53 protein-coding genes are annotated in these 57671 nt (G+C 61.6%); 19 read left to right on the top strand and 34 right to left on the bottom strand.

The features are described from left to right. Nucleotides 1–539: 539 nt before the first annotated feature. The 3 genes from alaS (at nucleotide 540) to ruvX (ending at nucleotide 5862) form a co-directional block, all read left to right on the top strand. Nucleotides 540–3257, top strand: a complete 2718-nt coding sequence (gene alaS, locus AC3EA7_RS19225) for an alanine--tRNA ligase (protein WP_488615688.1) — start codon at nucleotides 540–542, stop codon at nucleotides 3255–3257. Nucleotides 3258–3274: 17 nt separating this feature from the next. After that, a complete protein-coding gene (locus tag AC3EA7_RS19220) occupies nucleotides 3275–5278 on the top strand; it encodes a hypothetical protein (protein ID WP_488615687.1) in 2004 nt (667 codons plus the stop codon). A 170-nt stretch (nucleotides 5279–5448) separates the two neighbouring features. Further along, nucleotides 5449–5862 (top strand): Holliday junction resolvase RuvX, encoded by a 414-nt coding sequence (ruvX, locus tag AC3EA7_RS19215; RefSeq protein ID WP_488615818.1) that lies wholly within the window; start codon nucleotides 5449–5451, stop codon nucleotides 5860–5862. Here ruvX and AC3EA7_RS19210 read toward each other — a convergent pair. The 13 genes from AC3EA7_RS19210 to AC3EA7_RS19150 form a co-directional block, all read right to left on the bottom strand. Further along, a complete protein-coding gene (locus AC3EA7_RS19210) occupies nucleotides 5816–6400 on the bottom strand; it encodes a P-loop nucleotide/nucleoside kinase family protein (protein WP_488615686.1) in 585 nt (194 codons plus the stop codon). The two genes, ruvX and AC3EA7_RS19210, sit on opposite strands and share 47 nt — an antisense overlap. Before the next feature lie 501 nt (nucleotides 6401–6901). Then, complete coding sequence (locus AC3EA7_RS19205) at nucleotides 6902–7768, bottom strand: Rossmann-like and DUF2520 domain-containing protein (protein WP_488615685.1); 867 nt, start codon at nucleotides 7766–7768, stop codon at nucleotides 6902–6904. Nucleotides 7769–8329: 561 nt separating this feature from the next. After that, nucleotides 8330–9298, bottom strand: coding sequence for a P1 family peptidase (locus tag AC3EA7_RS19200; RefSeq protein ID WP_488615684.1), 969 nt, complete (start codon nucleotides 9296–9298; stop codon nucleotides 8330–8332). A 2-nt stretch (nucleotides 9299–9300) separates the two neighbouring features. Continuing rightward, a complete protein-coding gene (locus AC3EA7_RS19195) occupies nucleotides 9301–10101 on the bottom strand; it encodes a DsbA family protein (RefSeq protein ID WP_488615683.1) in 801 nt (266 codons plus the stop codon). Beyond that, nucleotides 10091–10600, bottom strand: a complete 510-nt coding sequence (locus AC3EA7_RS19190; RefSeq protein ID WP_488615682.1) for a zinc ribbon domain-containing protein — start codon at nucleotides 10598–10600, stop codon at nucleotides 10091–10093. Before AC3EA7_RS19190 ends, AC3EA7_RS19195 begins: the two co-directional genes overlap by 11 nt. Before the next feature lie 85 nt (nucleotides 10601–10685). Next, nucleotides 10686–11021, bottom strand: a complete 336-nt coding sequence (locus AC3EA7_RS19185) for a cyclic-di-AMP receptor (protein WP_488615681.1) — start codon at nucleotides 11019–11021, stop codon at nucleotides 10686–10688. 10 nt (nucleotides 11022–11031) lie between these two features. Further along, nucleotides 11032–11721 (bottom strand): dTMP kinase, encoded by a 690-nt coding sequence (gene tmk / locus AC3EA7_RS19180; RefSeq protein WP_488615680.1) that lies wholly within the window; start codon nucleotides 11719–11721, stop codon nucleotides 11032–11034. A 26-nt stretch (nucleotides 11722–11747) separates the two neighbouring features. Beyond that, nucleotides 11748–13373 (bottom strand): R3H domain-containing nucleic acid-binding protein, encoded by a 1626-nt coding sequence (locus AC3EA7_RS19175; RefSeq protein WP_488615679.1) that lies wholly within the window; start codon nucleotides 13371–13373, stop codon nucleotides 11748–11750. Beyond that, nucleotides 13294–14304 (bottom strand): hypothetical protein, encoded by a 1011-nt coding sequence (locus AC3EA7_RS19170; protein WP_488615678.1) that lies wholly within the window; start codon nucleotides 14302–14304, stop codon nucleotides 13294–13296. Before AC3EA7_RS19170 ends, AC3EA7_RS19175 begins: the two co-directional genes overlap by 80 nt. Nucleotides 14305–14391: 87 nt before the next feature. Continuing rightward, the gene (gene pdxT / locus AC3EA7_RS19165; RefSeq protein WP_488615677.1) at nucleotides 14392–14961 is read right to left on the bottom strand and encodes a pyridoxal 5'-phosphate synthase glutaminase subunit PdxT; all 570 of its coding nucleotides are present in this window, start codon (nucleotides 14959–14961) and stop codon (nucleotides 14392–14394) included. A 49-nt stretch (nucleotides 14962–15010) separates the two neighbouring features. Next, the gene (pdxS, locus tag AC3EA7_RS19160; protein WP_488615676.1) at nucleotides 15011–15892 is read right to left on the bottom strand and encodes a pyridoxal 5'-phosphate synthase lyase subunit PdxS; all 882 of its coding nucleotides are present in this window, start codon (nucleotides 15890–15892) and stop codon (nucleotides 15011–15013) included. Between the two features lie 183 nt (nucleotides 15893–16075). Further along, a complete protein-coding gene (locus AC3EA7_RS19155; protein ID WP_488615675.1) occupies nucleotides 16076–16681 on the bottom strand; it encodes a superoxide dismutase in 606 nt (201 codons plus the stop codon). A gap of 42 nt (nucleotides 16682–16723) precedes the next feature. Continuing rightward, nucleotides 16724–17359, bottom strand: coding sequence for a helix-turn-helix transcriptional regulator (locus AC3EA7_RS19150; protein ID WP_488615674.1), 636 nt, complete (start codon nucleotides 17357–17359; stop codon nucleotides 16724–16726). 519 nt (nucleotides 17360–17878) lie between these two features. On the opposite strand from AC3EA7_RS19150, the gene AC3EA7_RS19145 reads away from it, so the two are divergent. From AC3EA7_RS19145 to AC3EA7_RS19130, 4 genes are read left to right on the top strand one after another with little or no spacing between them, the layout of a single operon-like run. Next, nucleotides 17879–18655: an SDR family NAD(P)-dependent oxidoreductase gene (locus AC3EA7_RS19145; protein ID WP_488615673.1), complete on the top strand. Its 777-nt coding sequence runs from the start codon at nucleotides 17879–17881 to the stop codon at nucleotides 18653–18655. A 13-nt stretch (nucleotides 18656–18668) separates the two neighbouring features. After that, nucleotides 18669–19832, top strand: coding sequence for a pyridoxal phosphate-dependent aminotransferase (locus AC3EA7_RS19140; protein ID WP_488615672.1), 1164 nt, complete (start codon nucleotides 18669–18671; stop codon nucleotides 19830–19832). A 19-nt stretch (nucleotides 19833–19851) separates the two neighbouring features. Then, nucleotides 19852–20202 (top strand): hypothetical protein, encoded by a 351-nt coding sequence (locus tag AC3EA7_RS19135; RefSeq protein WP_488615671.1) that lies wholly within the window; start codon nucleotides 19852–19854, stop codon nucleotides 20200–20202. Nucleotides 20203–20213: 11 nt separating this feature from the next. Continuing rightward, nucleotides 20214–20897: a glycosyltransferase family 2 protein gene (locus AC3EA7_RS19130; protein ID WP_488615670.1), complete on the top strand. Its 684-nt coding sequence runs from the start codon at nucleotides 20214–20216 to the stop codon at nucleotides 20895–20897. A gap of 83 nt (nucleotides 20898–20980) precedes the next feature. Here AC3EA7_RS19130 and aroQ read toward each other — a convergent pair whose 3' ends face one another. Genes aroQ through AC3EA7_RS19115 form a run of 3 tightly spaced genes read right to left on the bottom strand, consistent with a single transcriptional unit; the run spans nucleotide 20981 to nucleotide 31212 of the window. Then, nucleotides 20981–21412, bottom strand: a complete 432-nt coding sequence (gene aroQ, locus AC3EA7_RS19125) for a type II 3-dehydroquinate dehydratase (RefSeq protein WP_488615669.1) — start codon at nucleotides 21410–21412, stop codon at nucleotides 20981–20983. Next, nucleotides 21409–26877, bottom strand: a complete 5469-nt coding sequence (locus AC3EA7_RS19120) for an NEW3 domain-containing protein (protein WP_488615668.1) — start codon at nucleotides 26875–26877, stop codon at nucleotides 21409–21411. Before AC3EA7_RS19120 ends, aroQ begins: the two co-directional genes overlap by 4 nt. Before the next feature lie 15 nt (nucleotides 26878–26892). Further along, a complete protein-coding gene (locus tag AC3EA7_RS19115) occupies nucleotides 26893–31212 on the bottom strand; it encodes a right-handed parallel beta-helix repeat-containing protein (protein WP_488615667.1) in 4320 nt (1439 codons plus the stop codon). A 267-nt stretch (nucleotides 31213–31479) separates the two neighbouring features. Between AC3EA7_RS19115 and dnaK the strand changes: the two genes are divergently transcribed. The 4 genes from dnaK to AC3EA7_RS19095 all read left to right on the top strand — a co-directional run bounded on the left by dnaK (nucleotide 31480) and on the right by AC3EA7_RS19095 (nucleotide 34895). After that, a complete protein-coding gene (gene dnaK / locus AC3EA7_RS19110) occupies nucleotides 31480–33351 on the top strand; it encodes a molecular chaperone DnaK (protein ID WP_488615666.1) in 1872 nt (623 codons plus the stop codon). Nucleotides 33352–33713: 362 nt separating this feature from the next. Further along, nucleotides 33714–34007: a type II toxin-antitoxin system HigB family toxin gene (locus AC3EA7_RS19105; protein WP_488615665.1), complete on the top strand. Its 294-nt coding sequence runs from the start codon at nucleotides 33714–33716 to the stop codon at nucleotides 34005–34007. Nucleotides 34008–34020: 13 nt separating this feature from the next. Continuing rightward, nucleotides 34021–34398, top strand: a complete 378-nt coding sequence (locus tag AC3EA7_RS19100) for a helix-turn-helix domain-containing protein (protein WP_488615664.1) — start codon at nucleotides 34021–34023, stop codon at nucleotides 34396–34398. Nucleotides 34399–34415: 17 nt separating this feature from the next. Beyond that, nucleotides 34416–34895, top strand: a complete 480-nt coding sequence (locus AC3EA7_RS19095) for a CvpA family protein (protein ID WP_488615663.1) — start codon at nucleotides 34416–34418, stop codon at nucleotides 34893–34895. Between the two features lie 5 nt (nucleotides 34896–34900). Here AC3EA7_RS19095 and AC3EA7_RS19090 read toward each other — a convergent pair whose 3' ends face one another. Together AC3EA7_RS19090 and AC3EA7_RS19085 are read right to left on the bottom strand one after the other, a co-directional pair. Further along, nucleotides 34901–35128 carry a type II toxin-antitoxin system HicA family toxin gene (locus AC3EA7_RS19090; protein ID WP_488615662.1) on the bottom strand — a complete coding sequence of 76 codons (228 nt, stop codon included), beginning with the start codon at nucleotides 35126–35128 and terminating at the stop codon, nucleotides 34901–34903. Continuing rightward, nucleotides 35125–35328, bottom strand: a complete 204-nt coding sequence (locus AC3EA7_RS19085; protein WP_488615661.1) for a type II toxin-antitoxin system HicB family antitoxin — start codon at nucleotides 35326–35328, stop codon at nucleotides 35125–35127. Before AC3EA7_RS19085 ends, AC3EA7_RS19090 begins: the two co-directional genes overlap by 4 nt. Before the next feature lie 185 nt (nucleotides 35329–35513). Here AC3EA7_RS19085 and rsfS point away from each other — a divergent pair, with 185 nt between their 5' ends. Both rsfS and AC3EA7_RS19075 read left to right on the top strand, forming a co-directional pair. Next, on the top strand, nucleotides 35514–35900 hold the full coding sequence (gene rsfS / locus AC3EA7_RS19080; RefSeq protein ID WP_488615817.1) for a ribosome silencing factor: 387 nt from the start codon (nucleotides 35514–35516) through the stop codon (nucleotides 35898–35900). Between the two features lie 9 nt (nucleotides 35901–35909). After that, nucleotides 35910–36098, top strand: a complete 189-nt coding sequence (locus tag AC3EA7_RS19075) for a hypothetical protein (RefSeq protein WP_488615660.1) — start codon at nucleotides 35910–35912, stop codon at nucleotides 36096–36098. A 133-nt stretch (nucleotides 36099–36231) separates the two neighbouring features. On the opposite strand, the gene sucD is transcribed toward AC3EA7_RS19075, so the two are convergent. Further along, the gene (gene sucD / locus AC3EA7_RS19070) at nucleotides 36232–37104 is read right to left on the bottom strand and encodes a succinate--CoA ligase subunit alpha (RefSeq protein WP_488615659.1); all 873 of its coding nucleotides are present in this window, start codon (nucleotides 37102–37104) and stop codon (nucleotides 36232–36234) included. A gap of 76 nt (nucleotides 37105–37180) precedes the next feature. Then, nucleotides 37181–37903: a YggS family pyridoxal phosphate-dependent enzyme gene (locus AC3EA7_RS19065; RefSeq protein WP_488615658.1), complete on the bottom strand. Its 723-nt coding sequence runs from the start codon at nucleotides 37901–37903 to the stop codon at nucleotides 37181–37183. Nucleotides 37904–37979: 76 nt separating this feature from the next. Between AC3EA7_RS19065 and AC3EA7_RS19060 the strand changes: the two genes are divergently transcribed. From AC3EA7_RS19060 to AC3EA7_RS19050, 3 genes are all read left to right on the top strand, one after another. After that, nucleotides 37980–38459 (top strand): low molecular weight protein-tyrosine-phosphatase, encoded by a 480-nt coding sequence (locus tag AC3EA7_RS19060; protein ID WP_488615657.1) that lies wholly within the window; start codon nucleotides 37980–37982, stop codon nucleotides 38457–38459. Nucleotides 38460–38543: 84 nt separating this feature from the next. After that, entirely contained in the window at nucleotides 38544–38822 is a 279-nt protein-coding gene (locus AC3EA7_RS19055) for a DUF2281 domain-containing protein (RefSeq protein WP_488615822.1), read from the top strand. Then, complete coding sequence (locus AC3EA7_RS19050; RefSeq protein ID WP_488615816.1) at nucleotides 38798–38875, top strand: hypothetical protein; 78 nt, start codon at nucleotides 38798–38800, stop codon at nucleotides 38873–38875. Before AC3EA7_RS19055 ends, AC3EA7_RS19050 begins: the two co-directional genes overlap by 25 nt. A gap of 272 nt (nucleotides 38876–39147) precedes the next feature. On the opposite strand, the gene bchZ is transcribed toward AC3EA7_RS19050, so the two are convergent. The 7 genes from bchZ to bchF all read right to left on the bottom strand — a co-directional run bounded on the left by bchZ (nucleotide 39148) and on the right by bchF (nucleotide 46236). Then, nucleotides 39148–40629 carry a chlorophyllide a reductase subunit Z gene (gene bchZ / locus AC3EA7_RS19045; protein ID WP_488615656.1) on the bottom strand — a complete coding sequence of 494 codons (1482 nt, stop codon included), beginning with the start codon at nucleotides 40627–40629 and terminating at the stop codon, nucleotides 39148–39150. Between the two features lie 6 nt (nucleotides 40630–40635). Beyond that, nucleotides 40636–41904: a chlorophyllide a reductase subunit Y gene (gene bchY / locus AC3EA7_RS19040; protein ID WP_488615655.1), complete on the bottom strand. Its 1269-nt coding sequence runs from the start codon at nucleotides 41902–41904 to the stop codon at nucleotides 40636–40638. A gap of 247 nt (nucleotides 41905–42151) precedes the next feature. After that, nucleotides 42152–42343, bottom strand: a complete 192-nt coding sequence (locus tag AC3EA7_RS19035) for a hypothetical protein (protein ID WP_488615654.1) — start codon at nucleotides 42341–42343, stop codon at nucleotides 42152–42154. A 206-nt stretch (nucleotides 42344–42549) separates the two neighbouring features. Next, a complete protein-coding gene (locus AC3EA7_RS19030) occupies nucleotides 42550–43281 on the bottom strand; it encodes a DUF169 domain-containing protein (RefSeq protein WP_488615653.1) in 732 nt (243 codons plus the stop codon). 139 nt (nucleotides 43282–43420) lie between these two features. Then, nucleotides 43421–44599 (bottom strand): chlorophyllide a reductase iron protein subunit X, encoded by a 1179-nt coding sequence (locus AC3EA7_RS19025; RefSeq protein WP_488615652.1) that lies wholly within the window; start codon nucleotides 44597–44599, stop codon nucleotides 43421–43423. Nucleotides 44600–44770: 171 nt separating this feature from the next. Then, on the bottom strand, nucleotides 44771–45742 hold the full coding sequence (locus AC3EA7_RS19020; protein WP_488615651.1) for a zinc-binding dehydrogenase: 972 nt from the start codon (nucleotides 45740–45742) through the stop codon (nucleotides 44771–44773). 11 nt (nucleotides 45743–45753) lie between these two features. Continuing rightward, on the bottom strand, nucleotides 45754–46236 hold the full coding sequence (gene bchF / locus AC3EA7_RS19015) for a 2-vinyl bacteriochlorophyllide hydratase (protein ID WP_488615650.1): 483 nt from the start codon (nucleotides 46234–46236) through the stop codon (nucleotides 45754–45756). Nucleotides 46237–46526: 290 nt separating this feature from the next. On the opposite strand from bchF, the gene AC3EA7_RS19010 reads away from it, so the two are divergent. Continuing rightward, on the top strand, nucleotides 46527–47372 hold the full coding sequence (locus tag AC3EA7_RS19010) for a universal stress protein (RefSeq protein WP_488615649.1): 846 nt from the start codon (nucleotides 46527–46529) through the stop codon (nucleotides 47370–47372). On the opposite strand, the gene AC3EA7_RS19005 is transcribed toward AC3EA7_RS19010, so the two are convergent. From AC3EA7_RS19005 to pufB, 6 genes are all read right to left on the bottom strand, one after another. Continuing rightward, nucleotides 47353–48120: a DUF3623 family protein gene (locus AC3EA7_RS19005; protein ID WP_488615648.1), complete on the bottom strand. Its 768-nt coding sequence runs from the start codon at nucleotides 48118–48120 to the stop codon at nucleotides 47353–47355. The genes AC3EA7_RS19010 and AC3EA7_RS19005 overlap by 20 nt on opposite strands. Before the next feature lie 34 nt (nucleotides 48121–48154). Continuing rightward, nucleotides 48155–49375 carry a geranylgeranyl diphosphate reductase gene (locus AC3EA7_RS19000; protein ID WP_488615647.1) on the bottom strand — a complete coding sequence of 407 codons (1221 nt, stop codon included), beginning with the start codon at nucleotides 49373–49375 and terminating at the stop codon, nucleotides 48155–48157. 388 nt (nucleotides 49376–49763) lie between these two features. Beyond that, on the bottom strand, nucleotides 49764–50681 hold the full coding sequence (gene chlG / locus AC3EA7_RS18995) for a chlorophyll synthase ChlG (protein WP_488615646.1): 918 nt from the start codon (nucleotides 50679–50681) through the stop codon (nucleotides 49764–49766). A 144-nt stretch (nucleotides 50682–50825) separates the two neighbouring features. Continuing rightward, nucleotides 50826–51788 (bottom strand): photosynthetic reaction center cytochrome c subunit family protein, encoded by a 963-nt coding sequence (locus AC3EA7_RS18990; RefSeq protein WP_488615645.1) that lies wholly within the window; start codon nucleotides 51786–51788, stop codon nucleotides 50826–50828. A gap of 97 nt (nucleotides 51789–51885) precedes the next feature. Then, nucleotides 51886–53811: a bifunctional photosynthetic reaction center subunit L/M gene (locus tag AC3EA7_RS18985; RefSeq protein ID WP_488615644.1), complete on the bottom strand. Its 1926-nt coding sequence runs from the start codon at nucleotides 53809–53811 to the stop codon at nucleotides 51886–51888. Between the two features lie 323 nt (nucleotides 53812–54134). Then, nucleotides 54135–54302: a light-harvesting antenna LH1, beta subunit gene (pufB, locus tag AC3EA7_RS18980; protein ID WP_488615643.1), complete on the bottom strand. Its 168-nt coding sequence runs from the start codon at nucleotides 54300–54302 to the stop codon at nucleotides 54135–54137. Between the two features lie 503 nt (nucleotides 54303–54805). On the opposite strand from pufB, the gene AC3EA7_RS18975 reads away from it, so the two are divergent. Both AC3EA7_RS18975 and AC3EA7_RS18970 read left to right on the top strand, forming a co-directional pair. Next, on the top strand, nucleotides 54806–55807 hold the full coding sequence (locus AC3EA7_RS18975) for a MerR family transcriptional regulator (RefSeq protein WP_488615642.1): 1002 nt from the start codon (nucleotides 54806–54808) through the stop codon (nucleotides 55805–55807). 59 nt (nucleotides 55808–55866) lie between these two features. Continuing rightward, a complete protein-coding gene (locus tag AC3EA7_RS18970; protein WP_488615641.1) occupies nucleotides 55867–56310 on the top strand; it encodes a hypothetical protein in 444 nt (147 codons plus the stop codon). A gap of 91 nt (nucleotides 56311–56401) precedes the next feature. On the opposite strand, the gene AC3EA7_RS18965 is transcribed toward AC3EA7_RS18970, so the two are convergent. Further along, nucleotides 56402–57355, bottom strand: a complete 954-nt coding sequence (locus AC3EA7_RS18965) for a transglutaminase family protein (RefSeq protein WP_488615640.1) — start codon at nucleotides 57353–57355, stop codon at nucleotides 56402–56404. Nucleotides 57356–57671 lie beyond the last annotated feature (316 nt).

The raw sequence follows: 57671 nt of genomic DNA, 5'->3' as shown, positions 1-57671 counted from the left end.
AACCCTTCCACATGGGCCGACAGGTGTTTCGTTGTGGCATAGAATATTTTACTGACGCACAGTACACTGCAACTGCGTGTGCAGTGCTCAGATCAATTGCACAGCGCCAGTTCCGTTGTTGTGGGAATGATACCTGTACCAATCAGTAGTTGGCGCGTTGGTTCCATACACAAGCTACATTGAACGGCGCTCGACCACACTGAGGGCTCACGGCGGTTGTGTCACTGAAGTAGAGGGCTACGCCATGCCTTATATAGTAGGTACAGACTCACACCACAGTATGGTGAACGCCTGGCGCTTTCCAGAGGAATATCTGGCTTTTGGAGTCGCATTCGGATGCGAGAGCTGGAGGATTGCCAACGCAATGCTTCACTCGCACACTTATTATAGCACACTTGTCAAGATTTGGCGCAGAATCCGGCGCTGCATTGTTGACGCAGCGCGCTCATATGCCGTACAATGCATACGACATTACCGCATACTGCGGCATGTGAACAACCCCCAGTATGCCAGCATACCTGGCAAAGGCTCGTATCGCTATGAAGAAGCTTTCTAGCGCCGCGATTCGTGAACAGTTCCTTCAATTCTTTGAAGAACGCGGTCACGTTCGTGTGCCCAGTTCATCGCTCATCCCGGGCAATGATCCGACCCTGCTGTTTACCAACTCAGGCATGGTGCAGTTCAAGGACACGTTCCTCGGGCTTGAGCGCCGCCCTTATACTCGCGCAACAACGGTTCAGAAATGTCTGCGCGTCTCCGGCAAACACAACGACCTCGAGGAGGTCGGTCCATCGCCGCGCCATCATACGTTTTTCGAGATGCTCGGCAACTTTTCGTTCGGCGATTATTTCAAAGCCGACGCTATTCCGATGGCGTGGGAATTGCTGACCCGGGTGTTCGAACTCCCTGTCGAACGCCTGTGGTTTACCGTCTTCGAGGGCGACGATGAGGTTCCGCCCGATGATGAAGCAGCGCAGCTGTGGGTCGCCGCCGGCGCCGATCCGGATCGGGTGCTGCGCTTCGGGCGCAAGGATAACTTCTGGGTCATGGCGGATGCCGGCCCGTGCGGTCCCTGCTCCGAAATTACGATCTATATCGGCGATGATCTGAAGGCGATGAGCGCGCAAGGGGTCAACTCCGACGATCCGAATTATGTCGAAATCTGGAACAATGTGTTCATGCAGTTTGAACGCAGTACGATGCAGCCGCTCCATCGTCCGTCGGTCGATACCGGCATGGGACTCGAGCGCATGGCGATGGTGATGCAGGGGGTGCATTCCACCTATGACACCGACCTGTTCATACCGCTGATCGAGCGCCAGCTGGCGCTGCTCGGCGCCGATGAGGCGACGTACCGCGCCCACGTGGCGCCTTACCGCGCCGTCGCCGATCATAGCCGCGCCGTGGCGTTCCTGATCGCCGATGGGGTGCTGCCGGGCAATACGGGGCGCTCGTATGTCCTGCGTCGCATTTTGCGCCGCGCGGTCTACCAGGGGCGCACGGTCGGCTTCGAGAAGCCGTTCCTGTCCGAGATCGTCGCGGTGGTGATCGAGCAGATGGGCGCCATCTACCCGGAAGTGCGCGAACGCGCCGATTTCATCCTCGAAACCGTGGATCTGGAAGAACGCCAGTTCTTGCGCACGCTCGCCGGCGGCATCAGCATTCTGAATAGCGTTATCGAGCGGGTGCGCGCCGGCGGCAGCACGGTCATCCCCGGCGACGACGCCTTCACACTCAAGGATACCTATGGCTTCCCGCTCGACCTGACGCAAAAAATCGCCGCCGAATACGGGTTGACGGTCGATGAAGCCGGGTATGAGCGCCGCATGGACGAGCAACGCGCCCGCGGACGCCGCGCGGCGCAGTTCAAGCGTGCCGCCGATGCGGAGGTGTGGGCGGATATCGACCTCCCGCCGACGCGCTTTACCGGCTACCTCGCCGTCTCCGGCAATGCGACGGTGCAGGCGCTGATCGTCGCAGGGGATCAGGTCGCTGAGGCGTTTGCCGGTCAGCAGGTGCAGATTGCGCTCGATAGTACGCCCTTCTACGCCGAAAGCGGCGGGCAGATCGGCGATACCGGCGCGCTGATCGGGCCGCGTGGCCGTGTACGGATCGATGATGTGCAGCGCCCCGTGCCCGGCGTGATTGTCCACTACGGCGTGGTGGAAGAAGGAGTCATCGCCATTCACGAAACGGTTGCGGCACAGGTCGATAGCGTGCGCCGCGCCGCCATTATGCGCAGCCATACGGCAACACACCTGCTCCACCGCGCCCTGCGTGATGTGCTCGGCGAACACGCGGCGCAGGCCGGGTCGCTGGTCGCGCCGGATCGCCTGCGGTTCGACTTTACTCATACCCGCCCGGTGACGCCGGAACAACTGCGCGAGATCGAGCGGCGCGTCAACGCCTGGATCCGCGCCGATACGCCGGTCGCCTGGCAGGAACTTCAGTATCAGGCGGCGATTGAGGCGGGGGCGATCGCGCTGTTTGGCGAGAAGTACGGCGATGTGGTGCGCATGGTGACGATCGGGTGCGTCAATGGGAGTGATGCGCCGTCTCCGGCGGCTCTCGCCGAACGCCAACGGTCAGGCTTCACGATGTGTTCGCGCGAATTGTGCGGCGGCACCCACGTCGGTCGGAGCGGTGAAATCGGGCTGTTCCGCATCGTCTCGGAAAGCAGCGTCGCGGCCGGTGTGCGCCGCATCGAGGCATTGACCGGCGCTGAAGCCGAGCAGTGGGTCGATGCCCAGATTGCCACGCTGTACGAAATCGCCGCGCGCGTCGGCGCGCCGCAACCGCAACTGGTCGAGCGCATCGAGGCGTTGCTTGCCGACCTGAAACAGCGCCAGCGCGCCCTCGATGAACTGAACGCGCGCCTGGCGCGCGGCAATCTCGAAAGGTTGCTCACCAACGTCCAATCGGTGGGCGCTATCCGCTTTCTGGCAGCACAGGTCGAAGCGCCGGACATCGCGCGCCTGCGCGAAATGGGCGACTGGCTGCGCGATAAACTGGGGTCGGGCGTGGTGGTCCTGGCAGCCGTCATTGACGGCAAAGCGCAGATCCTGGCGATGGCGACGCCCGATCTGGCAGGGAAGCGCATCCACGCCGGCAACCTGGTGAAGACGCTGGCGCCGCTCGTCGGCGGCAGCGGCGGCGGGCGCCCCGATATGGCGCAGGCTGGCGGACGTGACGTTGCGCATATTCCAGCAGCATTGGAGCACGTTGCCGCAGCACTTGCGGCGCAGGCGGGGGATTGACCCCAGGGAGATCCGGCATGTCGGACGACACTTCACCACGCCTCTCGAAACCGCAACCGACAGGGATCACGGCGGTGCTCAGCGCCATTCTGGCCTCCAATCCGGCATCGGCGGTTGTGCCGGTTGTTCCCGCCGATACGCTTGACGGCATTCTGGAACGGGTGCGCGCTGCGCGCGCCAGCAGCGTTCAGTTGCTGGTTCCCGAAGGCGTCCCGGCGCTCCAGGGACGGCGCAGTTTTACTGCGCTGCGGTTGATCTTGCAACGCGATGGCATCAGCGTGATGGTTATCAGTCCCGACGCGGACGTGCTCGAAGCGGCGCGCGCCAGCGGTCTGGAAACCATGGAGGTCGGCGACACATTGCCGCCACGACCGACCGCAACGGCGCCTGCCGCACCTCCGCCTGCGCGCCCCACGATCAATGAGCGTGATGCTGAGTTTCTACGCGCCCTGGATCAGGTTCCGTCGCAGGATCAGTATGCCGAACTATCGGCGGCGGATGCAGCCTTTGCAAAATCGCTCGACAACTTCTCCGAGGCGGTTGCTGCGGTTGCACCGTCTTCAGCAGAGAAGACGGCGCCCCTGCCAGGCGCCGCTCCTTCCGACCGGGTGAGCGCCGCTGACATCCGCCTCAGCCCGGAAGAAGAACGCCGCGCCGCCATCCACGCAACCGGGCGACAGAGTACCGCACCACGCCGCGCCGCCACTCAGCGCCGCGCCACGGCGGCGCCCCCCAGGAGCAGCGCGCGTCGCTCAGCAACCCCTGCGCGCGCCGGCGACCGGACGATGATCATCGGCGTCGCTATTGCGGTCCTGGTTGTTGCGTTGCTGATTGCCTTCGGCTGGTACCAGGCGAATCGGGTGTCGGTTATCGTGGGACCACCGGTGATGCAGAGTCGCAACCAACCCTTCCGCGATGAAGTCATCCCGATTACGACTGCCGACCCCGGCGTCAATCCATCGTCGATCCAGGCGGCGGTTGTGCCGGCGGACGCCACCTTCACAGTTCAGGGGCAGGTGACCAGCGAGACGCTGACGCCGGTCGGTCGCGCAACCGGTCAGGTGCGGATCATTAACGTCATTGAACAGCCCTTTCCGCTCCCTGAAGAGACGGAACTGCTCGGCCTCAACCCCAACGGCGCCGAGGTGCGCTTTGCGATTGAAGGACCGGTTACCGTGCCTCCCGCCGTTACCACGGTGAGCGACCGCGGTCGAAGCACGACGTATGGCGAAATCGTTGTCAATGTCGTCGCGCGTTCGCCTGGCAGCGCCTCGAATGTTGGCGCCAATGCGCTGAATCAACTGCTCATTCCGGGAATGCAACCGATTGTCAGCGACAGGGGAAATCTGCTGATCCGGCACGACGCGATTGGCGGCGGCAGTGAACAGATGCAACGGATCGTCACCGAAGCCGAGGTGCAACGGGTGCTCGGCGAGGCGTTGACCGGTCTGTACAACGCCGGGATGCAGCAACTTGCTCGCCAGATCGATCAGAATCTCCTGGCGATCGACCCGACGACGATCTTCCCCAGTTCCATCGATCTAGCGCAGCCAGAGGCGTATAATCCGCCGCTCATCGAACCACCCATCGGTCAACCAGTGGACCCTGCCAATCCGGTCTTTCGCCTGACCGTCAGCACCCGCTTCAGCGCCCTGGCCACCCCCCGCGATCGTCTGGTCAGCCGGCAACTCGAACTGGTCGTGCCACAGCATTTCCTGCAACGCAACACCCTCTGCAACCCTGGTGAACGTGTCGGGTTCGATGTCGCCGGATGGCGCTGGGATGGCGCGAAACTGACGATCAACGGCGCTGTGACCTGCACCGAGTACGGGATGATTACTGCGGATACACTCAACCAGATCAGGCAAGCGCTGGTCGGCGCCTCGCGCAGCGATGCGGAAACCATCCTCCAGCAGTTTGCACAACAGGGATTGATCGGCGACTACAGCCTCCCTGCCATCCAGACATTACCGGGGTTCGGCTTCTTGATCGATGTGCGACCTGCCAGCGTCACGTCGTAATCGCCCGGTCTGCGGATCTGTGGTCAGGCGGCATTGAGCGCCAAGCCAGGCGTTGGTTTCGACAGGCTCAGCCAACGCCAACCGCCGGTGCGGTTCCAATGTCGATGGTATGATACGAGAGATTCCCCGGAAGGAGGAGCGTTGTGTCGCCTGATGAACCTGGACGGGTCATGGCGCTCGATGTCGGTGAGCGGCGCATTGGCGTGGCATTGAGCGACCCGACTCGCGCTTTGGCGACACCGTTGACGACCATTCGCGCCGAACCGCGCGCAACGGCGCTGAAACGGATTGTCACCCTCATTCGTGACCATGAAGTGACTGCTCTGGTCGTCGGGTTGCCGTTGACGATGAGCGGCGATGTTGGACCGCAGGCGACACTGGTGCAGCAATTCGTTGACGAACTGCGCCAGGTGATCGAGATCCCGCTCTACTTCGTCGATGAACGGCTAACGACCGTGGCAGCCGAGCGCATGATGATCGACCTGAAACTCAAACCCGAACAGCGCAAGGCGCGCATCGATGAGGTGGCAGCGTCGATCATCCTGCAGGATTTTCTCGATGCGCACCGGCAGACGTCGGAGTAGTCCCCAGCGTTTCGATCCACGCCAAAATCGTGTGCAACACATCTTCGAGCGGCGCAAATGTATCGACCGTCAGATGCGGCTCGTGAATGGCATAGTTCGAGGTGTCAGCCCGCCGGCGCAGGTGGTTCTGCAAGTGTTCCCACGTTGTCACATGATGCGACGGCAGGCGCAACGCGGCGCGTTGTTCGATCCGACGCTGCCATTCCTCTTCTGACGAACAGACGCATTCGATCACGAGCAGGCGCGCGCCGGTGTCGTGGGCGACGACACATGCGGTAGTGTAGCCGCTGACTTCGCTCAGCGGGCTGTCACAGATGACGCTCAGGTTCTGGAGCAACTGCCGTCGCGCCACATTAAACATAGCGATGTATGCCAGCCCGCCGGCATCGTCTACATGACCGTCCAGGACATCCTTGATGTCATCTTTGTCGATCAGCGGGATGCCAAGGCGCCGGCTGAGACCGCGCGCAACCGCGCTTTTGCCGGACCCGGGGTGACCTTTCATGGCAATAAGCAATGGACGATTAACTGCCGCCACGGACGTTCATCGGACTAAGAACTGGAGAACTGAGAACCGGGACGGGGGCTAAGTGCAATGTCTTCCAGATAACTCGCACAAAGACACAAAGGCGCAAAGACTTAGCGCTCAGGCTCAGTTGATGATGGCTCCTCTTTAAGGATTTTGAAGTATCAATCACATGAGTTACGCGGTGGCGCGTTTTCTGGCTTCGCCAGAGCCTGCGGCAGCGTGGCGCTCCCGATCAAGGTGATGCGGTGCGGCGGCTTCGCCGCACTGCACCACAAAAGAAGACAAGTACCGCTCTGCCGAAGGCAAAAAGAGCCGTCCCGCGGCTCGTCCGCGAGGTGACTGCGTAACTCCTGTCAATAAGAGCACACACCTGCCACTTTCAGCCTTTCCACCTTTCACCTGCTCACCTCTCGCCTCTCGCCTCCCGCCTCTCGCACCTCTCGCCTCTCGCGCCTCTCGCCTCCCGCCTCACACCTCTCGCCTCTTGCCCCTCGCCTCTTGCCTCTCGCCTCAACAATCATCGAGCAACGCTGCCAGCGCCTGCCTGCGATGTTCGGGAATGGTGCGCGCCAATGACAGCGCCACCCGCCCCAACTCGCGGTAGATCGGCAACAACTGCGGCGCCTGCGCTTCGAGCGCGGCAATGTGCCGTTCAACCGTGACATCATCGCCACGCGCGATCGGTCCGGTCAGCGCCTCCGCTGGCGCCGCGCGCTCCAGACTTTCGACAGCGCCGCGCAACAACGGCAGCAACGCGCGCGTGCGCACTTCCTCGGACAATCCGGCATGTTCGAGCAGATGCGTACCGCATGCATACAGGGCAACCGTGTAGTTGGCGACCATCGCTGCCGCAGTGTGGTACAGAGCGCGATGCTGTGCATCGAGATCGAACGGGATCGCGCCGGTTGCGCGCGCCAGCGCACGCAGGATTGCTGCGAGCGGCGGATCGGCATCAATGGCAACGTATGAACCTCGCAACCGCGCTGCTGTCGCCGGACCCGCGAGCGTTTGCAACGGGTGAAATCCTCCGGTCAACACACCGGCTTCGGCAGCGTCTACGAGCGCTTCGCGCCCCAGGGCGCCGCTGCAATGTACAGCATACTGTCCGGCGCGCCACCCGTCCATTTCGGCAATGGCACGACACACCGGAGCGATGGCTGCATCAGGCGTCGCCAGAAACACCAGGCTGGCTGCGCGCGCGACATCGATCGGCGCATCAACCGCTGTCGCGCCGATCCGTTGCGCCAGCGCACGCGCACCGTCCGACGCTCGACTGGAGAGCGCCACGACGCGATACCCGGCGGCGGCGAATGCTGCTGCCAGCGCGCCTCCTGCGCGCCCTGCCCCAATAATGCCGATGGTGATGGCGTTGTGCATTCTTTTCGAGAACTGAGAACCGAGAACTGAGAACTGAGAACTGAGAACCGAGAACTGAGAACCGAGAACTGAGAACTGAGAACCGAGAACCGAGAACCCAGAACTGATACTAAATTGCGGTCAGTCAGACAAAATGTTCGAGGGTTCGGTTCGCAAGGCGCACCGGTCAACGCGCCCCGGCAGGCGTGTCGTGGACCGCAGTTGGCATGAGCGCCCCCGTGCGCACGGCGGCTAAAGCCGCGGGCTACGGCTGCAAAGCCCGCCTGCGCGGGCTTCCTGGAGTTAGGGGTTAGGAGTTAGGAGTCAGGGCCAGGACGCCTGCCCATTGCCCACTGCCCACTGCCCACCTTCAACCCTTTCGCTCCTCTCGCCTCTCGCCTCTCGCCTCTCGCCTCTCGCCTCCCGCCTCTCGCCTCCCGCCTCCCGCCTCTCGCCTCTCGCCTCATCCCTCCCGCCTCTCGCCTCTCGCCTCTCGCCTCATCCCTCCCGCCTCTCGCCTCTCGCCTCTCGCCTCTCGCCTCTCGCCTCCCGCCTCATCCCTCCCGCCTCCCGCCTCCCGCCTCACCCCTCTCGCCTCATCCCAGGCACACCGCCAAGCGACCACGCCTGCGTTACGCTCCGCTCGATGGCGCGCGCCAGCACATCAGCGGCGATAGCGCCGAGCAGCAGCACCCCCGGTGACGCGCGTCGTCCGGTTGCGAGCACAAAGACGGTATCGCCATCGAATGGCGTATGCACCGGCCGAATCGTTCGTGCCAGCGCGTCTTGCGCCATCTGCGCCACCTTCGTCGCTTCCGCTTTCGTCAGGCGCGCGTCGGTCGCCACCACTGCCAGGGTTGTATTCTGCCCTTCCGCAGACGCCGACCAAGGCGACGCCGAACCTGCGCCGCGCAACAGCGCCATCGTATCGGCGAGCGATCCATCGTCCGCCCGCGCCCCTGCCAGCAAACGACCGTTGCGCTCATCATACACATCACCAAAGGCGTTGCAGACCGCCAGCGCACCGACGGTCGTTCCGTCCGCCAGGCGTTCGCTCCACATACCGATGCCGGATTTCATTGCGTGCTGCATACCGCGGATTTTCCCCACCGTTGCACCAAGACCCACGCCGACGCATCCTTCACCAACCGTGGCGCCCGCCGCCTCACACGCCGCATATCCCATCACAGCGTCGGCAAAACGGTCCGCACGACCAATGGCAAGGTCGAAAATCACGGCGGCCGGCACAATCGGCACAGGGCGAATCCCGGTCGGGAAGCCAATACCGCGTTCGGCGAGCCACTGCATCACACCGGCGGCTGCCACGAGACCAAACGCACTCCCGCCACACAGCGCCACCGCGTGAACCGTGTTGACCGTTGCAACCGGCGAGAGCAGATCGGTCTCGCGCGTCCCCGGCGCGCCACCCCGCACATCCACCGCCCCAATCGCCCCTTCGGGCGTGAGAATGACCGTACACCCGGTCAACGCTTCGTCATCCTGCGCGTGCCCTGCCAGGACGCCAGGAACATCGGTAATCGAAGGACTCATGGTCATTGACTGTTGAGAATGGTCTCGAAGATCCGTTCCCAAACCTCGAAGGGCTGGGCGCCGACCAGCACCTGGTCATTGATGAGGAACGTCGGCGTGCTGCGAACACCCGCCTGCTGCGCTTCACGAATGTCGGCTTCGATACGTGGACCATAGCGGTTACTCTCGACACACTGCTGCACCTGAGCCGCGTTGATATTCAACTCTTCAGCGTACTTCAGGAAGGTGCGAAAATCACCGGCATCGCCCGATGACCACTCGCGCTGTTCCATACCTGCAAAAATCCGCTCGTGCATCTGCCAAAATGCGCCCTGTTCACCGGCGCAGTTGGCAATATGCGCCGCGAGCAACGCCCCCGGATGGATGCTCATAAGCGGAAAATCGCGGTAGACGAAGCGCACCTTGCCGGTGCTGACATACCGCTCCTCGATGAGGGGCCGGACCTCGCGCGAGAACGCGGCGCAGAAAGGGCACTGGAAATCACTGAACTCCACCACGACGATCGGCGCGTCGGGATCGCCCTTTGTGCGCGGATCGTCGCCGGGATTCGGAGCAGGCTCAGGAACATCGGTTGAGGTGGGAACCGGCGTGACGCCTGATGGACGCGGGCGCTCACTGTCGGCTGGGCGCGTTGCGGTAGGAAGAGCAACAATCGCCTGACGGGTCGCAGCGGCGGGCGGATCGGTCGTTTGCGGCGCTTCAGGACCGCACGCAGCCAGAAGCGCCAGCGCCACCAGCATCAGCGCGACATACAGCGCGCCTGTGCGCAGACGATGATCGTTCTGCAGTGTGTTATCGCTCATACACCTGCATATGCTCGGTTTCGACGCGCTGACGATAACTGGGGCGTTGCAACGAGCCGGCGCCATCATCGCCGCAGTAGGGGCAGACGCTCCAGGCAAGATCGATCACGCGGTTGCACGCAGTGCAGCGGCGGCGCAGCGCCGTCTGGCAATAGGGACAGAGAACAAAATCCGGCTCAACGGATCGCTGACACGTCGGGCAGACATGAGGGTCTTCGAGACTGCGGCGCAGATACTCTTCTTCGAGCATTCGTTCGTATTTTTGCGCCAGCGTCTGGCGCGGGCGCAAGATCAGGTGCAACACCACGCCGCCGAACGGCAGCACCAGCGCCAGGACGACCGCCAGCACCTGCACCGCCACATCCTCGCTCCGGCTATGAATATCACGGTACGTCCACAGCACCGACGCAGCCCAGAGCAGGATCAGGTAGGCAAGCAACATCCACGCCAGCACCGACACGACCGGCGCGAGATTGGTAATGATTCCACGAATATCCAATGACCTTACTCCTCGGATCTGTTCACAGGGAGATTGCGTCGCTTCGCTCGCAATGACGCCTGACATCGATCATTCGGACAGACTCTTATGGCGTCAGGCGGCGCACATCAGCGGCGCGCAAGACGAAAACGGTCGCACCGCCGACCTGCACCTCCACCGGCGTTGGCGGATAGAACTCGCCTGACTCCGCAACCGGCGGCAGCGGCGACACATACCGCGTCCGTGTATAACAGTGCTCACGCACAATCTTCAGAATCGGGTCCACCTGATAATCCTCGGCAGCAATCAGGAGGGTGACATTCCCTTCGCGCAGGAATCCACCCTCACTGCTGATGCGAGTCACCCGATGACCGGCCGCCGTCAGCGCCTCGATCAAGTCGCCAGCATCCTGCCGCTGCACAACGGCAATGATCAGTTTCATACGATCACCCTCAACACAATGGCACAGTTTCCAGCCGCGGAATCGATGCCAGATACGGCTCGACGATCGCCGCGATCTGCTCTGCTAGCGCCTCAATCGACTGCCGTGCGTCGAGCACCCGCCAGCGCTCAGGGTCCTGCGCGATCAACTCGCGGTAGCCCGCTTCCACCCGTTGATGATACTCCAGCTCGCGGGCATCGAGGCGATTCCACTCCTGTTCAATGCCATGCTGACCCATCAGGCGCGCGCCGGGGCGCTTCCGACGTTTCCGCTCCAACCCCGCCTCGACGCTTATGTCGAGATAAAACGTCAGATCAGGGCGCAGGCCGCCCGTCGCCGCAGTCGTAATCACGCGCAACTCCGCCAGATCGCGCCCCAGCCCATACCCCTGGTAGGCATAGGTCGAATCGGCATACCGGTCGCACAGCACAATGCCACCCTGTTCCAGATACGGGCGAATGACTTCGCTGACGAGCTGCGCCCGCGCTGCCGAAAAGAGCAATGTCTCGGTGGTTGGCGCCATTTCGGTATGCTGCAAATCCAGGACGATCCGGCGGATCAGGTCGCCGATCCGCGTCCCGCCGGGCTCTCGCGTCAGAATGACCGGGAAGCGACGCGTGTACAGCGATTCATAAAGCAGCCGCGCCTGCGTGCTTTTGCCGCTTCCCTCTGGACCCTCAAATGTTACAAACAGGCTCATCGATCATCGCCGATCACTGTGCAGCCTTAGCGAAAGATTTTCACCCGACGATTCGGTTCGCGCCCACGACTTTCCGATTGCAGATTGTATCGTTCCGCCATCTGATGCTGCAACCGGCGAACGTAGCTGCTCTGCGGTTGCAATTCGACTGACGAGCGTTCTCCATTCAGCACCTGCGTAATCGCCGTTTCGACCTCCAGCAACGCGTCTGTCATGGACTCATCATCATTGCGGTTGGCGGAGCGTTGCTCGCCATTCTCACTCAGATTGATATTGAACACATCGGCCAGTTGACGTTCCATCTGCGCCAGCGTGTTATTGCGCAGCACATAGACCGGCACGCCACGCTCTTCCGCCTGACGCACGCGTTGCGCTCCCTGGCGATAGTAGTTCTTCAACGTCATGACCATCGTCGCTTCGCCCATATCACGCACAATCGTCGCCGGCACGTGCAGCGTGGCAATGGCTCGCTCCAGGCGATCGCGGCTGACGCCAAACGGATAGATGCGCTGCGGCGCCATCCCTGCCTGTGCCGGCGAGAGCATCATCGGCGTTCGCGTGACTCGTTCCCCGCGCTCGCCTCGCTCGCGCCCGCCACCACGACGAATGCCCGGGATTGTCCGAGTCTGTTGCTCATCGGCAGTCACCGGGACAATCTCTATCTGACCATCGGCAGTGCGGCGACGCACTTCAGCGCGCGGCGGTTCGGCGCGCAACAGGTTATCAACGGCGCTCGCAACGTCGGGATAAACCGTCACCTGATCCCAGTTCTGAATCTCGACCAGAATATCGAAGGTTGGCGGCGCCTTGCGTTCGAGGACGGTTTTCTGCGTTCCACGACGCCGCGCCTCTTCATCGCCAAGCGTCACCGCCTGAATACCGCCGATCAGGTCCGACAGGGTTGGATTCGACAGCAGGTTCTCGAGCGTCTGCCCGTGCGCCGTGCCGATCAACTGCACGCCGCGCTCGGCGATGGTACGCGCCGCCAGCGCCTCGAGTTCCGTCCCAATCTCATCGATGACGATCACCTCTGGCATATGGTTTTCGACCGCCTCGATCATCACGGCGTGCTGTTCCGACGGGCGCGGCACCTGCATGCGCCGCGCCCGCCCAATGCCAGGGTGCGGAATATCGCCATCGCCAGCGATCTCGTTCGACGTATCGACGATCACCACGCGCTTACGCAGGTCTTCCGCCAGCACCCGTGCCGTCTCGCGCAGCATCGTCGTCTTGCCGACGCCGGGGCGCCCCAGGAGGAGCACACTCTTCCCGGACTCGATCAAGTCGCGCAGAATAACGATCGTACCGAAGACCGCGCGCCCAACGCGGCATGTCAACCCGATCACGCGCCCGGTGCGATTGCGAATCGCCGAAATGCGATGCAGCGTGCGCGGTATCCCGGCGCGATTATCCTCGCCAAAGGCGCCGATACGCGCAATGACGTAGTCAATCTCTTCCTGTGTCACTTCGCGGTCGCTAAGAAAACGTTCGTGTTGACGGTAGCGCGCTTCGGGGAGCCGACCAAGATCCATGATCACTTCCAGCAGATCCTCCTGATCATCAGGACCTGTCTCAATCGCCAGACGAATAGGCGGCGGAAGCGTCTCGAGAAGCAATTCGATATTGCTGGTAATATCGCGTTGTATTGCCATAGGGTCGTCTATCCTCACATCGAGAGGAAATGGTTGGTATCGGCGGGTTGGTCTCTGGGCTTTCGAGCACCGGCGCCAGGATGGATCGCCGTACTGCGACGGTTGTCTGCTTACAGAGCAGCGTCTGCTCGGCGACCGGCTGAAAACCGAGATCGCCTGCAGGAAGAAACATTTCTTGCTGATAATCACGCAGCATCAGGTACACCGGCAGCGCATCGTGGATCTGCGCCAGCCCGAATCGCAGGACATCGGTCATCTGCTCACGCGCGTCCGGTCTGATCAAGAGCGAGAAGACATGACCGGCAGGACCGGTCGTGCGATGCAGATAGGCAACCATCCGGTCGCCCGCGCCCAGCGCCCATGCATTCCGATAGGGGCGGCGCCAGACACGATCAAGCGGCAACATCCATGATCGCGCGTCGCGCGCCTCGAAGAGTTGCACCTGCCGGGGGGTAACGGCGCCATACAGTTTATGGATCGCCCACACATCGTGGTTCGACTGCGGGCGCATCGGCGCCAGCGTCGTCCCCTGATCCCAATCCGGGCCATCGAGGCGCAGAACCGTCTGCTGTGCGTAGCTGGTGAACCCCAGCTGGCGAAAAACCTCGCGCAATTCATCGTGGCGTTGCGGCAGCGCCGCATAGATCCGCTGAACCCGCGCCGCGCCGACCTCCACACACAACGACTCGAGCAGGCGAAACCACACGTCCGGGTCGGTCGGATGGCCGTTGCCGCCGCCATACGCTGCCATGAGCGCGACATCATGCTCAGGACGGCCACGCCGCCCGATCGACTGGACCACGGCGCTGAGCGCACCCTCGCGGTAGACGAACGTCGCGCAATCCTGGGCGCTTCCTTCGAGCCAGCACCGCAGAGCAAACCAGAAGGGACGATGCGGCAACACCAGCATCGCCTCATTGAACAGTGTCACCTGGCTCCGTGGTTTTCGTCTCAAGGTCCAGATATCGCTCAGCGTCACCGGTCGAATCATGGATGTTCCCCGACGCCAGATGGCATGTCACATTTCAAGAAAATAGCGGTGCATCCGGTCATCCGGCGTCAATTCCGGATGAAAACATGTTGCGAGCATGTTCGCTTGCCGGGCGGCAACCACACGCCCATCATCGATGCGCGCCAGCGGCGTCACCGCCATTCCCAGGTCTTCGAGCACCGGCGCACGGATGAACACCATCCGCAGTGGTTTGCTATCCAGTCCATCCACCGGCAGGTCAATCTCGAAACTTTCGAGTTGACTGCCGAAAGCGTTGCGCCGCGCTGTCAAGTCCATCAACCGCAGCAACGGCTGATCGGCGCGCCCATCGGCGATACGCTGCGCCATCAGAATGGCGCCGGCGCACGTCCCCCAGACGGGCATGCCCGCGCGCACGCGCGCGCGCAACGGTTCGATCAACCCGTACATTGCCAGCAGTTTGCCAATTGTCGTGCTTTCACCACCGGGAATGATCAGGCGCTCGACCTGGTCGAGGTGTTTCGGCAATCGCACCTGGAGGGTCGGCGCGCCAATACGCCGCAGCATCTCTTCGTGCTCGCGGAAGTCTCCTTGAAGCGCCAGAATTCCTACCGTCATAGACGATTCATCTGGCAGGGTACAGGCGCGCCTGTACTCTGCGACCCTGTTACCAGCCGCGCCCTGCCATCAACTGGTCACGCGGGATCTTGCTGATCTCGATGCCCACCATCGCCTCACCAAGCCCGCGGCTGACTTCGGCAATGATCTCTGGTTCGTTGTAGTGCGTCGTCGCGGCGACGATCGCGCGCGCCCGCCGCGCCGGATCGCCCGACTTGAAGATTCCCGAGCCGACAAACACCCCATCGACACCCAACTGCATCAGCAGCGCCGCATCGGCCGGCGTTGCGATGCCGCCAGCCGCAAAGTTCACCACCGGCAGCCGACCGGTCTCCGCCACCTGGCGCACCAGTTCGTAGGGCGCCTGGATGTTTTTGGCATAGGTGAAGAGTTCATCCTCATTCATCGTTTGCAGGCGGCGAATTTCGCTGTAGACCGCGCGCGCGTGACGTACCGCCTCGACGACATTCCCTGTGCCGGCCTCGCCCTTGGTGCGCAGCATCGCGGCGCCTTCCGCCACGCGCCGCAACCCTTCGCCTAGATTGCGGCAGCCGCACACAAACGGAATGCGGAACTTGTGTTTGTTGATATGATGCTCTTCGTCCGCCGGCGTCAGCACTTCACTCTCGTCGATATAGTCGATCCCCAACGCCTCCAGAACCTGCGCCTCGACGAAGTGCCCGATGCGCGCTTTCGCCATCACCGGGATAGTGACCGCTTCCTTAATCGCCAGAATAAGCTCCGGGTCACTCATCCGCGCCACACCGCCCTGCGCGCGAATGTCGGCGGGAACACGCTCCAGCGCCATCACCGCCACCGCGCCGGCTTCCTCGGCAATCCGCGCCTGCTCTGGCGTGACCACGTCCATAATGACGCCGCCTTTGAGCATCTGTGCCAGGCCGACCTTTGTCGTCCAGGTCGACTTATCCATGGGTCCGACTCCTTGTCCAGCGACCGACATGCGTTGTCCGGTCTTTCCTGTCATGAGTGTAAGCGATAATCACGTATTATTGTACCATAGATTGTACATCGTCGCGGACCGAAAAAACGGAAGGTCAGGAGCGGCGTTGATCGCTCCTGACCTTCCGTTTGCAGACCAGCGCGTGGTCCAACGTTACTGCCCGAAGCGCTCCGCCACTGCATCCCAATTCACTGTGTTCCACCAGGCATCGAGGTAGTCAGGCCGACGGTTCTGGTACTTCAGGTAGTAGGCATGCTCCCACACATCAACGCCGAGTATCGGAATATGCCCCTGCATGAGCGGGCTATCCTGGTTGGCGGTGCTGTAGATGTGAAGTTTGCCATCCTTATCCTTCACCAGCCATGCCCAGCCGCTGCCGAAGCGCTTGACGCCGGCATCCTTGATTTTTGCCTTGAACTCGGCAAAGCTGCCAAACGTGTCGTTGATCGCCTTTGCCAGTTCGCCGCGCGGCTCACCGCCGCCGTTCGGTCCCATAATGTTCCAGAAGAGCGTATGGTTGTGATGCCCGCCGCCATTGTTGATCACCGCCTGCCGGATGCTTTCGGGCACATCGTTGATGTTCTTCAGAATTTCTTCGATTGTTGCATTCTGCAACGACGGATGACCTTCGAGCGCCGCATTCAGATTCGTCACATACGCCTGATGATGCTTGCCGTGGTGGATCTGCATGGTCATTGTGTCGATATGCGGTTCCAGCGCAGAAAAATCATACGGCAACGGCGGAAGTGTGAAAGCCATGGGTTCTCCCTCCTTCTCAACAAACAACCGGGTCTGTCTGTCTTACGATTCACCAGCGATTCGAAAACGACAGCAGCGACCATCGGCAGCAATGGTCTGCTGACGCTCAACCGGCACGCGAAGCAGGTCTTCGTACAGAGCGCGTTCGTGAATACAGGCTTGCGGATAGGAGCGCGCTACGCAATCAATCGGGCAGTTGTGCTCGACAAGCTCGATCGCGCCATCTGGAAGACGGCGCCACTCACACATGTAGCCCTGCTCGTTCAGGATCGCCGCCAGTTCTGCCACTCGCTCCGACAATGACCGTCCTTCCAGGCGCGGTGCATACTCGACATACAGACGTTTACGCCGCGCCTCGAACAGGTGCTCGATTGCATTCTCCCCCCCCTGCGCCCGAACGAACTCCAGTGCGTCTATCAACAGGTGGTCGTAGGCTTTTGGAAAGAGCGCCTCAGCCGCCTCGGTAAGCGCATACAGATGACTTGGACGCCCCACTGCACGACGCACGCCACTGGCATGCACCAGTCCATCACGTTCGAGCAGCGCCAGATGCTGCCGCACACCAACCGCGCCAATGCCAAGAGCCTCGCTCAGTTCAGCGGCGGTCATCGGACCTTTTCGCCGCAACAACAGCAGGATCTGACGGCGTGTTTCACCTTGTTCGCGGTGTGCGGTCATCCCTGCAACGCTCCGCTACACGTTGTCACTTCGCTGGCAGTATAGCATCCGTGTTCTGGCTTTGTCAAGCAAACACTTTCGTAAAGGGGCAGGCATACCTCGTTGCGACGCGCCGTAGCGCGGCGGGCTACAGCCCTCGCTGAGGACCTGCAAGCCCCGCCGGGCTGCTCACGGGGTCGGCTCGTTCCGACAATCCCTCGTTGCGTCGCCCAGTCAAGCCCACGCAGGCGGGCGTTGCTCCCCGGAGCCTGCACCTTCAGGCGCAGATTGGAGGATGTCGTCAACCTCTGCGCCGGACCCACGCACGTAGGGTTTCGGAGGAGTACAACGCATAAAAGAATCGCTTCGACTAACCGGATCCACGCGCGCAGGGTTTCGGATCAATGGCGGGGGGGCGTCACGTATGAGCCTCGCATCGGACCCACGCGCGCAGGGTTTCGGATCTACGCTTGACAGGCGGATGATCAGGGCGTAGACTCACGCCGATAAACGTTCCAGATGCGTTTCGAGGGACAATCCATGGATGCGCTTGCAGGTCAGGTCGTTGTCGTTACAGGAGCATCGAGCGGGTTCGGCGAGTTGATCGCCCGGCGCTGCGTTGCAGCCGGGGGGCGCGTGGCGCTGGCGGCGCGCACGGTTGCGAAACTCGAACACCTGGCAGAGACGCTTGGCGGTCCCACACGCGCCATCGCCATTGCCACTGACGTTGGCAACCCCGCCGATGTCGCGCGCCTAGCGCGCACCACGCTCGACCATTTCGGTCATGTCGATGTGCTGGTGAACAATGCCGGCTTCGGCGTGTTCGACCGGCTGGCGGAGGCGCGCCTGGAGGACGTTCGCGCGATGATGGAGGTGAATGTCTTCGGCGCGCTGGCATGCACCCAGGCGTTCCTGCCACACATGCTCGCCCGGCGGAGCGGGCAGATCGTGATGATGGCGTCGATGGCCGGATTGGTGGCGGCGCCGAATATGGGCGGCTATACTGCAACCAAGCACGCACTCGTCGGTCTCAGCCGCACCCTGATGCTCGAACTCGAAGGCTCCGGCGTGCGTTGCGCCATGATCTGCCCCGGCGTCGCCGAAACCGGTTTCCAACACCGGGCAGGCGCTGCGAAATATCCACGCATCGCCCGCCTCTCGACCTGCACCGCCGACCAGGTCGCCGATGCAGCGCTGCGGGCTATCGCGCGGCGCACCCACGGCGAAATCGTGATACCCTGGTATGGACGGTTGCTCGCACTGATCAGCTATCCGCTGCCCGGTGCCACCCGAGCCGTCATGCGGCTCATTGGATAAGAAGGAAGAACGTATGACCCGCCCACGTATCGCCCGGCGCATGGAGCGCGTCCCGGCTTCCGGCATTCGCCGCTTTTTCGACATCGCCGCGCAAATGCCCGATGTTCTTTCGCTTGGCGTCGGCGAACCCGATTTTGTCACTCCGGCGCCGATCCGCGCCGCCGGCATTCGTTCGCTCGAAGAAGGGCGCACCGGCTACACTTCCAATTCCGGGTTGCTGGAATTGCGTGTGGCGCTCGCGGATCATCTGTATGCGCACTACGGCGTGCGCTACGACTCGGAGACCGAACTGCTCATCACCGTCGGCGTCAGCGAGGCGTTGCAGATCGCTGCCATCGCTACGCTGAACCCCGACGACGAGGTGATCATTCCCGAACCCTGTTTCGTTGCCTACCCCGCCGCTGTGATCTTCGCCGACGCCGTGCCGGTGTTCGTACCCACCACAGTCAGGGACTCGTTCCAGGTTGATCCAGAGCGGGTCGCTGCCGCCATCACACCACGCACCCGCGCAATTCTGATTGGATATCCCAATAACCCGACCGGCGCGGTCATGCCGCGCGAGCGGCTGGCGGCCATCGCCGCACTCGCCGAACACCACGATCTGCTGGTCCTCTCCGATGAAATCTACGACCGCCTGGTGTATGGCGTGCAGCATACCTGCTTCGCTGCCTTGCCGGGCGCCCGCGAACGCACTATTCTGCTCGGCGGCTTCTCGAAGGCGTATGCCATGACCGGCTGGCGCCTCGGCTGGATGGCGGCGCCGGCGGACATAGTCGCGGCTGCGCGCAAAGTCCACCAATACGCTATCATGTCTGCGCCGACGGTGGCGCAGTACGCTGGGATCGAGGCGCTGCGCAACGGTGAATCATTCGTCGCCGACATGGTCGCCGAGTATGATCGCCGTCGCCGTACCATCGTCGCCGGGCTGAACGCGATTGGTCTGCCGACGTTCGAGCCGCAGGGGGCGTTCTACGTCTTTCCGCAGGTAGCGAACCTCGGCATGAGCAGTGAGGTCTTCGCCGAACGGCTGCTGCGCGAGCAACAGGTCGCCGTCATCCCCGGCGACACGTTCGGTCCAAGCGGCGCCGGATTCGTCCGCGCCTGCTACGCTGCGTCGATGGAGAAGATCGAGGCTGCGCTCGAGCGTATCGAGCGTTTTGTGCGCGCAAACACATAGTGCTGGCGGAGGAACTGCAATGTCTGTCGAAGAGCCTTCCACCACACCATCGGACAAACCGCAGATCATTGTCGAGGAGCAACTCTACTGCTCGCTCACCGGTCGCCCGATCAGCCGGGACGAAGCCTACTGGGCGCCGCCGCTCGTCACTGCGCGTGAACTGGTGACAACCATCCTTTCAACCGCCATCCGCGCGCCCTATCAACTGGGCTACGTCCTGTTCACCGAACAACCGAACGTTCCATACGCCAAAGACGTGCGCGAACAACTCGCGCAACGCCGCAGCGCCGAGCAACTCAAGCTGCTTATTGGCATGCTGGTGGTGCTGGGGTTGCTGCTTTTGCCGGTGTTCCTGCTTGTATTCCGCTAACACGAGAGGTTATGCTGCTGTCTGTCATTATCCCGTGCTACAACGAGGCGGCGACGCTGCGCGCCATTCTGGAGAAGGTGCGCGCCGTCAACATCGACAAGGAAATTATCGCTGTCGATGACCACTCTAGCGACGAGACATACCGCATTCTGTGCGAGGAAGCCGCGCGCGACCCGTCGATGACGGTCATCCGCCATCCGCGCAACTGCGGCAAGGGCGCTGCCGTGCGCAGCGGCCTGGCGCGCGCCCGCGGCGAGATCGTCATCGTTCAGGACGCCGACCTGGAGTACGATCCGAACGACTACTATGAACTGGTCACGCCCATTGCCCAGGGGCGCGTCAATGTGGTCTTCGGGTCGCGATTCCTGGGGCGTCACACCGGCATGTACTTCTGGAACGCAATCGGCAACAAGGGGTTGACCTTCCTGACCAACTTTCTGTTCAACTGCTGGATCTCGGACATGGAAACCTGCTACAAAGCCATGCGCACCGAGATTATGCGCGACTTGAAACTCGAGAGCAACGACTTCCGCATCGAGCCGGAGATTACCGCCAAAGTGCTGAAGCGCGGACATCGCATCTATGAGGTGCCGGTCTCCTACCTGGGGCGCACCTACGAAGAAGGCAAAAAAATGAAGCCCAGCCAGGGCTTCTACGCGATCCTCGCGCTGCTGCGCTATCGGTTGTGGGAGTGAGGCGAGGGGCGAGAGGCGAGGGGTGAAAGGTGAGAGGCGTCCTAACCCCTATTTCCTATATCCTATCTCCTATTTCCTATCTCCTACCCCCTATCTCCTACCAACCACTCGAGGGCAAGCAGATACCCGCGCCACCCCAGGCCGGCGATCTGCCCAGTGGCGACCGGCGCGACGACCGAGGTGTGGCGGAACGGTTCGCGCCGGTAGACATTCGACAGGTGCACTTCGATGATCGGCGCTTTGAGCATCGCCAATGCATCGCGCAGCGCCAGCCCGTAGTGGGTCAGCGCACCGGGGTTGATGATGATCCCGTCGGCATCCCACCCTTCGGCCTGCAAAAAATCGATCAGCGCCCCTTCATGGTTCGACTGCATGGTGAGCAAGGTGATGCCAGCCGCTGCCGCGCGCTCCTGCAAGGCGGCGTTGATCTCGTCGAGCGTGACACTGCCGTACACCTCCGGCTCGCGCCGACCGAGCATGTTCAGGTTCGGTCCGTGGATCACCAGGATTTTCATCGCTGCACCAGCGGCAAATAAACCTCATACGTCACCTGCGGCAGCGCCACTGGAATGACGAACAGGTTCTCCACCTCGAAGACCTTCGTTGGATCGCTCTGCGATTGCGCCCGCACCCGGATGCGGTTGACCGATCCCGGCGGCGCGCTCGCCGGCACGCTCACGTCGAGCGTGATGAACGGCGCCTGCTGGTTTGGTCCCAGCGTGCGCTGCGATGGTTGCAGGACGACATCCCAGTTCAACGTTTGCACATAGGTCAACACGAACGTATCGGTCGCATTGTTGGTGTTGAGCAACTGATGCGTTACCTGCACCTGTTCCCCCGCACGCACGACGCGGATGTACTCTGGCGACATCACCGCGCTCACGACCTGGCGAATAGTCGTATACTCGCGCGCATCCGCTGCCACGTTCGGATCGGAGACCGACTGCACGCTCAGGCGCATGGCATCGACCGTATCGGAAAGGACGCCGACCGGAATGCGGATGCTGACGCTCACCTCGCGCTCTTCGCCGGGTTGCAGGAAGGTCGCTGGAGGCAGCGTCACTTGATACCCCAGTGGAACGAGTGCGCTGAAGACGAACGTATCCGCAACTGGACGCACATTGCGCAGCGTGTGCGTATACACGACCGTCTCACCTGGGAGACCGAACCCCCGGTTCTCAACCGGCGTCAGCAGATCGCCTGTCACTGTCAGTTGCGCCGTCGTGGTCAGCGTTGCCGCTGCCAGCACTAAACCGGCGCCGTCGCCGCGCAACGCCTCGACCGTCACCGCCTGCGTTCCCACCGCATCGGCAGGTACGCTGACCTGCACCGTCAGCGGCGTTGGCGCGGTTGCACTCGGCGGCAGCGCTGCTGTGAGCGTCGGCGTGACACTGGCGGTCCATCCACCCGCCAGGCTTGCCGGGTTCAGGCGCAGCGTGTAACTGATCGTCGTGTTACCGGTGTTGAACAGGTTGAGCGTGTAGATCGCAATCGCCGGAGCGCCGCTCGTGAAGACCGTCTGTTGCGCTGGACCAACCACCTCGAGGCGCGCATTGTCCGCTTCACTGACAGTAACGGTGTCGCTGACGCTCCGCGGCGGCGCACCCTGCGCCGAGGTTGCGGTCAGGGTGATGACGCCGGTCGTTCCGGCTGGCGCAGCGGCTGGCAGGCGCACCGCAAACGGCACAAGCCGCTCCGCCCCCGGCGGCACGGCAGCCGCCGTCGCTGGCGGATTGGCGCTGAAACCGCCGCCGCTCACCGCTACGCTGAAGGTGTAGGTGTCGGTCACGTTGCCGGTATTCGTCAGGCGATGCGTGAAGGTAATCACCGTATCGGGCGCGCCGTTGCCGCTCTCGTTCGCCGTGAACAGGAACTGCGGCACGGACAGAACGCTGACCGTATCAATCACCGCATCCAAGGCGCCGGTGGTGCTTGCCTGCACCTGGAACGGATACGCGCCCGCAGGAACCTGCGGCAACTGCGACGGCGTGGTTACCGTCAGGTCGAAGCGACACGTCGCGCCAGCCGCCAGCCCCGTCAGACAACCCGCCGGAACCAGGTTCACCGGACCGGCGACGCTCCAGCCAGCCGGCAGACCGCTCACATTCACGCCAAAGTCGCCAGCAATATTGCCGACGTTCGTCAGCACGTGGGTGAAGGTCACACTCCCTGGCGGCGTGACGCTCTGCGTCTGCCCTGGGGAGAGACGAACCCCCGGCGCCGCCTGCACATTCACCGTATCGGTCTGCGTTTGCGTTGGCACACTGCCGCCGGCGCGCGCGCCGGTCACCTGGATCTGCTCGGTTCCGACCAACTGCCCATCGCGCACCCGCGCCTGCACCACCACCTGCTGCGACGCGCCACGTCCCAATGAGAATGGACCAGACGGCGTCACCACCAGGTTCTCCAGACCGCCGCTCAACATTGCTGTGACCACAAAGGTATCCAGCCCATTGCCGGTGTTGGTCAGCGTATGCGTGAAAATCGCCGTTGCTCCCGGCGGCAGATTGAGCGCCGGCACAGTCGCCGGGCTGAACGTAAAGCCCGGAACCAGCCCGACGCGCGTGATGCTTGCGGCGCTCGCCGATGCCCCGCCGGTCGCCTGGACCGTCAGCGTCGCCGTGACCAGCGTGCCCGCGTCGGGGATCGGCGCATTCGGCACAGTCACTGTCAGTGTGACCACTCGCGACTCGCTGGGATTCAAGGCGAAGGGCGATGGATCGATCAACCCGCCGCTCCACGGGCTGCCCTGCGAGAGGGTGAGCGACGGCGTGAAGGTTCCTGCGCTCTGACCGATGTTCGTCACCGTATGCGTGAACGTGACCGTCTCGCCGGGCAACCCTTCCTTCAGTTGCGAAGCGGGCGCGATCTGCGGCGCAGCGCCTGCCGACGCCGTATCGATCGCCGTTGCCTGCACTGCGGGATTGCCGACCGAACTCGCAGTGACCGTCACGGTGTAGAGCGACGAACCGGGACCGAGGGGAATGTTCAACTGTATCTGCCGCGTACACGACGAGAATGCCGCCAAGCTGACACAGTTGCCGCCGATCACACTGGCCGTCGCGCCATCGTTCGGCGACACTGCGGCTGCGACTGCAATCGTGTCGGTTCCATTGCCGGTATTGGTGATCGTGTGGGTAAACGTGATGATCTGCGGCCGGGCGAACGTAGCGGTCTGGCTGGTCGGCGCAATCGCCACGCCATACACCTGCGCCACCGTTGTGGTGGTGTTGACAGTGCGCTGCGTCGCGCCAACCTGCGCCGTCACGCTGAAGGTATAGTTCCCCGCCAGTGCATTCGATGGAACCGCAACGGAAATCGTGAATGTACCCGACGCTCCGGCATTCAGGTTGAGCGTTGCCGGCGACGGCGCCGACGCCCAACCGGTCGGGTCGCTGCGCGAGAGATTCACCACAATCGGCGAAGCGCCGGTATTCGTCACCGTGTAGGTGTAGATAACATTCGTGCCCGGATTGACCGGTCCGGTCCCCGGCGGGTTGCGCCCGGTCTGCGCGAGAGTGAAGTCCGTCTGACAACTAAACGGCGCCTCGAACATTGTGGCGTTGAATTCCGAGGTATTGCCGGTTTGATCAGTCACCGTCGCCGAAAAGAAGCGGTCACAGTCAGGCACAGGGACATTGACCGTCGCGCCGGCGGGGGCGCCGTCGAGGAACGCCAGATAGCGCGGACCCTCGGCGTTGTCGCGTGTGGGGCTGGTAAACACCTCGACGCGGCACCCGCCCGCGCCACAGTTGGCGCTCGCCGGAACCTGCACCTGAAGCGTTGGCGGACTGCCGCCGGTGATGCCGCTGATTGTCGGCGGCGTCGGCGGGCTGCCGGCGCGGTTGATCCCCTTCCCGCTGTTTTCGCTCGTCTCCGTCCCGGAGATGCGCACCTGGCTGACGGTCGAGTCGACCATCACCCCATGCCCGCCGGATGTGCCGCCATTATTGCGCGCCAGATTGCGCAAAAGCGTATTGCCACTTGAGTTCGCTCCCACCAGGATGCCGTGCAGCGAATTATTGGTCAGCACATTGCGCGTGTTGTTGAAGCCAACGCCGCCGCTGCCGCCGATCGTATTGCCGCTCGTCTGGAGCAGCGAGACGCCATACCGGTTGCCGGCACCGGCAAGACCGATAGTATTGGCGCTGACTTCGTTCCCTGTCGTGAACGACAATTCGATCTGGATGCCTGTGCCCAATCCGCCGATTGTGTTGCCGGTGATGCGGTTATTATCGGCGCGCAGCGGGCTGGCGCCGACGATGTAGACACCGATCGAACTCGCTGACGGACTGGCGCGCAACGGTTGACCGGTTGACGCCACACCGATATAGTTGCCGATAACTTCGTTGTTCGAGGTGTTCGACGTCCCGTCGGGGCGGATCTGCACGGCAACCGGCGTGGACCCCAGCCCATAGGCGATGATATTGGCATCGCCGGGGTTCGTGCCGCCGATCCGGTTCCCCGGCGATACACTGGGCGTCGTACCGCGGCTGATCCAGATGCTCGCCTGTCCATTGGCGAAGGTATCGTCCGAAACCGGCGGCGACGCAGTGTTGACCCCGATGCGATTCCCGACAACGACTGAGCCCTCGGTCGCCAGGCGAACGCCATTCCCGAAATTGTTCGAGATCAGATTGTCGCGGATCGTCGTCTGGCGCGCATTGGTCTCGACCAGAATGCCATGCCCCAGATTGCCCAGCGATTCGGTTCCACTGCGCCCGAACGAGGCGCCATTGGCATTCAGACCGATGGAATTGCCCTGAATGTTTGTGCCAGAAACCCTGCTCGAACTCAGTTGAATGCCATGGCCGTTCGGCGACGTGACGCCATTGCCTGCAATGATATTCCGCGCCGCCGGGGTTGCGCCGCCGATCAGCGTGTTGCTTGCACCGCCAATGTAGATGCCGACGCCGTTGGGAACGCGGGTCGTTGAGGTTCCCCCTTTTGTCGTGCCGATCACATTGCCGCTGATGATCGTATCGGTCGGACTGCTCGCAGCACTATCGCCAAATACGTAGATGCCGTAGGAGTTGGTCCCGGCATCGTGCCCTGAAATGACATTGGCGTCGATGATCGTATCGTCCAGGTATTGGTAGAGTAGAACCCCATACCGCTGATTGCCCGGATCGCCGCTGATCTTGGCATTGCCCGCCAGGTTCGTGCCGATCAGGTTGCCGCGGATCACATTGCCGCGCCCGTTGTCATAGGAAGAAGCGGTCAGGTAGACATTTGCGGCAATGAGAAAAGTCTGACCATTGCCGGCGATCAGGTTGCCCAGCGCGTTATCGCCTGCTGTATCGATGTCGGGACCCGTGCCGGCCGTCGGGTTGCCGATGATATTGTTCCCTGCATTGCGCACCAGCACGCCGGCGAACCGGTTCGCCGCCGCACTGCCGCCGTCTGGCGTCGTGCCCAGGTAGCACCCGTGAATGCGGTTGTTTGTCGCACCCGGGTCACGGATGAAAATGCCGCTGCCAGTTATTCCCAGAAGATCGGACGCCGAGGTGACAAAGTTCTGGATCGTCAGACGGCGGATGGTGTTCCCCGACGAGGTGATCGTCAGACCATTCGCGCCGCCAGTGATCAGCGAGCCGTCGATCACGATGCGCGGATGCGTCCAGGATGGGTTTCCCGCCGGTTGCGTTCTGCCGTCGATAGTGACATTCCCGGCAGTAATGTCCGGTAGCGCGCTTGCTGGCCGGACGAGCCAGTATCCGGCGGGATTGTAGCCTGGCGACGCAGTCGGGATGTTGAACTGAATGGTATGGGGTCCCGCCAGCGCGTTGGCTTCCTGGATCGCTGCGCGCAGTGTACACACGCCGCCAGCCGTCTGGCAGACGCCATTGCCGGGGCTGGCATCGGGATCATCAGCGATGCTGTTGACAGTGAAGGTCGCCGCCAGCGCCGACGGCGCCGGCGCAACGACGGAGAACGCCAGCAGCGCAAGAACGAAGAGAAGACGATATGCGCGCGCCAAAGGACACCTCGGTTTCTATCGAACGACGAGCGGCAGGTAGACGTTGCGAATGGCGCTGACCACCCGCACGCGGTCCTGCGCGAATGCGCCGCCGATGACGTTGCCGTTCAGGTCTCGGAGTTCGATGAAGACATTCTCGACATTGCCGCGGGCAAGTCGCGGATTGACCGTCACCTCGACCCGGATGATCGCCGTTGCGCCCTGGTTCAGAGTAAACCGCCCTTCGCTGTTGATCGACACGCCACTCGTGAGCGAGGTGAAACGCACCTGGCTGCCCAGCGCTGGCACGCCGCGGATCTGGAACGTATCTGTGCCATTGCCGAGGTTCGTGATCTCGTGCAGGAAGATAACCGTTTCGCCCGGCGCGCCTTCTTTCTCGGCACTGGCTGGCGTCACCTGCGCGCGCGACAACTGACCGACAATAGTACGCGCCTTTGCGGTTCTGGCTTGCGATGGGTCCACTGGACTGGTCGGCGTGAGGTTCACCGTCACATCGGCAAACGTGCCGGAAATTGGGTTGGCGCTCGCTGGCGGCACCGTGACGGTCAGCGAGAAAGCGCGCGTCTTGCCCGGCGGGATCGTCAGGCTCGTCGTCGGCAGCGAGCGCTGCCAGTTCACGGCGAACACCGGATCGTCAAACGTTGCGGTGATGCTGGTCGTCGCCGAAATGTTGCCGGTGTTGCGCACCTGGAAGAAGTACGGCACGGTCACCCCTGGATTGCCGCGCCCCTCAGCGGATGCCGGCGTCAATTCCAGAAAAATGCGGGGATTGACGGTGGTGGTGTTCACCAGCGACGCCGTGGCGGTATAGGTGTTGCCGCTACTGACGGTCGTTCCATCGGCGCGCACCGTCATCAGATCCGTTCCCGGCGCCGCCTGCGGGATGCCGCCGGTCGGCACGCGCACCGACACCGTCACCTGGCGCGCCTCACCCGGCGCGAGCGAGAACGAACCGGAGGGCTGAATGGCAATCGGCGGCGACAGGTTCTCCCAACCGCGCGCGGTGGTCACCGAAATGCGTACATCCTGCAGTTCGATATTGCCGTTATTGGTAACCGTGTGCGTATAGGTGATGACCTGACCAGGGTCCGCCGCCTGCGCCTGCGGCGCGCCGATGCTGAGCGCCGGGCGCGGCGCAAAGATCGCAAAGCGCGACGTATTGCTCAGCGGGTCGGTCGCTGTAAGCGTCAACTGGCGTGGAATACTGCCAACGGTAAAGGTGAATGCGCCGGTGGCGTCAACGATCGTCTCACCGGCAGCCTCCTGACCCTGTCCATCGAGGGTGTTCTGATCGGGACGGAACAACTGCACAAGACAGCGCGCGCCGCCGCCTGCCGGGCACCCGCCGGGCGCGTTCGCCGTATCGACCCGGCCAGTCAGCACGCCAGCAGCGCTCATACGCAGCGACGACGCCAGCGGCGGGTCGATGTCGTTGTTCGGGTTGCCAGCGACGCCGCCGGTCGGCGTTTCGGGGTTGAGCACAATACCGCGCCCAAGCAACGTCTCATCGACCGGGAACGGACCGCCGGGCGGGATGCCATTGCCGCTAATGCTGTTGCCGGTAATCCGCGTCTGCTGCGGGTACAGCGGCGCAAACGGACCGCCGACCGGCGCGCCCACCAGCACGCCGAGCGCGTTGTTGACAATGAAATTGTCCAGCACCTGCGTCTGCAACGCAGCGCCGCTCACATGAACGCCGGCGCCCAGGTTATTGGCAATCGAGTTTTGCTCGACGAGCGTGCGTTGCGCATCGTTGACCGCCACGCCAACGCCGGAACCGGTTCCGCCCCATCCGGTCGCACCGCTCAGAGTAATGCTATTGAAACGAACCGCAGTGCTGGTCGTCGTCGCACTGCGCACCTCGACACCGATAGTGTTCGATATGATCTCATTTCTTTCAATGACCACCCGATCACTGCCATTTTCGACCCGGAACCCCGGACCGTTGTTGTAGCGCACCACGTTGCCGCTGAGCGTCATCTGGTTCGCCGCCGGCAGCAGCACGCCGCCGCCGTTGCGCGTCCCGTCAACCATGTTGCCGGTGACTGTCACCACCTCCGTGCCGCCGCTGATCTGGATGCCGAACGCGGGCAAACTGAACGCATTGCGGTCGAGCATATTGCCGGACACGATCACATCACGCACCGGCGCAGGTCCCGGCGTCAGCGTCAGCGCCATGCCCGCCGCGCCGCTGCCGAGGATCGTATTGCCCGCTATCGTCATGCCGTCCGTAGCGCCATTGACCAGGAAGCCGTTGAGGGTATTACTGATCGCCTGAGTCAACGCAATCTGCGTCGCGGTGAGCACGCCGGTAAGCGCGAGACCGTTCTGCTGGTTCTGCTGGAAGGTCAAACCGGTAAGAGTCGTGGTGACGCCGTTGGTGAAGCGCACCCCATTTTCGCGGTTATTCCTCGCCTGGCTATTGTCGATCAGCGTCTCCACTGCGCCGGCAATGTCGATGCCATCGTCGTTCTGCGTGGCAACGACAGCTCTCAGCGTCGTCTGCGTCACATTCGCCAGGCGCGCGCCATCGTCGCCATTGTCGAGCAGCGTCGCGTTCTGGATGGTGATCACCCGCCCGCCATCGACCCACACGCCATTCCGACCATTGCGGGCGATCAGCGTTGGCGTAGTCGCGCCGGTGATGCTGAGATTGACCGCGCCAACGGCATAGACGCCATCGAGACCATTCGAGACGATCGCATTGTCCGTCAGCGTGGTAGTCAGGATATTCGTGCCGGTGATCGCCACGCCATACAGACTATTGAACCCGATCCGGTTCGGCGCCCCCGGCTGCCCGATGACCGTCGTGTGCGCATGGTCGCCGATCACGATGCCGGAGCGGTTGGCAAAGCCGGGTCCCATCAGCGATCCGCTGACGTTCGTGCCGATATAGTTGCCGATGATGGTGTTGTCCTGCGTCGTCAGAAACGGATTACGCCCGCGCACCACAATGCCGTCGCCGGTATTGCCGGAGATGACGTTGCGCTCGCTGAGGGTTGCGCCGCCAATGGTGATGTTACGCGCTCCGCGTTCGATGACAATGCCGCCGCCGGTGTTGTTCAACCCGCTTATCGGATTGCCAAGATCGTTCAAGCCGACGTAATTATTGACAATGCGAATATTGCTCAGGCGATCGCCGCGCAGCGCAATGCCCGGACCGGTATTGCCAGCAATAAAGTTGCGCAGCCGGTTCGTCGAGAGGTCCGGCGATGGCAGACCAATCCTCACATTGCTGACCGGAAACTCTTCCGAATGCACCTCGACGCCGCCGGCTGCATTTGGAATGGGGACGACCAATGCAGACGAGGCATTTGAGCCGAGACCGATGTAATTCCCCGCAATCTGTGTATTCGTTCCGCCATTGATGACGATACCGAAATTGTTGTTGCCGGCGATGACATTGCCATATGCCGGGTCCGGCTCGGTTGGCGTAGCGCCGATGATTGTCCCGTCCGCATATCGGACAACAATCCCGGCGCCGAGGTTGCGCAACTGAAACGTTTCGGCGGTAAGCAGGCGCCCGACGCCGATAAAGTTGCCCTGGATTTTGGCGCGTGGACCCTGAACGACGATCCCGTCCAGATTGTTGCCGCTAATGAAATTTGCTTTCGAGAGGTCGGTGCGCAATCCGCCGATCACGGTATCGCTCGCGCTCTGCTCGACCCAGATGCCGGCAAAGCCATTCCCGCTCAGCGTCAGCGTCGGCAAGACCGGATCGATGCCGACATAGTTGCCCTCGATACGATGGTTGCTGCCGCTCACCACATCGATGCCGACCCCCTGACCAAAACTCGGCGTGGCGCTGCTGGACTTGAAATTAACCACTGCAATCTCGCGCACCACATTCCCCGTCCCGATCAGACGAATACCGCTGCGGTCGAGCAGCTCCGAGCCATCGATTATAATCTCAGGACCGATGAGATTGGCCTGAGCAGGCCAATTCAATTCCTGCGATTTTCCATCAATCGTAATGTTGCCTTCAAGCGCGGGCAATGGACCGTAGACATCACGCACGCGAATGCGAATCGCCCGGTAGAGGCCGTTGGTTTCAAACGCGGGACCGGAAGGCGGAATGTTGAACTTAATGATGCCGCCGCCGGCTGCATTCGCCGCCTTGATCGCCTGACGTAACGAACACGTTGGATCGGGAGCAGCGGGATTGCCGCTTGTCGAAACGGGGCACGTCGTACCCTCGGCATCCTCAGCCGTCGTCACCACAAACTCCCCCGCCGCCTGCGCCACCGGAACAGACGCGGCAGGACCAACCAGCAACGGCGCTCCGGCGATCATCAGCGTGATGAGCAGCAGGAGAGCGGAAGGGAAACGCGACATTGAACGCTCCTGGCGAGGCAACAGACTGCCATGTACTAGGTCTGGCTTGTCAAGGTTAATATATCATGACATGCAAGCGGGCATAGTAGGACGTTGGTACCAAAAGTCAGCGGCGCAGAAATCTAACACACCTCTAACACTGCACATATAGCGCATTAGCAAGAAACGGGTAAACTAACAGCAGTGACAGGCGCAGCGGGCGCAGCAGTCCGCTGCGTTTCCGCACAGTTCACAATCATCATTGCACGGGAAGAAGGTGAGACGACTATGTCGAAGATTGTAGGCATCGACCTGGGCACGACCAACTCGGTCGTCGCGGTGATGGAAGGCGGCGATCCGGTCGTCATTCCGAACGCCGAAGGCAACCGCACCACGCCGTCGGTGGTGGCGTTCACCAGAAACGGCGAGCGCCTGGTTGGTCTGACGGCGAAGCGCCAGGCGACGATCAATCCTGAAAATACATTCTATTCGATCAAGCGCTTTATCGGGCGCAATTTCGACGAGACGACCATTGAGCGCGACATGGTGCCCTTCAAGGTGGTGAAGGGTTCGCGCAACGATGTGCGCGTCTATTCGCCAGCCACCAGCAAGGAGTATGCGCCGCAGGAGATTTCGGCGATGGTGTTGCAGAAACTCAAGACCGACGCCGAAGCCTACCTGGGGGAGCCGGTGACCAAGGCGGTCATTACGGTTCCGGCATACTTCAACGACAGCCAGCGCCAGGCGACGAAGGACGCCGGCAAGATTGCGGGGCTTGAGGTGCTGCGCATTATCAACGAGCCGACCGCCGCTGCGCTGGCGTATGGTCTCGATAAGAAGAAGGATGAGACCATCCTGGTGTTTGACCTTGGCGGCGGCACGTTCGACGTGTCGGTGCTCGAAGTCGGCGACGGCGTGGTTGAAGTCAAAGCCACCAACGGCGACACGCACCTTGGCGGCGACGACTACGACCAGCGGATCGCCAACTGGCTGATCGACGAGTTCCGCAAGGATCAGGGCATCGACCTGAGCAAGGACCGCCAGGCGTTGCAGCGCCTGAAGGAAGCGGCGGAAAAGGCGAAGATTGAACTCTCCAGCATGTCGGAGACCGAGATTAACCTGCCGTTCATTACAGCGGACGCCAGTGGTCCGAAGCATCTGCAGATGCGTCTCAGCCGCGCGAAGTTCGAGCAGTTGACCGCCGACCTGACCGAGCGCCTGAAAGGTCCGTTCTTCCAGGCGTTGAAGGACGCCGGGTTGAAGCCAGGCGACCTCGATGAGGTCGTGCTGGTGGGCGGCGCCACCCGTATGCCGGTCGTGCTCGACCTGGTGCGCAAGCTGACGGGCAAAGAGCCGAACCGCAGCGTCAACCCGGACGAAGTGGTGGCGGTTGGCGCCGCGATCCAGGCGGGCGTGCTTGGCGGCGAGGTGAAGGACGTGGTGCTGCTCGACGTGACGCCGCTCTCGCTTGGCGTCGAGACGCTTGGCGGCGTAATGACCAAACTGATCGAGCGCAACACGACGATCCCGACCCGCAAGAGCGAAATCTTCTCGACGGCTGCCGATGGGCAGACGGCGGTGGACATTCACATCTTGCAGGGCGAGCGCGAAATGGCCGCCAATAATATGACGCTGGGGCGCTTCCGGCTCGAAGGCATCCCGCCGGCGCCGCGCGGCGTGCCGCAGATCGAAGTGACTTTCGACATCGACGCCAACGGCATTTTGAACGTGTCCGCCCGCGACAAGGCAACCGGTAAGGAGCAGCGGATCACGATCACCGCCAGCACGAACCTGTCGAAGGAAGAGATCGAGCGGATGGTGCGCGACGCCGAACTGCACGCAGCCGAGGATAAGCGGCGGCGTGAACTGGTCGAACTCAAGAACCAGTCGGACGGCCTGGCATACCAGAGCGAGAAGTCGCTGAACGAACTCGGCGACAAAGTCGACTCCGCACTCAAGAGCCGTATCGAAGGTCTGATCAAAGACCTGCGCGAAGCAATCAGCCAGGAGAACGAAAGCCGCATGCGGTCGATCTCGGCGGAGTTGCAGCAAGCGATGTACCAGGTGTCGCAGAGCGCCTACGCTGGCGGCGGCGACGGCGCTGGCGCGCGCAAAGGCAAGGACGAAGGAGTCGTCGAGGGCGAGTATACGGTGGAGTGATCTAAGGTGACTGTCACCTGATAGAAAAAACATGATAGGCGTTGGCTTCGACAGGCTCAGCCAACGCCCCCCTCCACAGACAGACATGACCGTTGCCACCGGGGGCATCGCCCTTACATTAGCAACACGCACGAAGCCCCGCGCACGCGGGGCTTCGTGCGTGCAGCGCAGGTATTCATGCCCGCGTGGGTGGCGTCCTGATGTAGCAGATCCGCGTTGCCTCCAGCCGCCTTCCGGCAATGGGCGCACGGGCGCCCGCACGTCATTTCAGGGGTCATCTGTTGCAATTGCGCCTTGATCCCGTTATGGGAACATGCTATAGTTACGCGAAGGAGAGGATCCTGTCTTGTGCGAGCCAGGCTGTGCGCATCATCGCCAAAAAGATCCTGCGGGAGTTCTGGGAACGCCACGCCGATGCAGAACAGGCGTTGAAAGCCTGGTATTACGATGTCAAACACGCCGATTGGAAAAACCCTGATGATATTCGCAAAACCTACGCCACGGCAAGCATCCTGGCGAATAACCGGGTGGTCTTCAATATCCGCGGGAACAACTATCGCCTTGTCGTGGCTATCAATTACGATTTCGGCATCGTCTATATACGCTTTATTGGCACACACCAGGAATACGATCAGATCGACGCAGAGCGTATTTAGGGAAGGCATTATCATGGAGATCAAACCGATTCGCAACGACGCTGATTATCACGCGGCGCTTGCAGAAATCGAAACACTGTTGTCCGCGCGTCCCGGCACGCCAGAAGGTGATCGCCTGGACGTGCTCACCACGCTGGTTGAGGCTTATGAGGCGAAACACATACCGATCGCCGCGCCCGATCCGATTGCGATGATCGAGTACATCCTGGAAAGCCGCGGTCTCACTCGACGTGACCTGGAGCCCTATATCGGCAGTCGCGCGCGGGTCTCGGAGGTGCTCAATCGCCGACGGGCGTTGACGCTGGAGATGATTCGCAGGTTGCACGAGGGTCTGGGAGCGCCGGCAGAGGTCTTGATCCAGCCGTATGACGTGCGGCAACGGGCTGCTTGAGCGGTCGCTCGATAACTATGAACCCGCTCGACGTTCTGATCGTCATCATCCTGGCGCTGGCGGGCATCGCTGGCTACTACTGGGGCGTCGTACGGCAACTGCTGGCGCTCGCCGGGCTGGCTGCCGGGGTTGCCGTCGCCGGTCGCTACGGGGCGCTGGCAGCCGATGCGCTGATGTCGTTCGTTGACGACCGCGCCGTTGCAGAGATCGGCGGGGCGCTCATTCTGCTGGCGCTCGTGAGCGGAAGCGCCAGCCTGCTGGCGTCGCTGCTGCAGTTGTACGTCGGGTTGATGATCGCCGGGAAAACCGATCAGGGGGCGGGGGCGTTGCTGGGGGGCGTCCACGCCGCGCTCCTGATCACCGCACTGGCATTGATCGTCCACGCCCATCCCATTGAACCGTGGGAGTCGGCGTTGCGCGAGTCGCCGCTGGCGACATTTCTGATGCAAACGGCGGGGAGGGCGCTGGCGCCGTTGTTGGGGATGGGGCTGTCGTAGTGGGCTTATAACAGCTTCAAAAAATCATCCACGCTCAACCGCGCTTGCTTGAGAATGTGCGCCAGTGTTGAGCGTTTGACTGGTCGATGCGTTGGTACGGTGATCTTGAGCACGTCGCTTCCCAGGTGTTTTTGCAGTCGGATGTGACTGCCACGCTGACGCACAACTATCCACCCATCTCGTTGCAGAGCGCGGACAATCTCGTGGTACGGCAGACTGGGCGTCTTGCTCATAGCTCAATCTCGCGCACCAGCGCGTGCTCTGTGATGACCAGATCGTCCTCTACTGGTTCAAGATAGAGTTCGATAGCCTCCTGGATGTTGCGCAATGCTTCTTCTACCGTGCCTCCTTCGCTGATGCAACCGGGCAATGATGGAACGTACACCGTGTATCCACCCTCATCGCTGGCTTCCAACACGACTTTGATGCGCATCCTGCACTCTCCTATTTCTGTGCTATTCAGATAGACTACTGACATTGTACATCACATTCTTCTCACAAAGAACTCAACGAAGTTCAACTTTATCTAACCGACGGGCAATCACATTGCACGCATCCCATGATTCTGGTAGAATCAGAGCAAGCGCCGGTCTATCCGGCGAGTAGTGCACATCAGTTCTGGAATCGACAAAGGAGGCTGCTCTGATCCAGGAACAGGCCGTAGAGGCGACAGAAATTGCGCGGCGGGCAGTGGCGCTCGCCGAGGACAAGCAGGCCAGCAACATCGTGCTGCTGGACTTGCGCCGGCTGAACAGCGTCGCGGATTATTTCGTCATCTGCACCGGCGGCAGCGAACGCCAGCTCAAGGCGATCACTGAAGCGATTGACGAAGGGCTTGCCCGCGAATACGATCTCCAGCCGCGCATCGAAGGGACAGCCGACACAGGTTGGGTGCTCCTCGACTACGGAGACGTTGTCGTCCACATTTTTTCTGTCGAACTGCGCGACCGGTATCGGCTCGAACGGCTATGGAGCAAAGCGACCCCGGTTGTCGTTCTGCAATAGGGTATCAGTATGAATGCCAGCAAACGTACTCACTACGTCATCTTTGGCCTCGGCGCAGCCGTTGGCAGCGCAGTCGGCCTCATCCTGGGATCGATCCTGACCTACTGGCTGGGAGAGGGAACCGTACGCCTGATTCAGCGCGCCTTCCGGCGCCTGAGCGGCGGCGATCGACCGAATTTCGAGATGCTGTTGCAATAAGAAGGGGAAAACCCGTGTACAGCCGTTGCAGTGCAACGGCTGTACGCGGCCTGCAATGCAACGGCTGTACACGGCCTGCAATGCAACACGTACAGACGTTGCAGTGCAACGGCTGTACGTGTTGCGTCGCCCCCTACATGCTCTCCTTCACCAGCTGAGCGATGTCGGTTGGCAGACGCGCCACGCGCACGCCGACAGCTTCGAGCGCGGCGATCTTTTCTTGCGCTGTACCCTCGCCACCCGTGATGATTGCGCCAGCGTGCCCCATGCGCTTGCCCGGCGGCGCCGTCTGCCCGGCAATGAAACTGACCACCGGCTTGGTGACGTGCGCCTGAATGTACTTCGCCGCATCGATCTCCGCCGCGCCGCCAATCTCGCCGATCAGCACAATCGCTTCGGTCTCGGGATCGGCCTGGAACATCTCCAACACATCGACAAACGACATGCCAATGATCGGGTCGCCGCCAATGCCGACGATCGTCGTCTGCCCCAATCCGATCCGCGTCAACGCATCGACCGCTTCATAGGTGAGCGTACCGCTCTTCGACACCACGCCAACCGATCCGGGAGACGCAATGTTGCCCGGAATGACTCCCACCTTTGCCTGAGCGGGAGTGAGCAACCCCGGACAGTTCGGTCCGATCAGGCGCGCGCCATGCTCACGAATGAACGCATACGTCGCCACCATGTCGTTTGCCGGAACGCCCTCGGTGATGCACACGATCAAGGGGATGCCCGCTGCAGCCGCCTCGCGCATTGCATCCGGCGCAAACGCCGCCGGAACATAAATAACCGAGACATTGGCGCCCGTCTGTTTCACAGCTTCCGCCACCGTGTTGAAGACCGGCACCTTGCCATCGATCGCGGTCTGCCCGCCACGACCGGGCGTGACGCCTGCTACCACATTCGTGCCATACGCAATCATCTGGCGCGTATGAAACTCTCCCTCGCGCCCGGTAATGCCCTGCACGAGCAGACGGGTGTTCTTATCGACCAGGATGCTCACAGGTCCCCTCCTTACCCTCAATGGCTCTCGCGCTGTACGCGCGATGGTAGCACATTCTTGCCCGGATGACAAATCCTTACCGTTCGCCGAAGATCGCCCGCCCGATCCGCACAATGGTCGCTCCTTCCTCAATGGCGACTTCAAAATCATCGGTCATGCCCATCGACAGTTCGCGCCACGCGGCTGCGGGAAAGCGCTGCGCCAGAGCGTCGCGCAGGCGCCGCACGGCGCGAAAGACCGGACGCGCCGCTTCCGGATCGGGTCCCCAGGGAGCGATGGTCATCAACCCGCGCACATTAAGGTGCGGCAACGCCAGGATCTGCTCGACATCAGCGCAAAAACGCCCATAGATGTCGGGCTGCTCCTCCCATCCGTGCAGATCAAACCCGGACTTCGTTGCTTCGCCGGAAACATTCACCTGCAAAAGCACCGGCAGACGACCCTGCGCCTCAGCCGCATAACGGTCGAGCATCTGCGCCAGGCGCAGACTATCGACTGAATGCACCATGTCGAAGAGCATGGCGGCTTTCTTCGCCTTGTTTGTCTGCAGATGCCCGATCAGGTGCCAGGTCACACGATGGCGTTCCGCTCCGAGCGCCGCCATTTTGGCTTCCGCTTCCTGCACCCGGTTTTCGCCGATATCGCGCAACCCCGCGTCGAGCGCCGCGCGGATCATCTCCACCGGATGCGCCTTCGTCACTCCCACCAGGCGAACCGCGGCAGGATCGCGGTCGACGCGACACGCAGCAGCGGCGATCCGCTCGCGCACGGCAGCCAGTCGTTCGGTGAGCGTCTCCATGGATATGGTATACTTTCCGTTAATAAGGAGGCGGCATTTCCGACGCCATGATACACCAGGAGCGCAGGTAAGCGGCGTGAACGCCAGAATCGTCAGTGTGCTGTTTGTCTGTACGGGGAATATCTGCCGTTCCCCCATGGCTGAGGGCGTCTTTCGACATTATGTCGAGCAGGCAGGGTTAAGCGGGCGGATCAAAACCGACTCAGCCGGCACCGGCGCGTGGAATGTCGGCGATCCGCCGCATCCCGGCGTCACCGCCATCCTTGCCGAACGCGGCATCCGCTATGCCCATCGCGCGCGCGTCGTCCATCCCGACGATTTTACGCGCTTCGACTATATCGTCGCTGCTGAACGCGCCCACCTGGACACCCTGCGCCGTATGGCTGGCAGTTCGCTCGTGCGCCTCAGCCTGCTCCTCGACCACGCGCCCGACCTCGGTCTCCGCGATATTCCCGACCCCTACTACAACGGGCGCTTCCGCGACGTTCATGACATGATCGACCGCGCCTGCCGCGGGTTGCTGGATCACATTATCAGGGTTGAACGTCTTATGTGACGAGTAGTCAACGTTCTGCGCAACTGGCATGCTTGTGTCGCAGGCATGCCATCAGTGCATTGCCCGCATTATCAAGAGGAACGTATGAGCGTGTACGATGAAACCATCACAAAAATTCGCCAACTGCCTGAGCCGCTAGTGCAAGAGGTGCGTGATTTTGTTGACTTTCTTCTCACACGCCACGACCAGATGCGCTGGCAACTCTGGAATCAGTTCTCGGAGGGCATAGACCTGTCTGAGGCGGATTTCTCCGACTATCTGGCTAACCTGGAAGACTATGAGCGCCGTCTTGAGCGCGGAGAGATCGCATGGCAACCATTACACGCGGTGATGTTGCATTGTGCGATCTCAATCCCGTCATAGGGACAGAACAGGCTGGCGTGCGTCCGGTATTGCTGCGAGCTAATGGACTTTGAATAATTATTTCCGCTATTCGCCTTGTAGCCCGGCGACTGAAGTCGCGGGCTACGGGAAGCGAAGCCCGCGCAGGCGGGCTTCATCGGGCAATACCGGATTATTTTTTCAAAAACAATTAGCCCGCAGCGCAGAGGATGCGCGACCGCGCGGCACAGATCTACCGGTTTCATCATCCTCAGCCCGCCGTGTCCGGATGCCCTCTGAATGCCCGGACCCATCAGCCTGCTACGATCATCGCTTCATTCAGGACGAAGACTCGCCGCTCCAGGCGTCACATCCCCGCGTTCGCCAGCGCCTCGCGCACCAGGTCCGGCGTGATTTCTTTGAGTGAACGTTCGCGCGCCAGGGACTCGACCTGCATCTGTATCTGGCGGCTCGCCGAAATGCGTGGGATGTAGGGAAGTTTTTCCAGCGCCTCGTCGAGCACCGCTTTCGCTTCAAGCGACCAGGGGAGATTGCCCGGCGCCGGCTCGATCCGCGGCGGACCGCCGCGGATCATACTGTACGCCTGATCGACCGGCAGAAAGTTGAACAGGGTGTCGTACAACCCGTTGACGATTTCCTGCACTACATAGACTGCGCCACGGTATCCCATGAACGGCGTGCCGACCGCGCGGCGCACGGTTGGACCGGGAAACGCCGCCATGAAGAAGCGCGCAAACTTTGCGCCCGCCTCGGACAGATAGATTTTTTCGTTGATCGAGCCGAAGACGAAGGCTGGCGCGCGGCGGTGCAGCATCTGGCGCACTTCGTCATTATCTGGATCATCAGGGCGACGGGGACGGGCAGAGACAAAAGCGATCTTCATGCCCAACTCGTCTCCCAGGTAGCGCGCCAACCCTTCGGCATACGACCGCCCCGCAACGATGCCAATGTCCGTCGTGCCAAACCAGTCCCCCTGCGGTCCGCGCCACAGGTCCCACACGGCGCGCAGCGTCGTGCGTTTTTCGCTGGCAATGAACGCTTCCGCCTGCTCAGACGTTCCCAGCAGGCGCCCCAGTTCACGCACAAACGCTGTCGTTTCGCGCATGCCGAAGGGTGCGTAGAGGGTCGGTTGACCGAGCATGCCCGCCAGACCGGCGCCGAACTCGCGGTACATCACCACATTGACCTGCGCGGCTGCCAGGCGCGGCGTATCCGCCAGCGTCGCCTCCATCGGGTAAACCAGATTGATCCGCCCGCCGGCGCCCGCGATTAGTCGCCTGACCTCCTCCAGGTCGGAAAATGAGTTGAAACAGCCGTAGGTTGGACCAATGATGTTGACCGTCCCCGGCGCCGGCTGAACCCCGGCGGCGTGCGGAGCGCCAAACTGCTCCCACAGCCAGCGCAGCACGCGATCGCGCCCGGCCCATTCGTCTTCTGAAAGCGAGTTACTCCAGTAGAAGCGCGTCCCTTCACCAAGGGTCGCCACCAGCGACGACAGATCAGCGCCGATCATTTCGCTCTCGGCGGTCGAAATCACGATGACCTGTTTGCTGTCGAGCGCGCCGCTGGCGCGGAGGTTCTCATACGTCCAGCGCACCTTGTCACTCGTACCCTTCGCACCGACCTCCTGCTCGGTGATCGTTGCCGGGGTCATGTTTTCGATGTGAGGAATAGCGTCGGTATAGTCGGGTACCGCCGTTGCCACCAGATTGAAGCACCCGACCGGCGCATCGGCGATCACGTGGACATCCGGCATAGCGCACATGGTCCACACCGCCGCCCAGTACCCGGACGTATCGGAAAGATCGCGAATCAGTGCAGGGGGCATAGCCGATCACTCCGCAAAAAAGGCAACCATCTCACGATAGCGGTTGGTGCGCTCCAGGGTTTCCGCTACGAAGCCAATCGTCGCCGCCATGCCGCTGCTGAGGAAGAAGGGACGCGACGCCAGTTGGTTCGTGAAGTACATCGCTGGAATGCCGCGCTCCTTTGCCGCAGCCGCGAACGGCGTCGTACCCAGCACGAAATCGGGCGCATACCGGTCGAGCGCTGCCATATCCTCTTCCAGCGCCTTGCGATAGACGACCTCCTGCGTTCCGCGCGCTTTCAACCACAGTTCATCAGGGAGCGACAGCGGATCGACGCCAATCGAGGTGGAGACATATGGAACTTCGGCGCCTGCCTCGACCAGCAACCGCGCATAGGCGAGTTCGGTGCCTTCGTAGCCGGTCACCAGCACGCGCGCGCCCTTGAGCGACTTCGCCGCCAGCACTGCCTGCGCTTTGTCGCGTTCCTCTTGCGCCACCCGATCAACCAGCGCCGGGTCGAGGTCCAGCAAAGCGCCGATTGACTTGAGCCAGGCATACGTGCCGCTGATACCCACCGGCGCGCCGCCGGCCACCGACGCGCCCCATTCGCGATACAGGCGCGTCACCCCTTTATAGAACGGATGGAGCGGCGCCAGCGCCGCTGCCCGACCGGCGCGCCGCAGGTCGTCAATCGAGCGTCCCGGCAGCGCAATCGTCGCCTCGACCCCCATCCGTCGCAGGATGGCGTCAATCGCCAGTTGGTCGGCAGGAAAGACTTCGCCGACCACCACAACCGTGCGCTCCTCGCGCGGTCCCTCCCGATCGCCCAGCCGACGCAACAACGCTTCGAGCGCCACATCCTTCGCTTCCGGATGCGAATGGATCGCATAGGCAGGCACACGCACCAGCACCACCTCGGCATCGCCAACCTTGCGCGGCAGCAACTCCTCCGGCATGCCCGCTGTTTCTGCAACACACAGCGAGACCACCGGCACCAGGCGGCACCCCGGCTCACGCGCCGCCGCCTCGATTGCTGCGCGCGTCCCCTCGACGATCTCGCCGGAGTATAGTTCGGCGCTGCCCAGCGTTGGCGCCAGGATCGACTTACGCGCACCATAGAAATGGGTCACAAACGTCAACCCGTAGAGACACCCGGTATCGGTCGCCATAACGGGGTGTGACCCCTCGATCCGGCTCAGAATGCGCAACGACCCGAACGCCGGGCACATCGACTGCGGGTGAAGTTTGCAGGTGTGCCCCTGCGATTGCTCAGCGCTCAACGCGATTGGCTCCATGGAACGCGCCTTTCAAATAGCAGACAGGAGAGCAGAATATCGGAGAGGTGAAGAACATCACAACAATCACGACATACTCTTTACTACATGGATAACGGAAAGATTGCGCCAACGCGCACCTTTCCGCAAGAACCACAGAACAAGAACATGGATTTCTTCAGAACTGCGGCGCCTTCAAAGCCCTACGTCCGCCGTCTCTGGTTCTCGGTTCTCAATTCTTGGTTCTCGGTTCTCGGTTCCCTAACCCCTACTGCTGCTCCGGCTCATTCGCCTTCGCGGGGTCGAGCCGCAGGTAGGCGGACGTCGCCTGCTTGTCGGTAAAGCGTGCCGCAATGATGAAGCCAAGGATCACCGCCGCGAGCGGCACGAAACAGAGCGCATAGCCGGACCAGACGGGCCATGGTGATGGCTCCGCTTGCAGAAGAATCAGAAAGTCCATAGCACCTCTCCTTACCTGTACGAGAATGACCTGGATACCAACCCACTGAGCCTCACAGCATTTCTCACAACGCTTACCCGTGGATGTGAGTGTTGGCTTCGACAAGCTCAGCCAACGTTTGTTGCATACCGGTCATCCTGCCGGATCAGACGTTATGAGACGGACCGTAACCCAAGAACCCACCGAATGCTGCTGTGCTGTCAGCATCACGATGCGTCGCTTCCGTTGCGCGCGCGCGACGGCATTATCAACCGGCGCATCTCCTCCGGATCGATCCTGAAGTTTTCGATCACCTCGATGATATACCGGAAATGCTCACGCGGCACGGCGATGAACATTTCGCCTGGCGCCACCCGATTGTGCATCCGACCGCCGCCGTCGCCCGTGGTAAACACGCTGTTGCGCATGAGACGCGGCGTTGCAAAGATCGACGCGCACGCCGACGGACCCAACTCGCCAATTGGGAAGGTCCCTTCGCGCACCGACGCCGCACCTGCGATCTGCATGGCGTGCATTGGATCGGTAATGCAGACCAGCAGATCGACCGGCACACCCTCCGGCACGTCATCGAGCGGAGCAGCGGCAAGCGCAGCAATCGACCCGGCGGGCAACACTGAGCTCTGCGCCTTGTTGCGCTGTGCTCCCTCCACAGTAAAGAACCCCTGCGCCATCGTCAGATACTGTCCCCTGGTAATGAGAGAGCCAGCGTCGGGCAACCAGCCCAGGTGATACTGCCCCACCCAGCAATCGTGATGGTGCGCATCGACGTACACCCGCCGTCCTGCTTCCGCCTCACGGATGATGGCGCATGCCACGACATTCGCCGGTTCATACCCCGGAGGCGGCGCCTCTTCGCAGTACGTCACTGCAACCGGTCGCCGCTTGACTTTCATCCGCTCGACCAGCAGCGTGTTCAGGTATTTGAGATCACATTCCATAAATGACTGTCGCCGTGTGTACAACACCGTGCCGTTTGACCCGTTCCCGATGTGGCGCAATGACGTCCCGATCACCCGCCAGCGCGGGGTGATGGGCTTATGCCGCACTCTTGCCGCTTGCCCTGGTCCTTTCGCCTCCTCACCGATACGTCGGCGCATCGGCGTAGCGCAGATCGACGAAACTGAACGCCTGCCCCGAACGCCGCAGCGCCGATAGAAATGCCACCTTATGTTCGAGGTCGTGCGGCTCTCCCAGGCGGATCTCGACCGAACCAGACGTAACGGTAATCCCGTCGCGTTCGCTGCGCACCATATCGGTAACGTACATCCCAATCGCTTCGATCATCTGTTGCACTTTGAGTTGCACCGGGTCGGTCACCTGCACCTGTGGAATAACGGGCTTCAACGACAGGAGCGGCACAGTGAAGACCGGCGCCTTTTCGCCGAACAGATCCGCCTCACGCGCCGGGTCGGGCCGTCCAGGCGGCTCTTCGGCGCCGAAGACGCGCAGAAACTCATCGTAACTCAGCGGCGTGTAGGTATCGACCGGCTGCAATTCCCCGCGCGCAACACGCCCTGCCAGGTCGCCAAAAATCCGGTTGAACTGTTCGTCCTCGAGCGCCAGGCGGCAGGCGTCGGCGAGTTCACGCACGTTGCGGCTCAGCGGCACACGCGTCAGGATAGGCAACCCGACCGCCTTCGCATACTGATCGGCGGTATCGCTGCCATCATCGCGGTTCACCACCAACCCCAGTATCTGAGTTGTGCCGCCCATTGAGCGGAAGTATTGCGCTGCGCGCGCGATATTGTTCGCCGCGTAGAGCGATTGTCGGTCGTGCCCGACAAGGATGATCACCTGTTCGGCAAGCGAACGTGCGAGCGGCGTGGCGAACCCGCCACACACCACATCGCCAAGGAAGTCCATGACGATGAAATCGAGGTTCCAGCGGCTCATGCCCAGGTTTTCGAGCACCTTGAAGCCGGTCGAAATGCCCTGTCCGCCGCAGCCGCGCCCGACTTCGGGACCGCCGAGTTCACACCCGAAGATCACCACACCAGGACGTAGTTCATTGCGGAAGATCACGTCGCTGATCGACAGTTGATCTTCTTTTCCCGCTTCCCTGAACAGGCGCCACTGATCGCCCAGTGTCGGCAGCGAATGCCCGCCAAAGATCGTGTTGCACGAGTCGTGCTTCGGGTCGCAGCCGAGTTGCAGCACACGATAGCCATCGTATGCCAGCCGCGCGGTCAGGTTGGAGGTGAAGAAACTCTTCCCCATTCCGCCCTTACCGTAGATTGCGATCATGCGTGGCGCCATTGCGTTTCCTCTCAGTCCGCCCGCGTCTGAAGCCGCAGGCTACGGGTGCGAAGCCCGCCTGCGCGGGCTCTTCCGGATTTAATGCTCATACAGCCCTTCAGACACCTCCCTGCTGCATACGCCCAGGCTCCGCTTGCCCCTACGCGCCTGCAACCTGCAACCTTCGCACCTTCAACCCGAAACATCCCACTCCATCACGAGTTTCAGGCACTCCGGGTCGTTCAGCGCCGTGGCATACGCCGCCTCAAACTGCGTCACCGGCATGCGGTGCGTGATCAGCGCTGCGGCGTCGAGCGTGCCATTCGCCAGCAGATCGCGGCTTCGCTGCAGATCACCCGCCGCCCATTCCTTTGCCGTGAGTAACCGCGCCTGTTTGAGAAAGAGCGGCATGTACGGCAGACGCAGTTCATCGTAGTACCCGAGCAGGATGATCGTGCCATCGTTCGCCAGCAGCGGCAACGCATCGCTCAACGCCGCCATTGAGCCGGTCGCTTCGATGATGGTATCAACCGGCTGCTGCACCATCGCCGTGAGCGAGTCGGTCCCTGCATCAATCCGCAGGTCTGCCATGCTGCGTTCAAGACGACTTGCAATCCGATCGCTGACCGCAACCCACGCCCCGCGCGCCCGCGCAGTCCGCGCTGCAAACTGCCCTACCGGACCCTGCCCCAGCACCAGCGCCCGCCGGCCGGTCAGGTCCTGGTCTGTTCCGGCAACCAGATCAACGCCGTGCAGCGCGGTCGCCGCCAGCGCCAGCAGCACGCCGTGTTCCGGCGGCACACCATCGAGCGGAACCACCCGGCGGTAATCGACCAGCAGCGTCGCCGACTGGCCGCCCCACGCCGGATTGACCTCGCGGAAGCAGCGCGCTCCGCCGACATACACCCAGCGCCCATCGTATTCCGCCGGAACCGCTGCGCCGCGCCCAACCACCCGACCGACCGTTTCGTACCCTGGCACTACTGGGAACTGCAACATCGGGTGCGGCATCCGCCCCGCCAGCAACATCCGTTCTGTCCCGGCGCTGACCGAAGTGAATGCGGTTTGCACCACGACATCTTCAGGTCCTGCATCCGTCAACGCAACGTCGCGCAGTTCGAGACGATGCGGAGCGGTGATGACAATAGCGCGTGTCATTTCCATCGATGCCTGCTCTAACGCACTGCCGCTTCGGACTGCCTGCTGCTGCGCGCCATCCGTCGCTGCCGGCCCGCCTGGATGCCACGATAGACGAACTGCGCGCAGTTGATCAGGTACGTACAATACGCCACCAGCATCAGCGTCATGATCGCATCGGGCGACCAGTGCAACCAGACGGCGAGAAAATACAGGTTGTGCATGACCATTGCCAGCGCATTGCCGGCGTCTTCCCAGAAGAACTCCGGCGCCAGGAACCAGCGCCCGAAAATCTCCTTTTCCCAGATCATGCCGGTGATTGTGATTGCCCACAATAGCGCGATTTTGATCCACACGCTGACAGTCGCCGCCATGTAACCTTCGCCCGTCGTCAGGTAGCGGATCACCAATCCGAAACTGATCAGAAAGGCAAGAAACTGGATCGGCGCAAGCACCGCCTGAACTTTCGTCCAGACGCTCGCATCACGGCGGGCAAGCTGTTCGGGCGTGTAGGTTGACATTGGTTCCCCCGCTATGTCAACACATTTTGACTTGTGAGAAGCGTGCGATTAGATTATAATACATCCGCCGTCAAGAAAACGTCTACAACCGCTACACAATTGCTGCCACTTTGACGCGCACTGTTGTTGAGTTCGTTTACAACGCGCAGGGTTGTTAGTTGATGCCGGGCATACGGTCCACGACGCCAGCAGACGCCTCAGAACATCCATGGGCAGGCAATTGCGCGTATTTGTTGACGTATAACAACGTTTGCGATTGTGACCATTCTACAGACAGCAGGAGCGACGCGATGCGTATCAATAATGTCCCGATTGTGTTCACCACCACGGCGATCGACAAGGGTTTTGCGCTGTTGCCGAACGTTGCTTCATTCGCCTCTACTATTGGCAGACCGCTGCGCATCATCCACGTCCTTGGTCAACGCTACCGGAGTTATGCCGAACGGCAGATGGCAGCGGCAATCGAGGCGCTGCCTTCCGGCAATGGTCTGGTCTACGAACTTCTCAAAATCGAGAAGAAGCAGCATCGTGCTTTTCTCGACGAAATCGCCAGCACAACCGGCGGCATTCTGGCGATGCTGCCCACCCGCCACAGTTTCATCAACCGGTTGCTGGCGATGATGAGCGACTACGAAAAGTTCATGATCGAAGGTCCGCTGCCGCTCCTTGCGCTTCCGCGCAACGGTGGGCTGCCGAACTCGATCGAGCGCATTCTCTTCCCCCTCGACCTTTCGCCGCGTTCCGACGATTCGCTCGAGCAAGCCGCCGATTTTGCAAAGTCGGTTAGCGCCGAACTTCATCTACTCCATGTCTTCGGCGACGACCGGCTGCTCCCTTCCGAAATGGACATGCAGGCGCGTATGGCTGCGCGCTCACCGCGGGAACTGTACCAGATCGACAAAGACCACATCCAGGCGTTGGCCGACCGCGCCCGCGCGCACAATGTCAACGTCATCACCGCCACTGCCGAAGGTCGTGCGCATACCGCCATCCTGGGCTACTGCAACGCCGAAAAGATCGATCTCGTCATTATGGCGACTCATGGACCGCGCTCGAGCGAAGACATCTGGAAAGGCACCACCACGGCGCGGGTCATCCAGCACGCCAACCTTCCGGTCATTGCGATGCGCTGTTGATGCGCCACCCATTCTCCCGCAGGTTTTCCAGCCTGCGGGAGAATTGAAGCCGCCAGATCCACACATCCGCTGGCAGGACATCGAGCCAGAGCGCAGCGCACACGACCATCGCCTGAACTGCGACCAGCGCCAATCCAACCCCCTGCGCCGTCGCCAGCCCAGACTCGAGTGCATCTGCGGCAAGCCAGACGCATATCGTGGTTGCTGCGCTGACACTCAGCGGAAAGATCGTGCTCAACACCTGAGCAGGGGGCAATCCGGCGGCAAACCAGGGGGGCCAGATCAGAGGACCGCCATCGTGCGTATGTGCTGAAGCATACGCCGTCAGGCGCATACTGACATGCCCCCACCAGCAGAGCATGAACGTCCACACCCCCCACTGATTGGCGCCATTCCACGTCAGCGCAACAATACCCGCAGCAGGCACGATCCACATCACTTCCTGCCACAGCGGGCCGCTCCGCGCGAAACCCAGCCGGCGCGCACGGAACCCGGCGGATGCGCGACACCCGATCTCCATCCACACCCATACAACGGTTGCGCATAGATGAGTAACATACACGCCGCGCAGCGACAGATCATCGCGGGATAGCGCCAGACCGACGAGCGCACCGACGACCGCAACCGTTGCCAGACCGAACATCCACGAAAAGGCGCCAGATGACAGACGATCAGCGATTGTGGGCAGAGTCACCGCAGCGCCCAGCACCAGAACGGCATAGATCGAGAGCACGAGGTATGCTGGCATAGGTGTCGCCCCCACCGACTGTACATCCAGGACCTCAAGCGACCGCCGGTTGACTCGCCCGCCGACGCGGCAGATAGTGACGCACCTGCGCCGCCAGAATATCTGCCGTCATACGCACCTGCGTCAGCCATGGAACCGGCGTCATCTTCTTGTGCATGTACGACTCGAACGTCAGGTGCTGCACATCCAGGTTGCGGCACATATCGGTGAAGACTTCCATCTGCCGCGCGTTCCCGTATCCCCACTTCTGCAACCAGACGAGAAAACGGTACATCGTGCCATACGTCTTCCACCACTGACGCTCATAGCGACGCAGGGCGGCGAGCGATGCGTCCGGCAGGCTAGCGATCAGCGTCTCTGCCGCCATTCTGCCGCTCTTCATCGCCCAATAGATGCCTTCGCCCGACGTATGCACCACCAGACCCGCCGCATCGCCGATCAGCATAGCGCGCTCGAATGCCATATGCGCACGCGGCTCCATCGGCAAGGCGTGCGCTTCCTCCAGAATAACCTCGCCGCCTTCGAGATCGCGGGAAAGTCGCTGCTTGAGATTGGCGAGCAATTCACGCGCGCGTTTGCTGTGCGCCGGTCCGGTTCCGATACCGACAGCGACGTGGTCGCTCTTGGGAAACGCCCAGGCGTACAGATCGGGGCTGACCTCAGGACCCAGGTAGAGATCGGCGGTATCCTCCCAGCGCGCCATTTTGCTGGCGGGCAGGCGAATGCGCTGCTGGATGGCGATGCACCGCGGCAGATTGGGCAACCCCAGCAATTTCGCGGTCGTCGAGTACGCCCCATCGGCACCGATCACCGTTACGGCGCGCAACTGCTGGCGCGCGCCGCCGAACCGCTCGCGGTAGGTTGCAGTCACGCCATTCTTATCGAACGCCAGATCGACCAGTTGACCTTCGATCAGGGTTGCGCCGCGTTGCACTGCGCGCTGACGAATATACCGGTCGAATTCCTCGCGGCAGCACATCGCAATATAATCCTGGTCGGAGTGATGGACGCCGGCCACCTCGATTTCGACGACCCGCTCGCTTGGTGAATGCACCAGCGCGCGATGCACCTTGCGCGAGATGAGCGTTTCCGGAAGTTCGAACTCGGTGAACGCCACCGGCGGCACCGCGCCGCCGCACGGTTTGACATACGACGTATCACGTTCGAGCATCACCACCGGCACACCCGCACGCGCCAGCGTATCAGCGGCCGTTGCACCGCCGACCGATGCGCCTACCACGAGAACTGGATCCATGAGCCGCTCCTTCTAGCCGGTAGGGGTTAGGGGATGCGAGAACCGAGAACTGAGAACCGAGAACTGAGAACCGAGAACTGAGAACTGAGAACCGAGAACTGAGAACCGAGAACTGAGAACTGAGAACTGAGAACCGAGAACTGATTTCCTGCAACGCAACGTTCCGATCCTTACTTTCTCGCTTCCCGACCTCTTGCCTCTTGCCTCTTCCCTCTTCCCTCTTGCCTCTTCCCTCTTCCCTCTTGCCTCTTGCCTCTTCCCTCTTCCCTCTTCCCTCTTCCCTCTTCCCTCTTGCCTCTTCCCTCTTCCCTCTTGCCTCTTCCCTCTTCCCTCTTCCCTCTTCCCTCTTGCCTCGCGTCCGGCTTCACGTTCACCGTTCAACGCTTAATTATCCACGCACCCCGATTGCTGCCGCCATCATGCCCCACACGAACATAGCGATACCGCTGGCATTGTAGAAAATAGCGCGTTTACGCGGATCGGCAATCGAGAAGAACTTCCACTGCGTCGGGATCTGCATGAGCACCAGCGCGCCAATAATGCCGGCAACAATCCAATTTCTGACGTGCAGGAAATACATCACCACCAGAATCTGCGCGACATTGATCGTCACGAACGCCGTCCACGCCGCAGCAATCTCACCATACAGCACCGGGATCGATCGAATGCCGCTGACCCGGTCGCCTTCGATGCTCTTGAAGTCGTTGATCGTCATAATGCCGTGTGCGCCGAGCGAGAAGAGCGCCGCCATCAACACACTGCCGAAGGTCAACGGCGCAAACGCCAGATGACCGGCAATCCAGGGCAATCCTTCGTAGGAGACCGCGACGATCGTGTTGCCAGCCCAGCCGTTGCGTTTGGCGCGGATCGGACCCGCGCTGTAGATCACCGCCAGCACCATGCCAATCGCCGTCATCAGGGCGACATACGGACCCAGGAATAACGCAATGCTCAGACCGAGCACAACCAGCACAGCAACGGTAATAAACACCTGCCGCGCTGATACCAGACCGGACGGGATCAGGCGTTGCGGCTCGTTGATTGCGTCCACATCACGATCACAGTAATCGTTCACCACCTGCGACATACCGCAGAGAATCGGACCGGCGAGCAGCACGCCGAGCGCGATCCGCCCCACATCGGGAAACGTCCACTGACTGGCGCCACTGGCAACGGCGCCGCACAAGAAGGCCCACGACGGCGCAAACCACGTCACCGGCTTCATCAGTTCAATGGAGCGCCGCACAATCACCGTCGGGCTCGTCGTCAAGCGCGACGGCGTGGTCGGAGCAGTTGATTCCGGCATTGGCACACTCTCCTGCGAGTCATGGAATGAAGAAGATTGCTGCGACAGATATGATACCACGACTCTCTAAGAACAAGCATGCTGTGTGATGCGCAATTGCGATACACATCACACAGCATGCATCACACCCCCGTAGCGCCAGGATTACGGCGTGCTCGACAGCACGGCGGGCACCTGACCCGGCTTGGCGGCGCCTGGCGGAATGTTGGCGCCCTGGTGGCAGAGCCAGCACGACGAGCTCTTACCGGCCATGATGCCATCGGCGATCCGTCCGCCTGGCGCGACATACGTCTCCTGAATATGCTTCGTCATCTGGAGCATGATCGACGCATGGTTCTTCTGCGCAATCTCATAGCTCTGGAAGTTGCGCGAGTTATGGCAGAACGTGCATCCCTGCCCCATACTGACGTTGAAGTGATACATCGTGAACTGATTGCGTTCGACTTCGGCGTTCGAGATATCCCTCCGGCCGGTGACGACCAGGCCGCCGGGGTAATCGAGATCGAGCGGCAAGCGCCAGTCGTTCGGCAGGGTGTTCATAATCTCGATTGGATACGGCTCCAACCCGGCCGCCTTGCCGTTGTGACAGGTCGCGCAGGTGATCTGATAGCTGCCGACGGAAGCCGGCAGTTTGGCAGTATAGTTCTGGTTCAGGTCTGCCGACATCAGCATCATCTTCCGCGCCGTCACCTTCTTCGCCGCATTCGGATAGCCGTCCTGCTGGGCGAAGTTGGCGATATTGTGGCAGTACGTGCAATCGACCTTCAAGCCGCCGGAAACCTGCGCCACCATATACGCCGAGATCTGCGCCGTCGTCATCCCCTTCAGCACCTGCACCGCCTGCGGCTGCGGGTTGGCTTGAATATACGCATTCATCGCCGCCAGCGATTCGGCGTTGATATAATTCGTTGGCTCCTGCGTATAATTGACGTAGATCGGGTTCTGGATGGGCGGCGCAGGCGCCGGGATCACCGTGTAAAAGATCCACCAGAAAATCGCGATACTCGCCACGGCCATAACGACCGAGATGATTCCGGCCACGATGTAGAACCTGCCGCGGACGGTATTCGTGATTTCCGGAAAGAGCGTTGGAGGCTGCTGGATCATCGCTTCTATTCCTCTCTAGCAGTGCCGCGGTCGAGGCATAAAGCCGGGCCGCTGCGCGGGCGGGCGAATGCAGCGCACCCGCCCGCCACACACGCGCTTACCGGAAGACAAACTGCGCCCAATCGGGGTTTGGCCAGGGCGCTACAATCTTGGCCGTCTCACCCCAGGTATACCAGTCGGGTACGAGCGTACCGCTCAAGAGCAGACCAATCGCACCGGTAATCGCCGTGAACGCCGCGAACCACCATGCCCAGATATGGATGTTGTACGAGTTGGCATTCCAGCCCATCACCCAGCGCCAGAAGAGTTGTGCGCGCTGCGTGCCGGGACCTTCCGCCATCATCTCGGTGAACTCCATCTCCGACTTCCACTTCGAGGTGGCAACGATCGTTGCGCCGTGCATCGCCAGCAGCAACGTCGATCCGAGCAGGAAGAAGATCGAGAGCATATGGAAGGGATTGTAGTAGAAGTTGCCCCAGTGGATGCTCACGTAGTTCGTCCAGTCCAGGATCGCACGGAAGCCGTGTCCCGGCGCGGCGTTCCAGTTGCCGAGCGCTATGGGATGAATCAGATAGAGCACGAAGTAGAGCGACAGCGCTGAAGCGAACCCCCACGCCAGGTGCGTGCCGACGCCGGTGGCTTTCGCGCGCGTGTAGAGGCGCGCCCACCACGTCAGCACCGAAATGTGCAGGAAGAAGGTCGCTGCCAGCCATGCGCCGCCCTTATCCCACGGCACGTCCCAGCGCAGACCGTACTCGGTCGGCGGCGGATAGATGGCCAGGTTCCAGAACTCGCGCAGGTAGATGATCGGGTTCCACCCCACCTGGCGGCCATAGTCGACCAGAACGATGAAGGCGGCGGCAAAGAACGTAATGAATGAAATGACGCCCCACAACCCGACATAGATCGGACCCACCTGCCCTTCGCCGAGCAGGCGCTGCATCCAGCCGACGTGCCCCGGCGGCTTGGCGATCGTTCCTTCCAGACCGTCGCGATACTCCTCGTCGTGCAGGTCGATCGGGCCCGGCGTCTCACGACCGCGCCCCAGCACCAGACCGACGCCCAGCAGCGACAGACCGGCCACCAGCGCTCCCTGCCCAATGCCATTCCAGATCGGGATCTTGTCCCAGAAGCCCCAGAAGGCGTTCCAGTCCTTGACGAACGTACCAGACAGGAAGATACAGAAGTTCGAGAAGAGCACCGATGCCGCGCCCGTCCAGAACGCGACGCGGTGGATGCCGATCTCGCCGATGCTATAGCCGAGGATATTGCGCCAGAAGACGTGGATGTTCTGATCGGAAATATTGCGCTTCGCCTCGCTCAGCACCGCCGACCCGTGCATATGCAGGAACAGCGTCGACGCGAAGAGGAGCGTAATGCCGATGGCATGGAACGGGTTATAGAAGAAGTTGTAATACTGATAGCCGATGTTCGACACCCAATCGAGGTGGTGGGTGATGCCGAGCGGGAAGCCATGCCCCCAGGCGCCCATCGCGATCGGGCGCAGCCACTGGAGCGTGATCCAGGACGACACGACCGCACCGAAGGCAATCGGCACCTCCATGCCCATATCGAGTTTCAGGCTGATATCGATCTGCCGCAACAACCAACCGACGAAGGCGATGGTGGCTGAAACCATCGTCAGGAACCAGAAGAAGCCAGGTTGGGCGGGATTGACGCTCAAGCCCTGCGACACGGGCGGCGGTTCGATGCGCATCGCCAGGATGTTGAGCGTTCCCTCGACGACCACGCCCTCATAGAGATAGAATGCCACCCCGAGAATGACGCCGATGATCGAGATTGCGCCGAAGAGACCGACATAGAAGCGGCCAATCCAGAAGTCGAACGGATCGACTCCGAAGAAGCGCGCCGCGAGGGTCTTTCCGGGACGCTTATAGAACTCCTCGATGATCGAGAATGGGATAACCTCTGCGGATGCTGCCTGCGAGCCTGTGGAGGAAATCGCCTCCGCGGGGAGAGTCTCTCCACTCGGCAGCGGCAGCGCGCGTGGCACAGCGGACATCGTGTGCTCTCGCTTTCTAGCGTACGGATTGGCTTACGCGAAGATTGTACGTCTCCACAGGCAAAGCCAGCACCTGGATATACGTACGGCGTAAAGACAGGACAGGGGCTGATGCGCTGCCACGTGTCAGCCCGCTGTCCTCATCTCTTTACGAGCGCCGGGCAGAATAATGACGTCGTTCAGGGCCTAAGCCAGTTGAATGCACCCGAGCTGAGCACCACGAAGTGGATGAGCAGCGCCATCACGAGACCTAGCAGGGTGGAGACCACCACCGATGTCCGGAACTCAAACGGTCGATCTTTCATATGAGCGCCTCCAAAATCTTACTTGAGCCAGGGCGTCCAGGCCCAGCACAGCACGTGAGCAATCACCGCGATAATCATCCCGCCGTAGATCGTCTTCACGACAATGTCGTGCACCAACCACTCCGCATTGTTGAACAGCGGCTTCCACTGATCGGGCACCAGATCGTTCTGTGGCTTGTCGGTCATGTGGGTCACCCCCTTTCGTGTCTGCCTGACCGGCTCTTGCAGCAACGCGCTGCGTCATGGTTTCTGCCCGCGCCAGTGACTCTGTCGCTTCTTGCCAGCGAGCGTGTCGAAGCTCCGTAGTGTCAATAGTATTCGCGGGTTTCATCGGGATTATACCGCCGGAAAAGCAACTACGTCAATCAAAACATCTTACACATATACTATGCAACGGTTATGCAGATCGTGTGCAGAAGCCAGAGTTATGAAGTCGTAACATTGCGTCAGAGTATGCACTACAGCGTTTGACATTCCCTCTACGTATACTATAATAAAGCCCTACAGTCCTAGCCAAAAGGAGGGGAAGAAGTGGGGAACCTTGCTTCACCCTGCCGTCGCAACCGCCACGTTGCAGGGTGAATACGCGGCGCTGACCGTGTGCGTGGCACTGCTCCCCGGCTCCGTTGCTCTGCAAACGCCGCGGCGCGCATGCCGACGCTTGACCGTTATAGAGATGGAGAAACCCCATGTTGGAGCAGGTCCATCGCCTGCTGGCGCTGTCCGACGTTCCACGGTACAACATTAAGGCGGTCGTCCAGCAGACTCAGGTCAATGTTTCGACGCTACGCGCATGGGAGCAGCGCTATGGCGTTCCGCGCCCGACTCGCTCCGATCACGGTCATCGACTCTACTCGCAGCGCGACATCGAAATCATCAAATGGCTCAAGCAGTGCACCGAGGAAGGACTGGCGATCAGCCAGGCGGTCGCGCTGCTGCGCGACATCAGCGATACCGGGGACATCGCACCCCGCGCCCCGCACCCCTCTCCGCCAACGCTCGCCGACGCCGGCTGGCCCGACCTGCGCACCCAACTGACCGAGGCATTGCTCAGCGCCAACCTGCGCCAGGCGCACTTGCTGGTCAACACCGCAGTCGCGCTCTTCCCGATCGAGACGCTGGTGCTCGATCTGTTTCAGCCGATGCTGATCGAGATCGGCGAACGCTGGGCGCAGGGCGATGTGTGTGTTGCGGAAGAGCGCGTGGTGACCAACTTCGTGCGCCAGCGGCTTCTGGGGTTGCTGCAGATCCACGCGCCGTTCGCCACCGGTCCGCGCCTGATCGCCGGGTGTGCGCCCGAAGAACAGCACGAGATCGGGTTGATCATGTTCTCGCTGCTGATGGAACAGCGCGGCTGGGAACTCCTCTACCTGGGGCAAACGGTATCGGCGGAAGGGCTGGACGGCTTCCTGGTGCGGATGGCGCCGGCGCTCATCTGTATGTCGGTCTCGATGGCGGAGCACGTTCCCGGTCTGCTGGAAATTGCACGCATCGCCGAAAACCGTCGCCGCCATCGGTTGATCTTCGCCTACAGCGGTCAGGTGTTCGACCGCCATCCTGAACTTCGTGGACGCATCCCCGGCATCTTTCTGGGCAACGATCTGCGCGAGGCGGTGATCCGGGCTGATGATCTCGGCGAGGAGATCGATCCGGAACGCTGGGCGCGACAGGCGCACTTCTTCCGCCATTAATGGCGATGGCGAGTCGGACAACGGGTTGTTCGGAAAAATCGGCGCTGAAAGGTGCAATTATGCGCTCATTGACGGCGTGGCTGTCCAGTCGCGGTCCAGAGGTCGCTCAGGCGCTCGATCAACGTCGTGAAGCCATCTGCAACACGGTCACAAACCGCCTCAAATCGACGTTCGCAGGCTTGCTGGCGGACATTGAGTCGCGCCATGGCAGCCAGTATCAGCAGGTGACGTTCAGTCGCACACCGCAACGTCTCCATCGCTTGTTGCTCGTCGCGCTTGCGCTCCAGGCGCCGTCGGTGCTGCAACGCGAAATTGAGTGGAGCGTGCGCCTGCTTCTGCGCCACGGCGTCACCCAACATCACATTCAGTCGATGGTGCGCTGGTACTTCGAGGCGGCACAGCGCGAAGTGGCGCTCGATGATCAGGACCGCGACAATCTGGCGGCGCTCGAAGAGGCGATTCTGGCGACGGTCTACGCAATTGGGGATGAGACGTCGCCGTGAGTGCGCGCCTATCCGAAACATTGCCGCGTGACGAGCGGCCGGGTGGCAAAAGCGACGCTTTCGCCTGCCCAATGATTTTCCAGATAGGCTCTTACTGCTGCATCTGCGCCTGTTGCACGTGCGCCTCCTCGATAAACGCTCGTTCCATCGCCTGCCATTCGGGCGGCGGCGCTTCATCCGTCGCCTCGGAAGGCGTCTCAAGCAGCACCACACGCACAGCGACATCGAGTTCGCTCGTCGCCTGCCCTTTGTAGACGCCGCGCGACGGCGGAACATCGGCGTAGTCGCGCCCAATGGCCACTCGAATGTGGCGCGACCCGGCGATCAGGTTGTTGGTCGGGTCGAATCCGACCCATCCCATTCCTGGCAGTAAGGCTTCCATCCAGGCATGGGTTGCGTCCGCCTCCGAACGATCACGGTCTTCGGCGCGATGGAAGAGGTAGCCGCTGACATAGCGGCAGGGAATGCCGAGCATCCGCGTCAATGCGATCATGATATGCGCAAAATCCTGGCAGACGCCACGACGGGCGCGCAGCGCGTCATCGACCGGCGAATGCACATGGGTGCTGCCAGGGGCATATTCGAAGGCGTCATAGATGCGCGTGTTGAGCCAGCAGAGGGTTGTCAACGGATCACTGCCGCGTTGTAATCCGATCTCATCGGCAAAGGCACGCAACAGGTCGCTGGGGTATGCAAAGCGACTGGGCTGGAGCAGATCCCACTGCTCGCCGCTGGCGGCGAGTGCATCGAGCATGCGCCAGGCGTCCCCATCGAGCATCGTGACCGGCGGCGGTTCGACGACCTCCACGGTCGCTTCAGAAATCACTGTGAGCAGCTTATGGCGCCCGGGCACCGTGAAGTGATGCACCGCATTCCCCAGAATATCGCGATAATCGAAAACGGTCGTCCGGGGGACAGTGGTCATATGAAAGCTGTGGAGGCGTTGATGTCCGTCGCTGCGCGGCTGCATGCGCACCTCCATCACGCTTTCACTCACCGGTGCGCTGTAACGAAAACGGGTCAGATGTCGAATATGGTAGAGCATATGTGAGGTTAAAGATTCGAGGCGAGAGGCGCAAGGGAATGAGCGCCTCGTCATCTTCTGTTCACCCTTTGCGCCTTTTTGTATGATTCGCCACACATAACGCGCCACCTTCGCACGTGCCGTCTTTCCGCGTACAATGCGTCACCTGTCCCCTCGCCCCTCTCGCCTCGCCCCTCTCGCCTCGCCCCTCTCGCCTCGCCCCTCTCGCCTCGCCCCTCTCGCCTCGCCCCTCTCGCCTCGCCCCTCTCGCCTCGCCCCTCTCGCCTCGCCCCTCTCGCCTCGCCCCTCTCACCTCGCCCCTCTCACCTCGCCCCTC

The organism is Roseiflexus sp. (assembly GCF_057785375.1).
This window is presented reverse-complemented; position numbering and strand designations above follow the sequence as displayed.

Excerpts from the sequence above, each read along its gene's own strand:
- alaS (WP_488615688.1), top strand. The coding sequence starts at position 540 with ATGAAGAAGCTTTCTAGCGCCGCGATTCGTGAACAGTTCCTTCAATTC.
- AC3EA7_RS19220 (WP_488615687.1), top strand. The coding sequence starts at position 3,275 with ATGTCGGACGACACTTCACCACGCCTCTCGAAACCGCAACCGACAGGG.
- ruvX (WP_488615818.1), top strand. The coding sequence starts at position 5,449 with ATGGCGCTCGATGTCGGTGAGCGGCGCATTGGCGTGGCATTGAGCGAC.
- AC3EA7_RS19205 (WP_488615685.1), bottom strand. The coding sequence starts at position 7,768 with ATGCACAACGCCATCACCATCGGCATTATTGGGGCAGGGCGCGCAGGA.
- AC3EA7_RS19200 (WP_488615684.1), bottom strand. The coding sequence starts at position 9,298 with ATGAGTCCTTCGATTACCGATGTTCCTGGCGTCCTGGCAGGGCACGCG.
- AC3EA7_RS19195 (WP_488615683.1), bottom strand. The coding sequence starts at position 10,101 with ATGAGCGATAACACACTGCAGAACGATCATCGTCTGCGCACAGGCGCG.
- AC3EA7_RS19185 (WP_488615681.1), bottom strand. The coding sequence starts at position 11,021 with ATGAAACTGATCATTGCCGTTGTGCAGCGGCAGGATGCTGGCGACTTG.
- tmk (WP_488615680.1), bottom strand. The coding sequence starts at position 11,721 with ATGAGCCTGTTTGTAACATTTGAGGGTCCAGAGGGAAGCGGCAAAAGC.
- AC3EA7_RS19175 (WP_488615679.1), bottom strand. The coding sequence starts at position 13,373 with ATGGCAATACAACGCGATATTACCAGCAATATCGAATTGCTTCTCGAG.
- pdxT (WP_488615677.1), bottom strand. The coding sequence starts at position 14,961 with ATGACGGTAGGAATTCTGGCGCTTCAAGGAGACTTCCGCGAGCACGAA.
- pdxS (WP_488615676.1), bottom strand. The coding sequence starts at position 15,892 with ATGGATAAGTCGACCTGGACGACAAAGGTCGGCCTGGCACAGATGCTC.
- AC3EA7_RS19155 (WP_488615675.1), bottom strand. The coding sequence starts at position 16,681 with ATGGCTTTCACACTTCCGCCGTTGCCGTATGATTTTTCTGCGCTGGAA.
- AC3EA7_RS19150 (WP_488615674.1), bottom strand. The coding sequence starts at position 17,359 with ATGACCGCACACCGCGAACAAGGTGAAACACGCCGTCAGATCCTGCTG.
- AC3EA7_RS19145 (WP_488615673.1), top strand. The coding sequence starts at position 17,879 with ATGGATGCGCTTGCAGGTCAGGTCGTTGTCGTTACAGGAGCATCGAGC.
- AC3EA7_RS19140 (WP_488615672.1), top strand. The coding sequence starts at position 18,669 with ATGACCCGCCCACGTATCGCCCGGCGCATGGAGCGCGTCCCGGCTTCC.
- AC3EA7_RS19135 (WP_488615671.1), top strand. The coding sequence starts at position 19,852 with ATGTCTGTCGAAGAGCCTTCCACCACACCATCGGACAAACCGCAGATC.
- AC3EA7_RS19130 (WP_488615670.1), top strand. The coding sequence starts at position 20,214 with ATGCTGCTGTCTGTCATTATCCCGTGCTACAACGAGGCGGCGACGCTG.
- aroQ (WP_488615669.1), bottom strand. The coding sequence starts at position 21,412 with ATGAAAATCCTGGTGATCCACGGACCGAACCTGAACATGCTCGGTCGG.
- AC3EA7_RS19115 (WP_488615667.1), bottom strand. The coding sequence starts at position 31,212 with ATGTCGCGTTTCCCTTCCGCTCTCCTGCTGCTCATCACGCTGATGATC.
- dnaK (WP_488615666.1), top strand. The coding sequence starts at position 31,480 with ATGTCGAAGATTGTAGGCATCGACCTGGGCACGACCAACTCGGTCGTC.
- AC3EA7_RS19100 (WP_488615664.1), top strand. The coding sequence starts at position 34,021 with ATGGAGATCAAACCGATTCGCAACGACGCTGATTATCACGCGGCGCTT.
- AC3EA7_RS19095 (WP_488615663.1), top strand. The coding sequence starts at position 34,416 with ATGAACCCGCTCGACGTTCTGATCGTCATCATCCTGGCGCTGGCGGGC.
- AC3EA7_RS19090 (WP_488615662.1), bottom strand. The coding sequence starts at position 35,128 with ATGAGCAAGACGCCCAGTCTGCCGTACCACGAGATTGTCCGCGCTCTG.
- AC3EA7_RS19085 (WP_488615661.1), bottom strand. The coding sequence starts at position 35,328 with ATGCGCATCAAAGTCGTGTTGGAAGCCAGCGATGAGGGTGGATACACG.
- AC3EA7_RS19075 (WP_488615660.1), top strand. The coding sequence starts at position 35,910 with ATGAATGCCAGCAAACGTACTCACTACGTCATCTTTGGCCTCGGCGCA.
- AC3EA7_RS19065 (WP_488615658.1), bottom strand. The coding sequence starts at position 37,903 with ATGGAGACGCTCACCGAACGACTGGCTGCCGTGCGCGAGCGGATCGCC.
- AC3EA7_RS19055 (WP_488615822.1), top strand. The coding sequence starts at position 38,544 with ATGAGCGTGTACGATGAAACCATCACAAAAATTCGCCAACTGCCTGAG.
- bchZ (WP_488615656.1), bottom strand. The coding sequence starts at position 40,629 with ATGCCCCCTGCACTGATTCGCGATCTTTCCGATACGTCCGGGTACTGG.
- bchY (WP_488615655.1), bottom strand. The coding sequence starts at position 41,904 with ATGGAGCCAATCGCGTTGAGCGCTGAGCAATCGCAGGGGCACACCTGC.
- AC3EA7_RS19035 (WP_488615654.1), bottom strand. The coding sequence starts at position 42,343 with ATGGACTTTCTGATTCTTCTGCAAGCGGAGCCATCACCATGGCCCGTC.
- AC3EA7_RS19030 (WP_488615653.1), bottom strand. The coding sequence starts at position 43,281 with ATGGAATGTGATCTCAAATACCTGAACACGCTGCTGGTCGAGCGGATG.
- AC3EA7_RS19025 (WP_488615652.1), bottom strand. The coding sequence starts at position 44,599 with ATGGCGCCACGCATGATCGCAATCTACGGTAAGGGCGGAATGGGGAAG.
- AC3EA7_RS19020 (WP_488615651.1), bottom strand. The coding sequence starts at position 45,742 with ATGGAAATGACACGCGCTATTGTCATCACCGCTCCGCATCGTCTCGAA.
- bchF (WP_488615650.1), bottom strand. The coding sequence starts at position 46,236 with ATGTCAACCTACACGCCCGAACAGCTTGCCCGCCGTGATGCGAGCGTC.
- AC3EA7_RS19010 (WP_488615649.1), top strand. The coding sequence starts at position 46,527 with ATGCGTATCAATAATGTCCCGATTGTGTTCACCACCACGGCGATCGAC.
- AC3EA7_RS19005 (WP_488615648.1), bottom strand. The coding sequence starts at position 48,120 with ATGCCAGCATACCTCGTGCTCTCGATCTATGCCGTTCTGGTGCTGGGC.
- AC3EA7_RS19000 (WP_488615647.1), bottom strand. The coding sequence starts at position 49,375 with ATGGATCCAGTTCTCGTGGTAGGCGCATCGGTCGGCGGTGCAACGGCC.
- chlG (WP_488615646.1), bottom strand. The coding sequence starts at position 50,681 with ATGCCGGAATCAACTGCTCCGACCACGCCGTCGCGCTTGACGACGAGC.
- AC3EA7_RS18990 (WP_488615645.1), bottom strand. The coding sequence starts at position 51,788 with ATGATCCAGCAGCCTCCAACGCTCTTTCCGGAAATCACGAATACCGTC.
- AC3EA7_RS18985 (WP_488615644.1), bottom strand. The coding sequence starts at position 53,811 with ATGTCCGCTGTGCCACGCGCGCTGCCGCTGCCGAGTGGAGAGACTCTC.
- pufB (WP_488615643.1), bottom strand. The coding sequence starts at position 54,302 with ATGACCGACAAGCCACAGAACGATCTGGTGCCCGATCAGTGGAAGCCG.
- AC3EA7_RS18975 (WP_488615642.1), top strand. The coding sequence starts at position 54,806 with ATGTTGGAGCAGGTCCATCGCCTGCTGGCGCTGTCCGACGTTCCACGG.
- AC3EA7_RS18970 (WP_488615641.1), top strand. The coding sequence starts at position 55,867 with ATGCGCTCATTGACGGCGTGGCTGTCCAGTCGCGGTCCAGAGGTCGCT.
- AC3EA7_RS18965 (WP_488615640.1), bottom strand. The coding sequence starts at position 57,355 with ATGCTCTACCATATTCGACATCTGACCCGTTTTCGTTACAGCGCACCG.